We start from the raw sequence: 56,052 nt of genomic DNA, 5'->3' as shown, positions 1-56,052 counted from the left end.
GCCGCGTGGTCATCGCCCTGCGTCAGCGCGGCGGACGGACCCTCACTTTGGTAGGTCGGTCGGAAGCCGAGGGCGTGGAAATCGCCAAGCGCGTCGCCGATCCCAACTCAACCTTCTATGCCGATGAAGCCGCCCATTGGGACGCTCTGCACGGCACGTTCACCACGCATCGCATCAACCACAGCGAGGCCTATAGCGACCTCGCTGGCACCAACACCAATCAGGTTGAGAGCTTCTTTTCCCGCCTTCGCCGCATGGTGGCTGGGCAACACCACCACGTTTCTCCGCAGTATCTGCATCAGTATGCGGACCACGCGGCTTGGCTTGAGGATCATCGCCGGATGGACAACGGAACGCTCGCGCACCGCGTTGCGGGCCTTGCGATGGCGCATCCGGTCAGCCGGGTGTGGAAGGGGTATTGGCAGCGCTAGTTTCCAGCGCGTCGTTTAGCCCACGCACCAATGATAGAAATCGCGCACTAGAGGGATGAGGCCAACAAGACTTGCAATGGACCCCAAAAGAGCAATCCACGTTATCGTTCTGGCGTACTTTTTGATAAATTCAATGTTATCAAGCTTTAGCTTTTCGCACTCATTGATTCGCTTGTAAAGCTTTGCAATTTTCGGAATATATTCTTCTGCGAGTCGCTTGTATTCGGCGCTTCTGGTGGCGCGGTCTTCCCTGCTGCCTTTCACGATATCCTGAGCGGCCTCGATTTCTGGAAAAAGATCATCAAATTCAGGAACAAATTTTATGATCTTTTTCTTTCCATACCGCTGCAGGGTTTCATTTACCCTTGTGTGAACAACAAAAATAATAGCGTCTGTAATGTCGTGATCTGCGTTGACCAAGTAAACCTTGGCCGTCTTTAGCTGATCAACGCGATATTGTTCGATATCTTCTTCTAGCAAGTTTGGCGGCGGGCTAAGTGAGTCAACAATGCGACGGCCGGCGTAACGCATTTCGTTGATCGCAGCGACGATAGCCTCACCCCGGATCGCCTCGGCTTCCTTTGCCCTACCCTCAATCCTATTCCACTCCTTCGCGAGTTCCGCGAGGAGGTCAGACGCGCTGATGGTCATGAAGAATCGCTTGGCCGGATATAGTTCCGGCCAAGTTAGGTGCGAAATGAAATCTTCGCAACCTTCCGGCGTTCCGCCTCAAGGTCATCGGTAGTGACGAATGCGCCCATTTGAACGGCGACATTACCACGCGAGAGGCGTGAGGCCGCGCGCCGACCAGTGCAGCGATCAAAATCGTCCTTGGCTATGTCGGCCGCATAATCGCGACCGGCCAGTAGCCGGTATAAGTCGCGAGCGAACACGAACATCTTAGCCACCTTCCATCTGAACGTGCGCGGCGCTATATCCGAGCACGTAGCCTGTCAAGTCACAATTCCCTGAATGTGACCAATTCATTAAAGGCTTGACCTCTTATGCACTGCTATTTGCTAAGAAATCAACGCTACGGGCTAAAAAAAGTTTCGTTAAGAAAACCATTTAAAATCAGAATGTTGATCGAAAGCTGGCTTAAAAAGGCCCCCGAAAAATCGCCGGAGATATTGTGGATAACTAAAATGTCAAGCCCCCAAGGGTTGCGGCACGGTCCACAGCCTCACCCCGCAGCGTCTCCCGTCTCCGGAAATCCCGCCGCCACGCCTCTCTTGCAAGCGCAATGCCTGTACGATGCGAAGCGCGATCGTCTTTCGCAGTATGCGGTCGCTTTCGTCCATGCCCTTCGTACGGATGACCTCCAGCGCGAGTTCTCTCGTGTCTAATGGACCGCGCTGTCGCAGGGCTTGCCTGCATGTCTCTGTCATCTCGCCGCGCCGGAACAGCCGGTGAATTTCAGCGTACGGCGCGACTACGCCCGGCGTAGTCGGGTCGATCTCGTACAGCCGGATTGTCGCGTTGATTGCAGACAGGTCGCGTCTCGCGTCTGCTATCTGCCGTTCCATGGTGCCTATATAGGCCTCAATGGTGTCCCTCTTACGGCGGAGGGTGGTTAGGACTTGTGGGTCTGCGGCCATGTGGTGCACCCGGTTGCACGGAACCACAAAGCCTAGCGCATCCCATCCGATGCATACACCATCGTTTGTGGTGCGTTTGCTACCTAATGCCGGATAGTCGAGGCCGGAGAGCGAGGCCACCAGCCCCGGCACGCTGGCCGCCTCGCGATAGAGCGGCACGAGGATGGAATAGACCGGCAGGTCACGCTCGCGAAGGCTCGGGCGCTCGTCGTCCGGCGGCAGGAACAGGCTGCCGGCGATGCGCAGCGCGATCCAGGACAGGAACAGCAGGGACAGCAGCGCCTGCACCGCGAGCACGCCCGCATCCGGCGCCAGCGCGAGCAGACCGGCGAGCGGCAGGCCGGCGCAAAGTCCAATGGCGGCAAGGGTTCGCGCCGGGCGCAGGGTCGCCGCCGACTTCAGCGGATCGGCCGCGGCGAGGGCGGCGACCGCACGCTCGGCCAGAGCCTTGCCGGTGGTGGCGAGCACATGCCGGCGCAGGGCCGCCGGAGCGACGAGGCGCGCCCGCCGGGCCAGGCCCGCATCCGCCCGCAGGGCCCGGAACAGGCGCCGCACCTCGCGTCCGCGCGCCGCCATGGTGAAGGCCGGGCGTCCGCCGCCGCCGGCGGACTCCAGCAGCACGCCGGTGCGGATCACCGCCGCCGCCATGGCCGCGTCGGCCGGTGCGTCCTGCGGACCGAGCACCGCCACCGGGAGGCCGAGATGGGCGGCGAGGCGGCGGGTGGCGGCTTCCCCCTCGATGGCGCCCTGGGCGACGAGGACCTCGTCGGCGCCGACACCGATGCGACGCGCCCGTGTCGCCGCGGCGTCGAGCGCATGTCGTGTCAGGTGGCCGACGAAGGGTCTCAGCTCGGGGGGAAGGGGCCGGCCGCCGGCGGCCCGGGCGGATGCCGGGTGACCGGCGAGGGCGGCATCGTCCGCGCCGCCCGCCGGCTGCGGCCGGCCGGGCGCCGCATCGACGCCATGCATCTCACCGGCGCGCGGGCGCCCCTTGCCCACGGGCCGCGCGTCCCCCAACATGCGCCCGCCCCCATCCGTGCAAACCAAGGGTAGAATAGCCGCGATGGCTCGACCAGACCTTTTCGCACCGTCCCGCCTCCGGCGCGCCGGCCTCGCCATCGCCGCGCTGGCGGCGTGGGGAACCGCGCAGGCGGCGGCCCAGCCGGCCCGCGGCACGCCCGCGGGACCGCCACCGGTGTGGGGCGAGACGAAGGAGGCGCCGGCGAAGGCGGTGAAGGTGCCGAACTTCTGGAACATCGAGCGCCGCCTTGAGCGCCCCGACGCCGCGCGCCTGCCCAAAGAATTGCGCTTCGTCACCACGGACGATTATCCGCCCTTCAACTTCATCAATTCGGACGGGGTGCTCTCCGGCTTCAACGTGGATCTCGCGCGCGCTATCTGCGCCGAGCTGGCGGTGACCTGCGTGATCCAGACCGCGGTGTTCGACCAGATCACTGACGCCGTCGGCGAGAGCCGGGCCGATGCCGCGATCGCCGGCGTGGTGGCGACCCCGGCGGCGCGCGCGACCCTGGATTTCACCGAGCGCTATCTCGGCACCCCGGCACGCTTCGTGGGCAAGAGCCAGGACACCCTGGACGCGGCCACCCCGGAGACCATCGCCTCCAAGAAGGTGGCGGTGGTGAGCCGCACCGCCCACGAGGCCTATCTGCGCTCCTTCTTCAACGAGGCCGCCATCCGCCCCTATTCCGACCTCGCCGCGGCGCAGGAGGCGCTGAAGTCCGGGGCGGTGGACCTCCTGTTCGCCGACGGCATCACCCTGGCCCTGTGGCTCAACGGCGCCGACAGCGCCAATTGCTGCCGCTTCATCGGCGGGCCCTTCACCGAAAGCCGCTTCTTCGGCGACGGCTTCTCGGTGGCGGTGAAGGAGGGCAACGACACGCTGCGCCATGCCGTGGACTTCGCCCTCCAGCGCATCTGGGAGAAGGGCGTCTACACCGACCTCTATCTGCGCTGGTTCCCCATCGGCTTCTACTGAGCTTTGCCGGGGGGAGCGCCCGCGAGGGTACGGGCCATGGCCTCGATGCCGGGCGGATCGTCCGCGATCCTGTCGGTCAGGAGGCGCACCCAGTTGAAGCCGATATAGAGCTCCACGAGGGCGTCCACGGCGGCGGCATCGATATCGCCGCGGGCGGCGGCGCGCTCGAACATGAGGCGCAGGTCCTTCAGCCGCTCCGGCAGGAACTTGTCGCGCAGGGCCCGCAAGGCCGCCTCCCCCGCCTGGGCCTCGGCGATGAGCGCGCGGAAGGTGCGCCCCGAGGGGGTGCCGCGCCAGAATGCCCACAGCGCCCGCGTATAATCGAGGATGTCGCTCCACAGGGCGCCCGTCTCCGGCGCGGCGATGATGGCGGCCTTCTCGGCGGAATAGACGTCGATCAGCAGGTCGGCCTTGGTGGGCCACCAGCGGTAGATGGTGGGCTTGCCCGCCCCGGCGCGGCGCGCCACCTCGTCGATGGAGAAGCCGGCATAGCCGCGCTCGGCCAGAAGGTCCCGCGCGGCGGCGAGGATGGCGGCCTCGGCGGCGGGGTTGCGCCGCGCGCCGATGGAGGCGCGGCGGGCGCCGTCCTGTTGGGGTGTTTCCGGCATTTCCGCTCCCGTCACATGCCCCCTTGATTATCGAAACGGATCGTATATATCAACGTCCACATAGGAACGATCCGTTTCGTTCCATTATCGGACCTTCGCCATGACCCGCCTGCCTTTCCACCTTGCCCATCTGCCCGCGCATATGCCCGCGCATCTTCTGGCCCATCTGCCGAGCCTCCTGCCGTCCCGCACGCACCTGCGCTTTCTGGGAGTGATGATGGGCGGCGCCTATGGGCTCATCAATCTCATCCTCTGGACGCTGTCTCCCTTGACCGCGGGCTGGCCGGTGTGGGCGACCACGCTCGTCGCCGTGCCGCCCATGGTCGTGGGCATGGTGCACCTGGTCCTGCCCGTGGCCCGCGCCAGCTCCCGGCCCTGAGAACGCGCGCGGCCGCGTTGACGCCCCGTTCGGACGTTCCTAAGTTCGCGCTCCTTTTCCGGAGCCTGCCATGTCCTCGCCCGAAGCCTCGCCCGCCTTTGCCAACCCGGCCGATCTGGCCGGCGAGCTGAAGCGCGTCGCCGAGACCGCCACCGCCTGGCCGTTCGAGGAGGCGCGCAAGCTGGTGGAGCGGCTGAAGCGCAGCCCGAAGGCGCGCGGCTCGGAAGAGGTGCTGTTCGAGACCGGCTACGGCCCCTCGGGCCTGCCGCACATCGGCACCTTCGGCGAGGTGGCGCGCACCACCATGGTGCGCCACGCCTTCCGCATCCTCACCGAGGACAAGGTGAAGACCCGCCTCGTCGCCTTCTCCGACGACATGGACGGCCTGCGCAAGGTGCCGGACAACGTCCCCAACAAGGAGATGCTGCAGAAGGCGCTGGGCCTGCCTTTGACCAAGGTGCCGGACCCGTTCGGCACCCATGACAGCTTCGGCGAGCACAACAACGCGCGCCTGCGCTCCTTCCTCGATGCCTTCGGCTTCCAGTACGAGTTCATGTCGGCCACCGACTGCTATCTGTCCGGCCGGTTCGACGCGACCCTGCTCAAGGTGCTGCACCACTACGAGAAGGTGATGAACGTCATGCTCCCCTCCCTGCGCGAGGAGCGGGCGGCGTCCTATTCCCCCTTCCTGCCCATCTGCCCGCGCACCGGCCGGGTGCTCCAGGTGCCGATCCTCGAGCATCACGTGAAGCATGGCACCGTCACCTACGAGGACCCCGAAACCCGCGAGAAGGTCACGGTCCCGGTCACCGGCGGCGGCTGCAAGCTGCAGTGGAAGCCGGACTGGGCCATGCGCTGGGTGGCGCTGGGCGTCGATTACGAGATGGCCGGCAAGGATCTCATCGATTCGGTCAAGCTCTCCAGCCAGATCGCCAAGGCCCTCGGCGGCGAGCCGCCGGAGGGGTTCAACTACGAGCTGTTCCTCGACGAGAAGGGGCAGAAGATCTCCAAGTCCAAGGGCAACGGCCTCTCCATCGAGGACTGGCTGAGCTATGCCTCGCCGGAAAGCCTCGCGCTGTTCATGTTCCAGTCGCCCCGCTCCGGGAAGCGGCTCTATTTCGATGTCATCCCGCGCAACGTGGACGACTATTTTGGCTTCCTCGCCAAGTATCCGGCGCAGGACTGGAAGCTGCGCCTCGGCAACCCGGTGTGGCACATCCATGCCGGCGAGCCGCCGGTGGTGGACATGCCGGTGTCCTTCACCATGCTGCTCAACCTCGCCTCCGCCTCCAACACCGAGGACGAAAGCGTGCTGTGGGGCTTCCTGCGGCGCCACGTGCCGGGGGTGTCCGCCGAGACCCACCCCAAGCTCGCCGAGCTGGTGGGCTATGCGGTGAAGTATTTCCACGATTTCGTGAAGCCCAACAAGGTGTTCCGCAAGCCGGACGAGGTCGAGCGGCAGGCGCTGGAGACGCTGGATGCGGCGCTGGCCGACCTGCCCGCCGGCGCCGGCTCGGACGACATCCAGAACGCCCTCTACGACGTGGCCCGCCCCATCGCGCGCTACCAGGACATGAAGGCCAAGGGCGCCACCCCGAGCGGCCCGGCGTGTCCATCGAGTGGTTCAACACCCTCTACCAGGTGCTGCTCGGGCTGGAGCGCGGACCGCGCTTCGGCTCGTTCGTGGAGATCTACGGGGTGGCGGAAACGCGCGAATTGATCCGCAAGGCGCTGGCGGGCGAGCTGGCGGCGGCCTGAGGGGCCCTTGGCCACCCGTCATGCCCCGGCTCGCCCGGGGCATCCACCCTTGTCGCTCACGCGCCATGGCGGCACAAGGCACGTGAGCGACAAGGGTGGATCGCCCGGACAAGCCGGGCGATGACACCGCGAGGAGACCGAAAGGCAGGAGCGGCCGGGCGGATCCCGCTCTCGCCTCCAGAACGACCATGGCCAAGCTTTGGTGGGCCAAGCTTTCGTGTCCCAGCCGACTGGAACGCGGCGGAATGCGTCCGGGGCGCGGGGCTGCGATCAACCGGCGCCCGGCTCTACTCCGCCGCCGCGACCCGCGCCGGGTCGTAGTTGAGGATGGGCGCCAGCCAGCGCTCGGCTTCCTCCAGGGTCCAGCCCTTGCGTTGGGCATAGTCTTCCACCTGGTCGCGCTCGATGCGGCCGACGCCGAAATAGGCGCTTTCGGGGTGGGAGAAATACAGCCCCGAGACCGCCGCCCCCGGCCACATGGCGAAGCTCTCGGTGAGGTGGATGCCCACCTTCGCCGTGGCGTCGAGCAGGCGGAACATGGTTTCCTTCTCGGTGTGGTCGGGCTGGGCCGGATAGCCCGGCGCCGGGCGGATGCCGCGATAGCGTTCGGCGATGAAGTCCTCGTTGGACAGCGCCTCATCGGCCGCATAGCCCCACAGCCTAGTGCGCACCAGGTGGTGCATGCGCTCGGCGAAGGCCTCGGCGAGGCGGTCGCACAGGGCCTTGAGCAGGATGGCGGAATAATCGTCGTTGGCGGCCTTGAACACCGCCACCCGCTCCTCCTCGCCGATGCCGGTGGTGACGGCGAAGCCGCCCACGTAATCGGCGACCCCGCTCTCCAGCGGCGCGACGAAATCGGACAGCGCCAGATTGTGGCGTCCCTCCCGCCGCGCCAGCTGCTGGCGCAGGGTGTGCAGGGTGGCGAGCGGCGTCTTGCGGGTGTCGTCGCGGAACAAGAGGATGTCGTCGCCCACCGCATTGGCGGGCCAGAAGCCCACCACGGCGCGGGCCGACACCCACTTCTCCTCCACCATCTTCTTCAGCATCGCCTGCGCGTCCTCGAACAGGGCGCGGGCCGGCGCGCCCACCACCTTGTCCTCGAGGATGGCGGGATAGCGGCCGGTCAGCTCCCAGGACTGGAAGAACGGCGTCCAGTCGATATAGGGCACGAGGTCGGCGAGGTCGTGATCCTCGAACACCTCGGTGCCGAGGAAGGCCGGCTTGGGCGGCGCATAGGCGGAAAAATCCAGCCGCACCGCGTTCTCGCGGGCCTTGGCGATGGACAGCCGCTGCTTGTTGGCGTCCGCCCGCGCATGGGCCTCGGCGAGCTTGGCGTATTCGGCACGGATGTCGGCCACGTACGCGCCCCTGGTCTCGGCATTCAGCAGGTTCGAGACCACGCCCACCGCCCGGCTGGCGTCGGTGACGTACACCGCCTGCCCGCGATCGTAGCGCGGGGCGATCTTCACCGCCGTATGGACGCGCGAGGTGGTGGCACCGCCGATCAGCAGCGGCACGCAGAAGCCCTCGCGCTCCATCTCGGCAGCCACCGTCACCATCTCGTCGAGCGAGGGGGTGATGAGGCCGCTAAGGCCGATCACGTCCACGTTCTCCGCCTTCGCGGTGGCCAGGATCTTGGCCGTGGGCACCATGACGCCGAGGTCGATGACCTCGTAATTGTTGCACTGGAGCACCACGCCGACGATGTTCTTGCCGATGTCGTGCACGTCGCCCTTTACGGTGGCCATCAGGATCTTGCCCGCGGCCGAGGCGGAGGTGATACCCATCTCCTCCTTCTCCTTCTCCATGAAGGGCATGAGGTAGGCCACCGCCTGCTTCATCACGCGGGCGGACTTCACCACCTGCGGCAGGAACATCTTGCCGGCGCCGAACAGGTCGCCGACCACGTTCATGCCGGCCATCAGCGGGCCCTCGATGACGTGCAGCGGACGGGCGACCGACTGGCGCGCCTCCTCGGTGTCCGCTTCCACGAAATCGGTGATGCCGTTGACCAAAGCATGGGCGAGGCGCTTGTCCACCGGCCAGGAGCGCCAGGCGAGGTCCGCCTCCTTCTTCTCCTTGCCGGCGGCACCCTTGAAGCCTTCCGCGATCTCCAGGAGGCGCTCGGTGGCGTCGGCGCGGCGGTTCAGCACCACGTCCTCGCAGGCCTCGCGCAGGCCGGGCTCGATCTCGTCATAGACGGCGAGCTGGCCGGCATTGACGATGCCCATGTCCATGCCCGCCTGGATGGCGTGATAGAGGAACACCGCGTGCATGGCCTCGCGCACCGGCTCGTTGCCGCGGAACGAGAAGGACAGATTGGAGACGCCGCCGGAAATGTGGGCGTGGGGCAGGTTCGCGCGGATCCACCGCGTCGCCTCGATGAAGGCGACGCCATAGCCCGAATGCTCCTCGATGCCGGTGGCCACCGCGAACACGTTGGGATCGAAGATGATGTCTTCCGGCGGGAAGCCCAGCTCCTGCGTGAGGATGCGGTAGGCGCGGGCGCAGATCTGGGTCTTGCGCTCGAAGCTGTCGGCCTGGCCCTCCTCGTCGAACGCCATCACCACCACGGCGGCGCCGTAGCTGCGCACGAGGCGGGCCTTCTCGCGGAAGGCGTCCTCGCCCTCCTTCATGGAGATGGAGTTGACGATGCCCTTGCCCTGCAGGCGCTTCAGCCCCTCCTCGATGATCTCCCACTTGGAACTGTCCACCATCACCGGCACCTTGGCGATGTCCGGCTCGGAGGCGACGAGGTTGAGGAAGGTGATCATGGCCGCCTGACTGTCGAGCAGGCCTTCGTCCATGTTGATGTCGATGACCTGGGCACCGCTCTCCACCTGGTCGCGCGCCACCGCCAGCGCCGCGGGGAAATCGCCGTTGGTGACGAGCTTGCGGAAACGGGCCGAGCCGGTGACGTTGGTGCGCTCGCCCACGTTCACGAAGGGGATTTCCGGCGTCAGCTCGAACGGCTCCAGCCCCGACAGGCGCAGGCGCGGCGGGATCTCGGGGATGGCCCGCGGCGCCTTGCCCTTCACCGCCTGCGCGATGGCTCGGATGTGCGCCGGCGTGGTGCCGCAGCAGCCGCCGACGATGTTGACGAGGCCGGACGAGGCGAACTCGCCCACCAGTTCCGCCATGGCCTCGGGGCTCTCGTCATAAAGGCCGAACTCGTTGGGCAGGCCGGCATTGGGATAGGCGCAGACCAGGGTGTCCGCCACCCGGCCGATCTCCGCCACATGGGCCCGCATCTCCCTTGCCCCCAGCGCGCAGTTGAGGCCGATGGAGAAGGGCTTGGCGTGCTGCAGCGAGTACCAGAAGGCGGCGGGCGTCTGGCCGGAGAGGGTGCGGCCGGACAGATCGGTGATGGTGCCGGAGATCATCACCGGCAGGCGGATGCCGCGCTCGGCGAACAGCTTCTCGATGGCGAAGACGGCGGCCTTGGCGTTCAGCGTGTCGAAGATGGTCTCGACCAGCAGGATGTCGGCGCCCCCGTCCACGAGGCCCCGCGCCTGCTCGCCATAGGCGAGCGCGAGCTCGTCGAAGGTCACCGCCCGGAAGCCCGGGTCGTTCACGTCCGGCGAGATGGAGGCGGTGCGGTTGGTGGGGCCGAAGGCGCCGGCGACGAAGCGCGGTCGCCCGTCCTCGGCCTGCGCCATGTCGCCAGCCTCGCGGGCGAGGCGGGCGCTCTCGAAGTTGAGCTCGTAGACCAGTTCCTCCATGCCGTAGTCGGCCTGGGCGATGGAAGTGCCGGAGAAGGTGTTGGTCTCCACCATGTCCGCGCCGGCGCGGAAATATTCCAGGTGAATGGCCCGCACCGCGTCCGGCTGGGTGAGGCTCAACAGGTCGTTGTTGCCCTTCACGTCGCACGGCCAGTCGGCGAAGCGCGCGCCGCGATAGCCGGCCTCGTCGAGCTTGAGGCCCTGGATCATGGTACCCATGGCGCCGTCCAGCACGAGGATGCGCTCGGCGGCGGCCTGCTTCAGGGCGGAGGTGGTCTTTGTGGGGCTCATGGCTGGGTTTCTCGAAAGGCTGTGCGCCCTCGGCCGGAGGGGCGGGCCGGGCAGCCTGGCGCTGCCCGCGGCGATCGGTCAGGGATTGGGCTTGCGCGGCGGCGGCGGCTTCTTGCCGGCGCCTTTTTCCAGCGCCGCGAGGCGCTTTTCCATGGCATCGAAGCGTTCCTCGACTTCGGCCGCGGCGTAGCGACCGAGCACGCTCTCCCCGTTGATCGCCTGCCGGAGGCTGTCGCGCTTCTTGTCGACACCATCGAAGCGCGGGTCGTGACCCTCCAGCTTCGCCCGGATCTCCCGGAGCAGGCTCAGCACCTGGCTCTGCGGTTCCCCTGCCATCGTCGTCTCTCCTCAGACCGCGACCGCCTGCGGCACCCCGTCCGCCTGCGGGCGCAGGCCCAGGAGGTGGCAGATGGCATAAACGAGGTCGGCGCGGTTCAGGGTATAGAAATGGATATCCGTGACGCCGCGATCAACGAGGTCCGTCACCTGTTCGGCCGCCACCGCGGCGGCGATCAACTTGCGGGTCTCGGGATCGTCGTCCAGCCCCTCGAAGCGCCTGAGCAGCCAGGCCGGCACGCTGGCGCCGGTGCGGGTGGCGAAGTTGGAGGCCTGCTTGAAATTGGTCACTGGCAGGATCCCCGGCAGGATGGGGATGTCGATGCCGCGCGCCCGCACCTTGTCGAGGTAGCGGAAATAGACGTCGTTCTCGAAGAAGAACTGGGTGATCGCGCGGGTGGCGCCGGCATCCACCTTGGCCTTGAGCACGTCGATGTCGGCATCGAGGCTGGCGCTTTCGGGGTGCTTCTCCGGATAGGCGGAGACCGACACCTCGAAATCGCCGATGCGCTTGATGCCGGCCACCAGGTCGCTGGCGAAGGCGTAGCCGTCCGGATGCGGCTCGTAGCGGGTGCCGACGCCGGTGACCGGATCGCCCCGCAGGGCGACGATGTGGTTGATGCCGGCCGCCTTGTAGGCGCGCACCACCTCGTCCACCTCGTCCCGGGTCGCGGCGACGCAGGTCAGGTGCGCGGCGGGCGACAGGGCCGTCTCCCGGGCGAGGCGCTCGACGGTGGCGTGGGTGCGCTCGCGGGTCGAGCCGCCGGCGCCGTAGGTGACGGAGACGAAGGACGGCGACAGCGGCGCGAGCCGGCCGACCGACGCCCACAGCGTCTTCTCCATCTCCTCATTCTTCGGCGGGAAGAACTCGAAGGAGACCGACACCGGCGGACGACCCGTCTCCCGGCTGGCGCGCAGCGGGGTCGGCGAGGACGTGATCATCAGGCAATCTCCCTGTCGACAAGGTCGGCCCCGGCCATGAGGACACGCGGGTCCCGCGCCAGCCAGAGCGATACGGTGAGCCCTTCCCCGGGTCCGCCGGCGGGGGTGAGGGTGCGGAACGAGACGAGGTCGAGGCCGGCGTCGGCGAGCCAGCCCTCCACCGTCTCGCGCGGAAAGCCGAGGTGGCGGTGGGCGTGGGCCTCGCGCAGGAATTCGAGGGCATGGGGGGCGAAATCCACCACCAGCAGCCGCCCGCCGGGACGCAGCACCCGCGCCGCCTCCCGCAGGGCCCGGCCGCCGTCGTCCAGATAATGCAGCACCTGGTGGACGATCACCGCGTCGAACGCATCGCGGGGGGCAGGGACCGCGTAGATGTCGCTCTGCCGGAGCAGGCAGTTGCGCACGCCCGCCTGCTCCAGGTTGTTGCGGGCCACGCCCAGCATGTCCGGCGACAGGTCGATGCCCATGCCACGCTCGATGTCGCCGGCGAACAGCTCCAGCATCCGCCCCGTACCGGTGCCGAGATCGAGCAGGGAGCGGATGGGCGCGCCGCCGAGCGCCTGGCGCATGGCCGCCTCCACCGCCGCCTCGGGCACGTGCAGCCGGCGGATCTCGTCCCACTGCCGGGCATGGGCGGCGAAATAGGACTGCGCCGCGGCCGCCCGCGCCGCGCGGACCGCGTCGAGGCGCGCCCGGTCGCCGGCGAGCACCGGATCGTCGCGGTCGAGCAGGTCGAGCAGCTGCGTCACGATGCCCCCGCCCTCGCCCTCGGAGGCGCGGCGGTAGAACACCCAGCTCGCCTCGCGATGGCGCTCCACCAGCCCCGCCTCGGCGAGCAGCTTGAGGTGCCGGGAGATGCGCGGCTGCGACTGGCCGAGAATGTCGGTGAGGTCGGAGACCGTCAGCTCCGCCTCGGCGAGCACGGCGACGAGCCGCAGGCGCGTGTCCTCGCCCGCCGCCTTGAGGCCCTCAAGGACCGCGGAGAAGGAAAGAGGCTGACCGGCGCGGCGATTAGACATAAGGATATCTTTATATCTTTCTGGAACCCCCATCAAGCCTAAATTCCGGCGGGAGGCGCGGCGTGGCCGGCCGGGTCGATCACGAAGCGCGGCGCGCGGCGCAGTGCCATTGCACGCCGGTGCGCAGGGGAATACACGCTAGTCAGGGTCGCTTGGCGCGCGCCCTTGCAGCGCACGGTGAACCATACTGAAATACCGCTTCGGGGTGCGAAATATTCCGCACACCGTTTCCAATTTCGTCACGTTTCACGGTTAACACCTCAGACATGACCCTGCGCCACACACTTCTCCTCGCCGCCTTCGGGGCATCCGTTCTCACCGCGCCCGCCTTCGGCCAGGGCGCCTACGGCACGAATTACAGCCTGCCCGACAACGGGGCGGACGAGGAGGAGACCGGCACCCTTCCGCCCGGCTCCGTCGGCGGCTATGGCGAGCCGCCGCCCGGCTATTCCGATCCCTATTCCCGCCCGGCCCCGGTTCGTCGCGACCAGGTGGAGCGCACCGACCTCGCGCCGCCGAGCGGCCAGCCCCAGTCGACCTACCCCCAGGCGCCCGCCCCACAGGCCACCTATGGCGCACCGGCCCAGTCCGGCTATCCGCAGCCGGTGCAGCCCGGCTATGGGCGCAGCCCCCAGGCCGTCGCGCCGCAGCCGGGCAATCCGCCCGCGCCGGTGCAGCCCTACGGCAACCAGGCCTATGGAAATCAGGGCTACGGCCAGCCGCCGGCGCAGCCCGGCTATGGTCAGTCCGCGCAGCAGCAGCCGCCGGTCTACAGCCAGCCGCCGCAGCAGCCTGGCTATGGCCAGCCGCCCCAGGCGGCCTATGGCGACGCCCCCGCTTATGGCGCCCCGCCCCGCGCCGCGGTGGACCAGGACGCCATCTATGCCAGCATCAACGCCGGCCCGCCGCCGGCCGGCGTCTACGCGCCCAACACCGGCGTCGTGCCCGGCACCACCGAGGCGCCGTCCGGACCGCGCATCGAGAATATCGATCCCACCGAGCCGGTGCCGGAGCGCTTCCGCCGCCAGACCGTGGACTACGTGACCACGCAGCCGGCCGGCACCATCGTCATCGATACGCCCAACACCTACCTGTATTACGTGCTCGGCGGCGGCAAGGCCGTGCGCTACGGCATTGGCGTGGGCCGCGAGGGCTTCACCTGGGCCGGCACCGAGAAGGTCACGGCCAAGAAGGAATGGGCCGACTGGCGCCCGCCGTCGGAAATGATCCAGCGCCAGCCCTATCTGCCGCGCTTCATGGCGGGCGGCCCCGGCAATCCGCTCGGCGCGCGCACCATGTATCTCGGCGGCACGGTCTATCGCATCCACGGCACCAACGAGCCGCAGACCATCGGCAAGTTCGTCTCCTCCGGCTGCTTCCGCATGCTGAATGCGGACGTGGAAGACCTCTACGACCGCGTCAAGGTCGGCACCAAGGTGGTCATCATGCCGAAGGCCAGCAACAGCCCGCAGGCCAATGCGGCCGGCTCCGCGCCGGCGGTCTCCACCGCTTCCGCCGGGCGCTAGGCCGGAACCGACCGAATCAGGCCCGGCGGCGACCCGCCCGCCGGCCGCGAATCACACGAAGCGCCGCCCGCCGCTCCCGGCCGGGCGGCGTTTTCCGTTTGGCGCGGCGTTTCTCGTTTGGCGAGGACAAGCTCCACCCGTGCCGGAGCCAGCCCGCGCCGGGCCGCGCCGTGCATCCGCAATTCCCCGGAGACTGCGGCCCCTTACCGTGCCCCGCGTCTTCGATATGATGCGCGCCTCAGTCCTCATGTCGACTGGAGGGGCCCCATGTCCACGCCTGCCACCGCACCCACGTCCCCCGCATCCGCCGTCGCCGACCAGTTGCACGCCATCCGTGCCAACTGGGGCTGGTTCGTGGTGCTGGGCATCGCCTTTATCTTGCTCGGCTTCGTGGCTCTCGCCCACGTGCTCATCTTCAACATCGCCGCCGTCATCTATGTGGGCGCGTTCGTGCTCGTGGCCGGCGTGGTGCAGGTCATCCACGCCTTCCGCGTGCAGAGCTGGGGCCGCTTCTTCTACTGGCTCCTCGCCGGCCTGCTCTACATCGTGGCTGGCGGGCTCATCATGTACAACCCGCTGCTCGGCGCCGGCGTGCTCACGCTCATGATTGGCGTGGCCCTGGCGGTGGAAGGCATCTTCCGCATCTTCGCCGGCCTCGGCTCGCGCCCCGGCAAGGGCTGGGGATGGATCGTGGTGTCGGGCATCGTGACGCTGCTGCTCGGCCTCATCATCATCGCCCGCTGGCCGGTGAACTCGGTCTACATCCTCGGCCTGTTCCTCGGCGTGGACCTGGTCGTCAACGGCGTCGGCACGCTGCTCTTCGGCCTCACCCTGCGCGACAAGCAGGGCTGAGGTTCCAAAGCCCCGCCGGCAGGCCGGCGGGGCGAAGGGTCCGCGCGAAAAGTGCCCTCCCGCCCGGCCGCGGCCGGGGGCGTGGCCAGGGACGGGCGGAAGGGCCGCCCCGGGGGGCGCCGGGGCATCGGGGGGCGTCGCGACGCGACGCGTTATTCCGCCGGCTGCGCCGCGCCGGCCGGCAAGTCGTGGTCCTGCGTCACCTTCACGCGGAACCAGGTGGCATAGAGCGCCGGCACCACCAGCAGCGTGAGCACGGTGGCCACCAGCAGGCCGCCCATGATGGTCACGGCCATGGGGCCCCAGAAGGTGCTCTCCGCCAGCGGGATCATGCCCAGCACCGCCGCCAGCGCGGTGAGCACCACCGGCCGCGCCCGGCGCAGGGTGGCGTCCACGATGGCCCGGTGCGGGGTGTGCCCGTCACGGATGTCGTGGTCGATCTGGTCCACGAGAATCACCGTGTTGCGCATGATCATGCCGGCCAGCGCGATGAGCCCCAGCAGCGCCACGAAGCCGAACGGCTTTGCGGCGATGAGCAGCGCCGCCGCCGCCCCGATCAGCCCCAGAGGCGCCGTGGCGAGCACCAGCGCGAGCCGCGAGAAGCTCTGCAGCTGGATCATCAGCAACGTGAGCATGACGATGATCATCACCGGGAACACCGCCGCCAGCGAGGCATTGGCCTTGGCGCTCTCCTCGATGGAGCCGCCGGTCTCGATGCGATAGCCCGGCGGCAGCTCGGCCTTGAGGGCGTCGAGCTTCGGCAGCAGGCGGGTGGTGACGTCCGGCGGCTGGATGCCGTCCTTCACGTCCGCCCGCACGGTGAGCACCAGGTCCCGGTCGCGCCGCCACAGGATGGGCTCCTCATGGGCGTAGGCGATGCGCGCCACCTGCCCCAGCGGCACCGCCGCCCCGTTGCGGGTGGTGACGGTGAGCGCCGCCAGGTGCTCCAGGTCCACCCGCTCCTCGGGCACGGCGCGGGCCACCACGTCGATGAGAAGGTTGCCCTCGCGGTGCTGCGTCACCGTATAGCCGGAGAGCAGGGTCTGCAGGGTTTCGGCGAGGTCGCGGGGCGTGGTGCCGATGGCCCGCGCCCGGTCCTGGTCCACCGCCAGCGTGATGGACTTCACCTGCTCGCCCCAGTTCAGGTGCGGATCGATGGTGTCCTTGTCGGCGGCCATCACCACGCGCACCTTCTCGGCGATGTCGCGCACCATCAGGGGATCGGCCCCCACCACGCGGAACTGCACCGGGAAGCCCACCGGCGGGCCGAAGACGAAGCGGTCCACGCGCACCCGCGCCTCGGACAAAACACCCTGCGCCACCGCGGCGTCGAGGCGCGCCTTGAGCCGCTCGCGGCCCTCGATGTCCTTCGCCACGATCACGATCTGCGCGAAATTGGGGTTGGGCAGCACCGGATTGAGGCCGAGCCAGAAGCGCGGCGCGCCGCGGCCCACATAGGTGGTCGCCGTCGCCACGTCGGCATCGTCGCCGATGAGCGCCTCCGCCTTCTTCGCCGTGGCCTCGGTGACGGTGATGGACGTGCCCTCGGGCAGGCGCATTTCCAGGAACAGCTCGGGCCGGGTGGAGGTGGGAAAGAACTGCTGCTGCACGAAGCCGAAGGCGACCACAGCGCCGGCGAACAAGGCCAGCGTCGCCCCGATCACCATGAAGCGGTGGCGCAGGCACGCCTCCAGCACCCGGCGCAGGATGCGATAGAGCCGGCCGTCGTGCATCTCGTGGTGCCCGGCCTTCTTCATGTCGGGCAGCAGCACCGTGCCGAGATAGGGCGTGAAGATCACCGCCACGAACCACGATGCGATCAGGGCGATGCCCACCACCCAGAAAATGCCGCCGGCATATTCGCCGGACGACGACTTGGCGAAGCCCACCGGCAGGAAGCCGGCCGCCGTCACCAGGGTGCCGGTGAGCATGGGGAAGGCGGTGGAGGTCCAGGCGAAGGTGGCCGCGCGCATGCGGTCCCAGCCCTCCTCCATCTTCACCACCATCATCTCGATGGCGATGATGGCGTCGTCCACCAGCAGGCCGAGGGCGATGATGAGCGCGCCGAGGGTGATGCGGTGGAGGTCCATGCCGGACGCGAACATCACCACGAAGACGATGGCGAGCACCAGCGGCACGGAGAGCGCCACCACGATGCCGGTGCGGAACCCCAGCGACAGGAAGCTCACCACCAGCACGATGACGAGGGCCTCGGCGAAGGTCTTGAGGAACTCGCCCACCGATTCGCCGACGATGTGGGGCTGGTCGGCCACCTGCGCCACGTCGATGCCCATCGGCAGCTCGCCGACGGCCTCGCCCATGGCCGCCTTCAGGTCCTTGCCGAGGGTGAGGATGTTGGCGCCCTGGGCCATGGCGACGCCGATGCCGAGGGCGGGATGGCCGTGCTGGCGCACCAGGAAGGCGGGCGGGTCCTCGTAGCCCCGCTTCACCGTGGCGATGTCGCCGAGCCGGACCAGGGAGCCGCCGACCGCCACCGGCACCTCGGCGATGGCCTCGGCGCCGGTGAAGGCGCCGGTGAGGCGCAGGTTGATGCGGTCCGCCCGCGTATCCACCGCGCCGCCGGCCACCACCGCATTCTGCCGGGCGACGCTGTCGAAGATCTGCGCCGGGGTGATGCCGAGGGTGGCGAGCCGCGCGTGGGAGAACTCGATATAGATGCGCTCGGGCCGCTCGCCGATGAGGTCCACCTTCTCCACGTTCGGCACGCGCAGGAGGCGCTGGCGGATGATCTCCGCCTGCCGCTTCAGCTCGGCCGGGGAGGCCCCCTCCCCGCTCAGCATGTAGAGGGCGGAATAGACGTCGCCATATTCGTCGTCGAAGCCGGGCCCGACGACCCCCGCCGGCAGGTCGCCGCGCATGTCGGAGACCTTCTTGCGCACCTGGTACCAGAGGTCCTTCACCTCGCGGGCGGGGGTGGAATCGGCGAGGATCACCTGCACGAAGGACACGCCGGGGCGCGAGTAGCTCTCGATCCGGTCGAGATGCGGCATCGACTGGAGCTTCTTCTCGATGGGATCGGCCACCTGCTCCTGCATCTGCGAGGCGGTGGCGCCCGGCCAGGCCGCCTGCACCACCATCACCTTGATGGTGAAGGAGGGGTCTTCCTGCCGGCCGAGATTGACATAGGCGAAGACGCCCGCCGCCGCGAGCAGGAGGATGGCGAACAGGGTGAGGGTGCGGTGGGTGATGGCCCAGCGCGAGAGGTTGAAGCCCGTGGCCGGAGCCTCGGCCTCGGGAGTGGCGCCGCCGGGGGAGTCCTGCGCGCTCATGGCTGCGTCCCCTTCCGGCCGGACTCGGCGCCGCGCAGGGTCAGCTCGGTGGCGGCGGAGACCTGCGCCGTGCGCACCTTCTGGCCGGGCAGCAGGGTCTGCACCCCCAGGGTCACCACGCTCTCCCCCGGAGCGAGGCCGGCGCTGACCAGCACCGAATCCTCGGTATAGGCGGCGATCTCGACCGGCCGGGCGGCGAGGGTGCGGTCCGGCGCCTCCACCACGAACACCTGCGGGCCGTGGCCGCGGTCGATCACCGCCGACAAAGGCAGGCGGGCCACGTCCCCCGCCGATTTGGGATGCAGGGTCACCGTCGCGGTCATGCCGAGGGCGACGGTCTCGTCGGCGCCCTCCAGGGTGAAGCGGGCGGGATAGGTGCGCGAGGTCGGGTCGGCCTGGGGCGACAGCTCGCGCAGGGTGGCCTTGATGCGCCGGCCGGGCTCCGCCCAGAGGGTGACGAAGGCGTCGGCGGCGCGGGCGTCGGCTAGCGCCGTCTCCGGCAGGGCGACCACCGCCTCCTTCTCGTCGAGGCGGGCGACCCGCACGATGGTCTGGCCGGCCGAGACCACCTGCCCCGGCTCGGTGGAGGTGGCGACCACCACGCCGGCGGCGTCGGAGACGAGGTCGGCATAGGAGAGCCGGTTCTCGGCCAGCTCCAGCGACCTCTTCGCCCGTTCGAGACGGCCCACCGCCTCCTCCCGCGCGAGGGACTTGCGGTCGAGGTCGGCGGTGGATGCGACGCCCTTGGCGGACAGGGAGCGATAGCGCCCGTCCTCCGCCGTGGTCTGGGCGAGGTTGGCGGTGGCAGCGGCGAACTCGGCCCGGGCGCTCTCCAGCTCCAGCCGCAAATCCTCGGCATCGATGCGGGCGACCACGTCGCCGGGAGCCACGCGATCCCCCACCTCGACCTTGCGCTGCACCACCTTGCCGCCGACGCGGAAGGCGAGATCGATCTCCCGCCGCGCCCGTACCACGCCGACGAAGGTCTTCTGCGTGTCGCGCGGGCGGAGGGCGACCGTCGTCACCTGCACCGGCCGCGCCACCACGGCGGGCGCATCCTGCGGCACCTTCGCCGCGGTTTCCTCGCCGCAGGCGCTCAGCAGGGGCGCGAGCATCGCGAGCGAGGCGGCGATCCATCCCGCGCGCAGGCGGCGCGGCGGCTGGGACGGCAGACAGGGAGCGACGGGGGGCATGGCAGGGTCCTGTCAATTGAGACGTTATGATTCAACGCTGATGAAAATCAATGATCATCATTTTACCGGCGCACGAAGGCGATCGGATCACTCCGCCGTCAGGCGAAGGGGGTCCGCTCCACCTCGATGCTGCGCAGGATGAACGTCAGGCTGGCTTCGAGGCCGGCCTCCAGATCCTCGTCGATATTCTGGGCCACCATCACCGGATGGCAGAACCGCACACAGGCGCCGAGGATGATCTGGCTGGCCGCCCTCGGGTCATGGGGCACGAAAACGCCGGCTTCGATGCCCTCGGCCAGCACCGTCGCGATCATGGCGCCGATGCGCGCCTTGTGCGCCTCGATGGCGGCCCAATTGTTCTCGATGGCCACCAGCACCATGTCGTGCACGCGCCGCTCCGCGAGGAAGTTTTCCTTGTGGTAGCGCAGGATGGCGAGATAGGCGGCCATGATGCGCTGCTGCGGCGTGCCGTCGGCGGCGATGACCTTGGCGACCACCGCCTCGCTCTCCAGCAGGCAGCGCGTGCAGATGTTGTCGACGATGGCCGTCTTGGACGGGAAGAAGCGGTAGACGTTGGCGGGCGACATGCCGAGCTCGGCGGCGATGTCGGCCACCGCGGTTTTGGCGAAGCCCATGCGGCGGAACAGCTCTTCCGCTGTCCGCGCGATGCGCTCGCGGGTTTCGTCCGCCGTCTCCTTCACCCTGATGTTCACGGGCACTCTCCTTAGAACTGACGAATATCATAAATCGTCAGCCATCTCCTTGAAAGCCTCCGGGCGAAAATATTTTCCCCTGTCGGAACGCCGCCCGGTGGCGCGTCCTTGACGCGGGGACCCGTACAGCCAGGGAGCCGAAGAATGGCGCAGAAAGTGCTCGTACTGCTCGGAACCAAGAAGGGTGCGTTCATCCTGGAGAGCGACGCCGGCCGCCGGACCTGGGCGCTGCGCGGCCCCTATTGCGAGACATGGCCCATGAACCATGTGGTCGGCGACGCCACCACCGGCCGCATCTATGCCGGCGGCGGCAATGAATGGTTCGGGCCGGCCGTCTGGCAGTCGGACGATCTCGGCGCCACCTGGACCCATTCGAGCCGCGGCCTCGCCTATGCCGAGGGCGAAACCCCCATCAAGGCGGTCTGGAGCCTTGCCGCGGGCGCCGGCGGAACGGTCCTCGCGGGGGTGGAGCCGGCGGGCCTGTTCCGCTCCGACGACGGCGGCGCGAGCTTCACCCACCTGGACGGGCTGCAGAAGCACCCCTCCCGGCCGGAGTGGAATCCCGGCGGCGCCGGGCTGATCCTCCACTCGCTGGTGCTCGATCCCGAGGATCCCGATGCGGTCTGGGTCGGCATCTCCGCCGCCGGCGTCTTCCACAGCGCCGACGGCGGCCGCACCTGGAGCGCGCGCAACTCCGGTACCCGCGCCGACTACATGCCCGAAGGCCAGAACTATCCCGAGCACGGCCAGTGCGTGCATTGCGTGGTGAAGGCGCCGGGCCTGCGCCATCGCCTGTACCAGCAGAACCATTGCGGCATGTACCGCTCCGACGACGGCGGCCAGACCTGGGCCAGCATCGAGCAGGGCCTGCCCTCGAGCTTCGGCTTTCCCGCCGCCGCCCATCCGCGCGACCCCGAGACGCTCTACCTCGTGCCGCTGAACGGCGACACCGCCGGCCGCTACATGCCGGAGGCGAAGGCGGCGGTCTGGCGCACCCGCGACGGCGGGGCGAGCTGGACCGCCCTGCGCCGCGGGCTGCCGCAGCACAATGCCTACTTCAACGTGCTGCGGCAGGCCATGGCCACCGATCCCATGGAGCCCACCGGGGTGTATTTCGGCACCGGCTCCGGCGAGCTCTATGCCAGCGCCGACGAGGGCGAGAGCTGGACCCGCGTCGCCGAGCACCTGCCCACCATTTCCTCGGTGGAGACCCTCGTGCTGGAGGCGTGAGGCGTGGCTCCCGCACTGCCTTCCCCGCCCCCGGCTCCCGCGCGGGTCCGCCTGCCGGCCCACCTCGCGCGGCTGTTTCCGGACGGCGCGACCTATGTGGAGATCGTCGCGGCGGACGTGGCCGCGCTGATGGACGCGCTCGAGGCCCGCTGGCCTGGCATGCGCGACCGGCTGTGCGACACGACCCCGGCCGTCCGCCGCCACATCAACGTGTTCGTGGCCGGCCGGCGGGCGCGGCTCGACACGCCGCTGGCGCCGGGGGCCGACGTGTTCATCCTCACCGCCATCAGCGGCGGATGAGCATCAGGGCGCGGTGACGAGGCAGCCGGGCGGCAGGGGCAGGCCGTCGAGCCCGGCCACCACGCAGCGGGCGGAGATGAGGTTGCCGCGGGCCAGGCCCTCGGCGCTGGAGCCGGCGGCGTGGGCCGTGGCCACCACGTCCGCCCGCGCCGCCAGCGCCGCCGCCACCGGCAGCAGCGCCGGATCGACCTCGGCCTCGAACACGTCGAGCCCGGCCCCGCCGATCCGCCCCGCATCCAGCGCCGCGAGCAGCGCCTTGTCGTCGATGAGCCCGCCCCGCGAAGTGTTCACCACGATCGCCCCCCGCTTCATGGCCGCGAGGGCCGCCGCGTCGATGATGTGGCGGGTCTCCGGCGCGAGCGGCGCATGCAGGCTCACCACCTCGCTCTCGGCGATGAGCTCCGGCAGCGGCACGTAGCTGACGAAGGGGAAGTCGGGGTCCGGGGTGCGGGTGGCCACCAGCACCTTCACCTCGAAGCCGTGCAGGCGGTGCGCCACCGCCCGGCCGATGCGCCCGAGGCCGACGAGGCCCACGGTCTTGCCGGTGAGGTCGAAGCCGCTCACCGCCCGCCAGTCCCCGGCGGCGATGGCGGCGCCGCTTTCCTTCAAGCGGCGCAGCACCGCGAGGATCAGGGCGAGGGTGTGATCGGCCACGGCGGCGTCGTTGGCCCCCGCCGCGATGGTGACCATGCGCCCGAGGTCCCGCGCCGCCGCCACGTCCACCCGGTCATGGCCGACGCCGCGCCGCGCGATCACCTTCAACTGCGGGTGCGCCGCAAGGATGTCCCGCGTCACCGCCCGCTGACCGACGATCCAGCCCTCGGCGCCCGCCAGCAGGCTGTTGAGATCGGCGTCGGGAATGTGCGTGTCCAGGGCGTCCGGCGGGAGGCCGGACGGCACGGCCACGCACCCGTGCTCCGCCAGATAGCGGGCGGCGGCGGCGTCGAAAAGGCGGGTGGTGATGAGAACCTTGCGGGGAGACGGGGCCAAGGCGGAAACCTTCCTGCGGCGTGCGGGGGGCGGCAGGCCTGCGGGATGCCGCACCGCCTGCGCAAGGCCCCCTCCTCCCGCGCCTTCCGCCGAAGATCAAGCCCCCGGCATGCAGACGGCGGCACCCTTGGGCGCCGCCGGTGGAGGGGCGGAGGATGCTCCGCCCGCCCGATCGCCGGAGCGATCGTCAGATCACCGTCACTCGGGCGATCCTCGGATCGCCGTCATGGGGAGGCGCCATGCGGGACGCCTCAGGCCGGGACGCCTCAGGCCGCTTTGGCCGCCTCGGCGGGCCCCTCGATGGTCTTCGGGGCCTCTCCGGCGGACGTGGTGGCGATCTTGATCGCGCGCGGCTTCTTGGTCTCGGGAATGTTGCGCACGAGATCCACGTGCAGCAGCCCGTTCTCAAGAACCGCGCCCTTCACCTCCACATGGTCGGCGAGCTGGAAGCGTCGCTCGAAGGCGCGCGCCGCGATGCCACGATAGAGCATCTGCCCGGCCTCGGAGGCCTCGGCCGTCTTCTTCTCGCCCTTGAGGGTGAGGGTGTTTTCCTTCACCTCGATGCTGAGCTCGGCATCGGTGAAGCCCGCCACGGCAACGGTGATGCGGTAGGCGTTCTCGCCGGTCCGCTCGATGTTGTAGGGCGGGTAGGTGGGAGCCGCATCGACTCCACCCACGGAATCGAGCAGCGAAAACAGCCGGTCGAAGCCAACGGTGTTGCGATACAGCGGAGCAAGGTCAAACGTACGCATGGCATATCCTCCTTTGAAGCGACATGCAGAACCCGCCTGAAGCCGGGTCCGGATCTGGCGCCGCCACGAGTGCCCGGCGCCACCTTCGATGTGGGAAGGTCCCTTCGGGGCGTCAAGGGCGGCGCCCGCCGCTTTCCTGAACACGGGATGAACGCTGGTGTCGGGCTGTGTTCAAGCGCGGCTCCTACACTTTGCCGAACCAAGCACGCTCCATCCGCCGATGTGGCGGGGAGGGAGGGAGCCAGGCGATGCGGGTCGCTGCGGCAGCCGTTTCGGTGATCGTCGGGATGACGCTGCTCGGGCCGTCGCCGTTCGGCACCGGGTCGTTCACGCCGGGGAGCGGCGGGCGCCCCTTCGCCGCCGCCGAGATGAGCCCGGGCCGCATCCGCGTCGCCGACGACACCGGCCCGACCCCGCCCCCCTCCGCCCTCACCCTGAGCCGGCCCGACCCCTACAAGCCCTACCAGAGCCAGCCGCCGGCCCGCGCGCCCCTTGGCCCGGCCGAGGTGGAAGCGACCCTGAAGGCCCGCGGCTTCGTCGACGTGAGCGACGTGCGCCAGCGCGGGCGCACCTTCCTCGCCGAGGCCACCGGCCCGCGCGGCGAGCGGGTCCGCCTCGTGGTGGATGCGGCGAGCGGGGAGATCAGCGGCATGCAGGTGATCGGCTTCGGCCGGCGGCGCTGAGCGCGAACGGCCCGGCAACACGGAGCGCCCCGCTCACCCCGCGATTGTGGAGGGTGCGGCGAGCGTGTAACCCTCCCGACCTCCCGCCCTGTCCGCCGCACGAGCCGTCATGACCCTGTTCGCCCTTCCAAGCCATCCGGTGCCCGACGGCTGCGTCGCCGGCGAGGTCGTCGCCGCCGACGGGGTGCGGCTGCGATTCGCCCGGTGGACGCCGGACGGCGCGGCGAAGGGCACGGTCGCCCTCTTCGGCGGCCGCGCCGAGTTCATCGAGAAGTATTTCGAGGTGGTGCGCGAGCTGCGCTCGCGGGGCTTCGCCGTGGCCATGCTGGACTGGCGCGGCCAGGGCGGCTCCCAGCGCCTCCTGCGCAACCGTCTGAAGGGGCACGTGGCCCGCTTCTCGGACTACCAGCTGGACCTTGAGGCCTTCGCCCGCGAGGTGCTGCTGCCCGATTGCCCGCCGCCGCATTTCGCGCTCGCCCATTCCATGGGGGGCACCATTCTGTTGCAATCGGTGCTGGAGGGCCAGCGCTGGTTCGATCGCATGGTGCTGAGCGCGCCCATGCTCGATCTCGCGGTGGTGCCGCTGCAGGCCATCGTGCAGCCGGCAGCGACCCTGCTGGCGCATGTGGGCTTCGCCCGCGCCTATGTGCCGGGCGGGCGCGGCCGGCCGCTCTCGCGCCTGCGCTTCGAGGGCAATCCGTGCACCTCGGACCGGCGGCGGTTCGAGCGGACGCAGGAGCTGGTGCGCGCCAATCCCGCCCTCGACCTCGGCGCCCCCACCATCGGCTGGCTCTCGGCCGCCTATGCGGCCATGGCCGAGCTGACGCATCCGGACACCATCAGCCGCATCCGCCAGCCCTTGCTCATCATCGCCGCGGGGGGCGACCGGCTGGTGTCCAACAGCGCCATCGAGCATTTCTCGGCCCGGCTCATCGCCGGCGCCCACGTGGTGGTGTCGGCGAGCCGCCACGAGCTGATGATGGAGAAGGACATCTTCCGCGCCCAGTTCTGGGCCGCGTTCGACGCCTTCGTTCCGGGAACGCCGATCCTCTAGGAGCCTCTTCGAGCGAAGGAGAGACCGGCTTCCGCGCAGAAAACGCGTCTACGCGATCACTTGGATCATTTCCCCGCTTCCGTGAAACGGGGAAATGATCCAGGCCCCGCCGTTCACGCGGTGAGCTGGCGCAGCGCCGCCTCGTGCACCTTGCGGCTGCCGGCCGCCGCCACGCGCCCGCCGGCCACCGGCGAGCCGCCTTCCCAGTTGGTGACCACGCCGCCCGCTCCCTCGATGATGGGCACGAGGGCGATCACGTCGTGGTCCTGCAACTCGGTCTCGATCACCAGGTCCACCAGGCCCGCCGCCACCATGCAGTAGGCATAACAGTCACCGCCATAGCGCGAGAGCTTCGCCCGCTCCTCCACCAGGCTGAAGGCGGCACGGTCCTCGGCATTCATCAGGCGCGGGCTGGTGGTGAAGAGGATGGCGTCCTCGATGCGCCCGCAGTCGCGCGCCTTCAGCAGCCGCTCCCCGGCCGGCCCGAGATAGCGCGACACGCCGCCGTCGCCGAAGAAGCGCTCGCCGATGAAGGGCTGATGCATCATGCCGTAGACCGGGTCCCCCTCCTTCAGCAGGCCGATCAGCGTGCCCCATGCAGGCAGGCCGGCGATGAAGGATTTGGTCCCGTCGATGGGGTCGAGCGCCCACACATAGGGCGCCTCGGTGGCCACGTTGTCGAATTCCTCGCCGATGATACCGTGGGCGGGAAAGGTCTCGCGGATGAGCCGCCGCATGGCCTGCTCGCCGGCGCGATCCGCCTCGGTCACCGGATCAAAGGCGCGGCCCCGGCTCTTGTCGTCCACCCCGAGCGCGGTGCGGAAAAACGGCAGGATGGCTTCGCCGGAGACGGTCGCGAGGTTATGGACGAAGGCGTCGAAATCGACGGCGGTCATGGCAGCTCCGCAGGATGAAGCGGGCGCCGGCCGCTGGTCGCTCGACCGCGCCGCGCCCCCTCGGGATCGGGCCGGCAGGAAAGCGCGCAGGCCGCCGGCTGCCAAGGGAAAAGATGAGAAATCCGAGGTGCGCGCCGGCGCGCACGGCCAGGACGCGGGGCGTCGGCTGCGCTGGCGTCCTGTGGTGCAGCGGCGCGGGAAGATCGCGCAACGAATAAGCAGGCCGACCGGAAGCGCTTGCGTGCAAAAGGTTTTAAATCCGCCTCGCTGCCCAAACTATCGGCCGGGGCGGATCTTGAAGCCGACCATGGATCCGCGCATATTGATGCAGCGCGGCAGTGCTTGTTGCAGTGCCGCTGCCCTCCTTGGGCGTTTCCTCCCTAGACTTGGGCCGCTCCACCTACGCGAGCGGCCCCTTTCTTTTTGGGCTGCCCCGCTCCGGCCTGATCCCGGCGCGCACGCCTTCGGCCCTGCACGCCCCCCCGCACTGCACACGCGCCACCTCGCCAAGGTCACACCCGGCCGAGATCGCGTCTGGTCCAGATCACAACCGCGCCTGTTCGCCGTTGCACGCAAAGGCGCGCGGCGGTTCTGCGAGGGCATGAAGCTGCAAGGGCCGTGAAGCTAGCGCCATGCCGGGCCGATCCCCGCGCGGCGGCAGGCCACCGCGCAACCGCTGGAGCGCCCGCGTGGGCCACGCAGATTCCGCCCGACCGAAGCCGAGTCGCAGGACGATGATGAAACAGACGGGGTCGGCTCAAGCCGGACCAGCGCGCGGCGCATCCCACGGCGGCGAGAAAAGTCATTTAAAATCAATGGGACGCCCTGGTATACCAGACTGCGACAAACCGGCACTTGATTTCTGGCAGCGCACTAGGCTATTTGTGCATTGCGACATGGCGATTGGCGTCGCTGTGTCGCTGCCCTCCTTGGGCGTTTCCTCCCTAGACTTGGGCCGTTCGCTAACGCGGACGGCCCCTTTCTTTTTGGGCCCGGCTCACTGCGGAGCCTTACACGCTGAAGCCATATGCCGGACGGGTTTTCCGCGTTCGCCATTGCCTTTCCGCTGCCCTGGCCGGCGCAGACGGACCAATCCCCACCATTGACACCACCCCCACCGCCTTCCTTGCCAGGGGCCAGGCAGGCGGTGCGGAAGCGTGTGTTACAGGCGCGTCATGGAAGCGCGGAACGACTCCTAATCCTGCCATTCGAAAAACGCAAGGCACCACCCGGATTTTTGCAGGGCTCCGTCATTCAGCTGCCGCACGCGGCGGCGCGATGCCCTCGGCGACGGCCGAGAACAGGGCCGGCATGAGGCCGGCGAGGTCCGCCTTTACCTGCGAGAAACCCGCATTCCGCTCATAGGCCGCCTCGTCCATGTAGAGGCTGCGGTTCAGCTCGATCTGCACCGCATGCAGGCCGGCGGAGGGGTTGCCGTAATGCTCGGTGATATAGCCGCCGGCATAGGGCTTGTTGCGCACCACCCGGTAGCCGCGGGCGATGAGCGCCGTCTCGATGGCCTCGGTCACCACCTCGCTGCAGCTCGTGCCGTAGCGGTCGCCGATGACGAAGTCGGCGCGGGCCATGTCGTCGCGGGTGGACGTGGACGGCATGGAATGGCAGTCCACCAGCACCGCCAGCCCCCATTGGCGCTGGGCGCGGGCGATGAGGCGGCGCAGCGCCTGATGGTAGGGCTTGTAATAGGTCTCGATGCGCTCCAGCGCCTCGCTCACCGCCAGACGGCGCGGATAGATCTCCTGGGCATCGCCCACCACGCGGGCGATGGTGCCGAGGCCGCCGGACACGCGGATCGACCGGGTATTGGCGAACGGCGGCAGCCGCCCCTCGAACATGCGCGGGTCGAGCTCATAGGGCTCGCGGTTGAGGTCGAGGAAAGAGCGCGGGAACAGCGCCCGCATCAGCGGTGCCCCGACCGCCACCGCGTCGGCGAACAGCTCGTCCACGAAGGTGTCTTCGGAGCGCCGCAGGGTGGGAAAGTCGAGCCGCGTCTGCGCCACGAAGCTGCGGGGATAGATGCGCCCGGAGTGCGGCGAGTTGAACACGAAGGGCGCCGTGCACTGGGCAGGGGCGATCACCTCGAAGGCGGGTTCTATGGCATCTGCGAGGCAAGCGGTCATCTAGAACCCAATACCTTGGCGTCATTCCAGAAATCAAATCGGCCCCGCCCATCATGGTCGGCGGGGCGCATCCTTGTGAAGCCTTGGCGCGGCCTTCACTTCGAATTTACCCGATTGGGTCAGACAAGTCATATCACCCTCGGCCCCGACCCGGGACCGGCCTGGGACCGACCGCACACGACATCAGGGGAAGAGGCGTGCCCAAGATTCTGCTCGCCGAAGACGACAACGACATGCGCCGCTTTCTCGTCAAGGCGCTGCAGAACGCAGGCTATGCGGTGGCCTCCTGCGACAACGGCCGCTCCGCCTACGAGCGCATGCGCGAGGAACCGTTCGAGCTGCTGCTCACCGACATCGTGATGCCGGAGATGGACGGCATCGAGCTGGCGCGCCGCGCCACCGAGCTCGATCCGGACCTGAAGGTGATGTTCATCACCGGCTTCGCCGCGGTCGCGCTCAATTCCGACGGCGAGGCGCCGAGCGAGGCGAAGGTGCTCTCCAAGCCCTTCCACCTGCGCGACCTCGTGGCCGAAGTCGGAAAGATGTTGGCGGCCGCATGATCGACGGGAAAGACCGTCTCGACCGACTGACCTTCCCTACTTTTTGCCTTTGGGAGCGGGGGTTTATTAGGCTTGCCGTCGCCGTGTGCAAGAACAGCACCGGCCAGCCGCTTGGCATCCTTGCCAGCGTTGGGATTTTGCAGCGTCTTCGCAGCCAACGTTTCGATCGCCGGAGAGTGATCTTTAGGACCCTTCACATTTGCCATGGCTTTTTCCCTCCCGGGATAAACGACTCACGCGATGCAATTATAAGGGGTATCGGAGCAATCTGCAGCATCTGTGGATTCAAAGGGATTTCCTAATCCGGTCGTCTTGCCTCCGGCGATTCGAGCCGATATAGAGGCGCTTCCTGCGAGGGGGCGCGTAGCTCAGCGGGAGAGCACTACGTTGACATCGTAGGGGTCACAGGTTCGATCCCTGTCGCGCCCACCATCCCTCACCCATCACGGTATTCCGACGGCGTTCACGGCGCCGCCGCCAGCCGGCGGCAGTTCCGGCCCGGCAGCCATCCGGCGGACCCACGCAGCCGTAGGAGTCGCGCCGGCATCGGCCCCGCCGCATTGACGCGGACGCGGGCAGAGGCCATCTCGCCGGCAACCAGGTGAGGCGCCGATGAGCGATCAGGTCCCCGCGTTTTCCCCCGATGCCACCCACCTGCCGCCGGACCATCCGAAGGTGGCGTTCGGGCGCATCGGGGTGCTCATCGTCAATCTCGGCACGCCGGAGGGCACGGACTACTGGTCCATGCGCGCCTACCTCAAGGAATTCCTCTCCGACCGGCGGGTGATCGAGGTGAACCGGGTGCTGTGGTGGTTCATCCTCAACGCCATCATTCTCACCAGGCGCCCCGGCCCCAAGGGCCGCGACTATGCCAGCATCTGGAACACGCAGCGCGACGAGGGGCCGCTCAAGACCATCACCCGCGACCAGGCATCGAGGCTCGCGGCGCATTTCACCGGTGCCGACGGGCGCATCGTGGTGGATTTCGCCATGCGCTACGGCAAGCCGCCCATCGCCGAAAAGCTCGCCGCCCTCCAGGCGCAGGGGTGCGAGCGCATCCTCCTGGTGCCGCTCTATCCGCAATATTCCGCCGCCACCTCGGCCACCGTGTGCGACAAGGCGTTCGATGCGTTGAAAGCCATGCGCTGGCAGCCGACCCTGCGCGTCGCCCCGCCCTGGCACGACGATCCGGTCTATATCGATGCGCTCGCCGCGAGCCTTCAGCGCCACCTCGCCGGCCTCGACTTCGAGCCGGAGGTGATTCTCGCCTCCTTCCACGGCGTGCCGAAATCCTATCTGCTGAAGGGCGATCCCTATCATTGCCAGTGCGTGAAGACCGCCCGCCTGCTGCGCGCGCGCCTGGGCCTGGACGAGACCCGCCTCAAGCTCACCTTCCAGTCGCGCTTCGGCCGCGAGGAATGGCTCCAGCCTTATACGGACATGACGGTGAAGGCGCTCGCCGAGAGCGGGGTGAAGCGGCTCGCGGTGTTCAACCCCGGCTTCGTCGCCGACTGCCTGGAGACGCTGGAGGAGATCGGCGTGGAGAACCGCGAGATCTTCCTGCACCATGGCGGCACCCATTTCGCCGCCATCCCCTGCCTCAACGCGGACGATGACGGCATGCGGGTACTGGCCAACGTGGTGGAGCGGGAGCTGAAGGGGTGGGTGGGGTAAGACGGAGAGCAGCCCCCTTTCGCCCGATCTCCCGCCTGCGATAGGGAACCCAGAGCGCTCGGCCACCCGCCAACCTCAAGTCCCGCCGCCCGACGGACATCGAAACGCTTGAATGGTGTACACTTTATTTGTACACTCCACCCATTGCCCGGTAATGGGGGCGCGATCCCGTGATCGAGTTCAGGAGACGCGATGGAGATGCACTCAGTCAATAATGGGACTTCAAAACCATGGACTTCGAGTGGGATGAAACCAAGCGCCGGGCGGTCATCCAGAAACACGCGGTCGATTTCGTATACGCTGCGCTGATTTTCGATGGATATACACTAACGTGGATAGATGACCGCAAAGATTACGGTGAAGAGCGAAAAATCTCCATCGGCTTGATTGATGAAGAGTGTTTCGTCGTTGTGTAGACAGAGCGAGAGGGCCAAATCCGCCTCATCTCCGCCTGGAAGGGAGGTCGCAATGAGCGATCCGCATATCAAGCGAGCCTCGCTCGCCGAAATCCGGAAAATGAAGGAGAAGGTTGAGCTCTTCCACGACCCGAACGCCCCCGAGGGTGAAAGCCTCGGCCCCGATTTCTGGGCCGGCGCCACGCTCGAAGCGCCGAAGAAGCCGCGTTCCGTCCATCTGAAGCTCGATCCGGACGTGTTCGACTTCTTCTTTGAGGAAGCCAAGGGCAAGGGCCACCTCACCCGGATGCAGAACGTGCTCAAGGCCTATGTGAACGCCAAAACGGCCAAGCGGCGGGCCTGAAGCCTCACTCCCCCGCCGGCTCCACCTTGCCGGCTTCCCAGCCGAGGATGGCGCGCTTGCGGGTGAGGCCCCAGTGGTAGCCGGTGAGGTCGCCGCTCTTGCCGAGCACGCGGTGGCACGGCACCACGAAGGAGATGGGGTTCTTGCCCACCGCCGCCCCCACCGCCCGCGCCGCCTTCGGCCGCCCCACATGCTCGGCGATGGTGGAATAGGTGGTGGCCCGGCCCATGGGAATGCGCATCAGCGTCTCCCAGACCCGAATCTCGAAATCGGTGCCGATGAAGACGATGCGCAGCGGCTGGTCGTCGCGCCAGGAGGCGGGATCGAAGATCCGCGCCACCAGCGGCGCCGTCGCCGAGGGGTCTTCCACATAGGTGGCGTTCGGCCAGCGGCGGCGCATGTCGTCGAGGGCCGCCGACTCCTCGCCGCGATCAGCGAAGGCGAGGCCGCACAGGCCGCGCGGCGTCGACATGGCCAGCGCCAGCCCGAAGGGCGAAGGGTGGAAGCCGAAGCGGATCACCAGCCCCGCCCCGCCGGTCTTCCACTCGCCCGGCGACATGGCCTCGTGCACCACGAACAGGTCGTGCAGCCGTCCCGGCCCCGAAAGCCCCAGCTCCAGCGCGGCGTCCAGCACGTTGGGGCATTCGGCGACGATGCGCCGGGCGCGGTCCAGCGTCACCGCCTGGAGAAAGGCCTTGGGGGTGAGCCCGCACCAGCGGCGGAAGAGATCGGTGAGGGCACGCGCGGAGACGCCGGCGGCGCCGGCGATCGCCTCCACCTCCGGCTGCTGCCGCACATGCAGGGAGATGTACTCCACCGCGCGGCGCACCACCTCGTAGTCGCAGGCGGCGATGGCGAGGGGGGTCGCCGGGGTCGCCGTCACGAGGCGGCCCGGCGAGGGCAGGACGAGGTCGGGGGCATCGAGCGCCAGCACGGGGCATCTCCTGGGAAAAGCGAGCGTGGCCCATCAGACCAGAGCCGGCAAGGCCGGCCCACCCGATTTCGCCGCCCCGCAGCGCCCACCCCGCTCACGCCGGGTTGCGCTTCACCGTCAGCGCCGCGAAGCCCTGCTGCGCGGCCATGGACTGGATGCGGTTGATGTTCACGTGTCGGGGCTGGGTGCAGGCGAAGAAGACCTGCTCCGCGATGTCCTCCCCGGTCATGGCGTCGACGCCGGTGTAGATCTTCTCCGCCCTCGACTGGTCGCCGGCGAAGCGCACCACGGAGAACTCCGTCTCGGTGAGGCCCGGCTCGATGTTGGTGACGCGCACGCCGCTACCGGACAGATCCGCCCAGACGTTGAGCGAGAACTGCTTCACGAATGCCTTGGTGGCGCCGTAGACGTTGGCGCCGGGATAGGCAAAGTCGCCCGCCACCGACCCGGTGAAAACCAGGTGTCCCTGCTTGCGCGCCACCATGGCGGGCAGGGTCGCCCGCACCGTGTAGAGCATGCCGGTGATGTTGGTCTCCACCATGGTCCTCCAGTCATCGAGGTCGGCCTCGTGGGTCGGCTCCAGGCCAAGGGCGAGGCCGGCATTGGCGAACACCACATTGTACGCATCGAAAGGCGCCGGCAGGCTCGCGATGGCGGCGAAGGTCGCGGCCTCGTCGCGCACGTCGAACTCCAGCGGCAGGATGAGATCGCCGAACTCCGCCGTCAGCGCCGCCAGCCGCTCCGCCCGGCGGCCCACCGCCACCACGCGCGCGCCGGCCGAGGCGAACCGGCGCGCCGTCGCGGCGCCGATGCCGGAGGTCGCGCCGGTGATGAGGACGGTCAGCGTGCGGGGGTCGAGCATGCTCATGGGCGTAACTCCGGCAATGGGGCCCGGCGGGGATTGGGGAGAGGGTCGGAAATACCGCACGTGCTGATAAACCGCCTTAACCATCGCGTCCATCCGCCACCCTGATGCGGTAATTTAGTAAGGTCGCGGCCTTGGTCCTGCCATGTTCTGCCGAAAGGGTGCGGTTTCGCGCAGCCGGCAACGGAGTCCACCTTCGGTGCCGCCTTGCGTTCCGAACGTTGATGGCGCGCTCCTTCGACCGCCCGGTGGCGGTCGTCGAGGAGAGGCGCTAGGGTTTGCGGGCACGTCCGGAGAGCGTTGGATGAAGGTGGTTCTGGTTTCGGCGGGGCTGGCGCTCGCCCTTTGCGGCTGCAGCACCGAGCTCGACGGTTTCGGGGCGAAACCGTCCGCCGTCGCGGGCAACCGCGTGCTCGCCGCGCCCACCGGCGCGGTCGAGAGCGCGCCTGCGCCCGAAAACGTGTCCACCGCGACCGCCGAGACCGCCACCGGCGCCATCACCCCCCGCACCGCCGCCAACAACGTTCCGCTCACGCCGCCGACCGCCAATCCCGGCGGCAATGCCTATGCCCCGAGCGCGGCGCAGGGCCAGTTGTCCGGCGCCTGGAGCTTCTCCTGGGACAGCGGGCGCAACGTCTGCCCGGTGCGCCTCGGCACCGACCGCGGCCTCAGCGGCCTCTCCGCCCAGGCGGACGTTTCCTGCCCCAGCGAGATCTTCATGACCAAGGGCTGGGACATGATGGGCTCCGACATCGTGCTGCAGAACCATCAGGGCAAGGTCACGGCGCGCCTTCAGCCCTCCGGGCCGAACCGTTATGTGGGCGTGATCGCCGACACCGGCCAGCAGGTCGCCCTCAGCCGCTGACGCCCGGCCTCTCCCGCCCCCTCCCCCTTCAGCCGTCCACGAGGGCGCCGCCGGTCGCGCCGAACCGCTCCTCGAACACGAGGTCGGCGAGCGCCAGCCGCTGGCGCCAGCCGGCCCGCTCGAGGTCCGGCGTCGCCTCGAAATGATCGATGTAGCCGATGCACAGCAGCGCCACCGGCACGATGTGGGCAGGAATGCCGAGAATGGCATGCAGGTCGGCGAGGGAGAGGATGGACACCCACCCCACCCCCAGATTCTCCGCCCGCGCGGCCAGCCAGATGTTCTGCACGGCGCAGACGGTGGAATAGATGTCCATCTCCTGCTGGTGCGTGCGCCCGAGCACCACCGGCCCGGCGCGGTCGCGCTCGCAGGTCACGCACAGGAGGATCGGCGCCTCGCGAATGCCCTCGAGCTTGAGCGACCGGTAGAGCGTCGCCCGCTCCGCCTCGAACATGGCCGCCGCCTCCGCATTGGCGCGGGTGAAGGCGGCGTGAAGCGCTTCCTTGGTCGCCGCGCTGTGGATGACGATGAAGTTCCACGGCTGCAGGAAGCCCACGGACGGCGCGGCATGGCCGGCGCCGAGCACGCGGGCGAGCACATCGTCAGGCACGGGATCGGGCCGGAAATTGCGGCGCACGTCGCGCCGCTCGGCGATGCAGCGGTAGACGGCGGCGCGCTCGTCCGGGGAGAAACCGTCGTCCCGCGTCATGTGAGCGCCCTCCCGGCTGTTTCGCGCATTCGGCGGCAAGGACGCAGGCAGGTCAAGGGCGGAACGGGGGAAGACGCAGCGCAAGGGTAAAGGCAAAGGCAAAGGCAAGGCCGATATCCGGGCCATGGCTCCTCGGCGCCGTCGGGGGCGCGCAGGTTCTCAAAAGCCACGCGGAGCGCCAGAGCCGGACCCGCTCACATCGAAACGCGCGGGGCGATTCTATGTGAGCGGTAACCTTGCTTCTTTTCAAGAGCTTGAATGGCGCATCCCCGATCGGATGGAACAGTTTCTGGTTCCCTCCGATCGGATCGCGCTCTAGAATGCGCGCGTCGCGCCCGCCGGCCCCGGCGCGGTCGCTCCCCACCTCAGAGCCACCCACCTCAGAGCCACCCACCTGAGAGCCACCCACCGCAGAGCCACGGACGGATTTTACCCGCTTCAGCCCCACCCCTCCCGCCACGGCGAGGGGCCCCTGACGCAAGGCCGCTGCGTCCCCCGCGGCGACATCCGCGCCGGCCGGCTTTGCCATCGTTGCCCTGCCAGCCCTGCCCAAGGAGACATCATGTATCCCAACGTCCAGCTTCACATCGACGGCGTCTGGCGCGACGCCGAGGGCGGGCGCCGCATTCCGGTCCTCAACCCGGCCACCGAGGAGGAGATCGGCTCCGTCGCCCATGCCTGCGTCGCTGACCTGGACGAAGCGCTCGCCGCCTCCCAGCGCGGCTTCGAGGTGTGGCGCAAGGTCTCCGCCTTCGACCGCTCCAAGCTCATGCGCAAGGCCGCCGACCTCCTGCGCGAACGCGCCGATTCCATCGCCCGCCTGATGACGCTGGAGCAGGGCAAGCCGCTCGCCGAGGCGCGCATGGAGACGCTGGCGGCGGCCGACGTCATCGACTGGTTCGCCGAGGAAGCGCGCCGCGCCTATGGCCGGGTAATCCCCGCCCGCGCGCAGGGCGTGTACCAGCTGGTGGTGCAGGAGCCGGTGGGACCGGTGGCGGCGTTCACCCCCTGGAACTTCCCCATCAACCAGGTGGTGCGCAAGCTCTCCGCCGCGCTGGCGGCGGGCTGCTCCATCATCGTCAAGGCGCCGGAGGAAACCCCCGCCTCCCCGGCCGAGCTGATCCGCGCCTTCGTGGATGCCGGCGTGCCCAAGGGCGTCATCGCCCTCGTCTACGGCGTTCCGGCGGAGATCAGCGCATATCTCATCGCCCACCCGGTCATCCGCAAGATCACCTTCACCGGCTCCACCCCGGTGGGCAAGCAGCTGGCGGCGCTGGCCGGCGCGCACATGAAGCGCGTCACCATGGAGCTCGGCGGCCACTCGCCGGTGATCGTCTTCGACGATGCCGACGTGACGGCGGCGGCCCGGCAGATCGCGACCGCCAAGTTCCGCAACGCCGGCCAGGTGTGCGTCTCGCCCACGCGCTATCTGGTGCAGGAGAAGGTGTATGAGGAGTTCGTCGACGCCTTCGTCACCGTCGCCAAGGCGGTGAAGGTGGGCAACGGCCTCGACCAGGGCACCACCATGGGCCCGCTCGCCAACGAGCGCCGCATCCCGGCCATGGAGGCGCTCATCGCCGACGCCCGGCAGAAAGGAGCGGACGTGGCGACCGGCGGCGCCCGCATCGGTAACAAGGGCTATTTCTTCGAGCCCACCGTGGTCACCGGCGTCACCCGCGAGATGCGGATGATGAACGAGGAGCCGTTCGGCCCGCTGGCCATGATGCTGCCCTTCTCCGACTTCGACGAGGCCATCACCGAAGCGAACCGCCTGCCCTACGGCCTCGCCTCCTACGCCTATACGCGCTCGGCCAAGACGGCGAACGCGGTGGCGTCGGAAATCCAGGCGGGCATGATGACCATCAACCACCTGGGCCTGGCCCTGCCGGAGGTTCCGTTCGGCGGCGTGAGGGATTCGGGCTACGGCTCCGAGGGCGGATCCGAGGCGATCCAGGCCTATCTCAACCCGAAGTTCGTGTCCCAGGCCGGCGTCTGACGCACGCGAAAGCGATCCGCCCGGGGATCAGCCCCGGGCGGGCGCCCCAGGGCGGATCGACATTCAGATCGACCGGCGCCCTCCCCTCACCACCGTCATGGCCGGGCTTGCCCCGGCCATGACGGTGGCCGAAGAAATACGCCGCAACTGAATGTCGATCGCTCCTAATGGCCGAGTACGCGCAGCTGCTGCAGGATGTCCTCGGTGCGGCGCGGCATCTGGAATCCGGATGCCGGCTTGGCCTGCCATGGCCGGTCGGCGCAGGGGCTGGCATCGTTCAGCCGCTCCGCCTCCGCCCGCGCCACCGCCTCGCTGGCGAAGCGCCGCGCCTCGTGGGGAAAGAACGCCCCTCCCGGCAGGATGAGCGCGACGCCGTCCTCGGTCTCCATGGTCGTCTCACCGCCATCGAAGAACAGCCAGCCACACGGCGCCGCCGGCACCACGCGCGCCACCACATGGGCCGTGGCCGGGGAGATACGCTGCTGACTGGCCTTCTGGCCGTGGAAATCGAAACCGAACATCACCTGACAACCCTTGCTCGCACGCGCCGGAAGCTCTCAAGGGGAGAATGCCGCCGGAGGCCGAGCGTTCCCGCGTCCGATTTCATATGTGATTACAATTCATTGATTCCGCGCGTCCGGCGCGGTCGGCGTGTTCCCGGCCGGACCTGGACGATCTTTCGAAACGGCGCCCGGATGCCGCGCCTCGGTCAGTAGCTGACGGCGGCAAGGTACAGCCCCGCGGCCGGCGCCATGGGACCGCAGCGGGAACGGTCGGCGGCCTTCAGCGCCGCCTCCAGGTCGTCGGCGCTCCAGCGCCCCTCCCCCACCCGCATCAGCGAGCCCACCATGGAACGCACCTGATGGTGCAGGAACGAGCGGGCGGAGGTGACGATGCGGATCTGATCGCCGTCGCGGGAGACGTCGAGCTGGTCCAGGGTCTTCACCGGCGATGCCGCCTGGCATTCCGCCGCCCGGAAGGTGGAGAAATCGTGCCGCCCCAGCAGGCGCTGGGCCGCGACATGCATGGCCTGCGCATCAAGCGCCTGCGGGATGCGCCAGGCCCGGTCGCGGTCGAGAGCGAGGTCCGGCCGGCGATTGACGATGCGATAGAGATAGTGCCGCCGGGTAGCGGAGAAGCGGGCGTCGAAGCTGGCTGGCACCTCCTCCGCCGCCAGCACGGCGACCGGATGGGGGCGCAGCTGGGCGGTCATGGCGTCGCGCACGGTGTCGGAGCGCCAGGACCGGGAGAGATCCACATGGGCCACCTGCCCGGTGGCATGTACCCCCGCATCCGTGCGCCCAGCGCCGGCGACGTGCACGTCCTCGCCGCAGAAGCGGCGGAATGCCGCGGCCAGCACGCCCTGCACGGTGTCCTGGTCGGCCTGCGTCTGCCACCCGGCGAAGGGCGTGCCGTCATATTCGATGGTGAGCTTGTAGCGAGGCATGGGAGGCAACAGGGCGCGCGACGCGCCTCCCGTCAAGGAAGCCGCGTGCCGGACGGCACGCTGTTGCCCCGGAGGAAGGCATCCGCCCCCATGGGCTGCTTGCCGGCCTTCTGCAATTCCAGAAGCCGGACGGCGCCGCTGCCGCAGGCGATGGTGAGGCGGTCGTCCAGCGCCTCGCCCGGCGCCCCGGTGCCCTCGGCGCGGGTGGAGCGCAGCACCTTGACCCGCGCCTCGTCCGGCCCCAGCGGGAACCATGCCCCGGGGAAGGGCGACAGGCCGCGGATGCGGTCGTGCACCGCCGAGGCGGGCTGCGACCAGTCGATGCGGGTCTCGCCCTTCTCGATCTTGGCCGCGTAGACGACCCCCTCCTCCGGCTGCGGCGTGAAGCCGAGGCCGCCGCGCTCCAGCGCCGCCAGCGCCCGCGCCATGAGGTCGGCGCCGAGCACCATCATGCGGTCGTGCAGGTCGCCCGCCGTCATGTCCGGCCCGATGGGGATGCGCTCCACCAGGCCCACCGGGCCCGTGTCGAGGCCGGCCTCCATCTGCATCACCGCGACACCCGTCTCGCGGTCGCCGGCCATGATGGCGCGCTGGATGGGCGCGGCGCCGCGCCAGCGCGGCAGCAGCGAGCCGTGCAGGTTGAGGCAGCCGAGGGCCGGGACCTGAAGGATCGCCGGCGGCAGGATGAGGCCGTAGGCCACCACCACCGCCACGTCGGCGCCGTGGCCGCGAAACTCCGCCGCCGCCTCCTCGCCGCGCAGGCTCCTGGGGGTCAGAACCTTGAGGCCGAAGCGCTCGGCCACCTGGTGGACGGGCGAGGGGGTGAGGTCGAGCCCGCGCCGACCGGCCGGCGCCGGGGCGCGCGTATAGACCGCCGCCACGTCATGCCCGCGCCCGACGATCTCGGACAGGGTCGGAACGGCGAAGTCCGGCGTCCCCATGAAGACGATGCGCATTCGGATATCCGGTTGAAGGAGCCGGTTTCGGCCCTCAGGCCTCGGCCTTGTGCTTCGCCTGCTTGGTGAACTTCTTGATCACCCGGTCCCGCTTCAGCTTGGAGATGTGGTCGATGAAGAGGACACCGTTCAGGTGGTCGATCTCATGCTGGACGCAGGTGGCGAAGAGCCCGTCCGCCTCCACCTCCCGCACCTTGCCCTCCAGGTCCAGGAACCGCACCGCAACGCGCGCCGGGCGCTCCACCTCCTCGTAATATTCGGGGATGGAGAGGCAGCCCTCGCTGTAGATGGAGGTCTCCTCGGACGCGGCGATGATCTCGGGATTGATCAGCGCCACCGGCTTCTTGTCCGCGCCGTCGCGCGCCACGTCGATGGTGACCACCCGCTTGTCGACGCCCACCTGGATCGCCGCCAGCCCGATGCCGGGCGCGTCGTACATGGTGTCGAACATGTCCGCCACCAGCTTGCGGATCTCTCCGTCGATGGTCTCGACCGGCGCGGAATGCGCCCGCAGCTTGGGTTCGGGGAGGATGAGGATGGGTCGCGTCGCCATTTCTGCGAGATAAGCGAAGCTGAGCGTCCGGTCAACATGTTCGCTGTTTGTTCAAGCCAAGAATCACGATAGAAGAAGCCATGCCGGTGGTGCTCTTCAGCCTGGCGGGTCACGCCGTCACCTTGGCCGAAGCGGCAGCCGTCGCGGCGGGGGGACTGGCCTTTTGCCTCTTCCTCGGCCTCGCTGCGGTTCTGCGCCGGTCCCGGGCGCGCAGCGAAACGGCAGCGGCCGAAGCCCTCAGGGCCGAGGAGCTCGACCGGCGCCTGCGGGAGCTGGTGCGCGCCCAGTCGGAGATGTCCGGGCGGGTGCAGGGCATGACCGAGCTCCTGGCCCAGCGCCAGAGCGAGCTCGCCCGCGCGGTGTCCGAGCGCCTCGACGCCACCTCCCACCGGCTCGGCGAGACCCTGACCACCGCCGCCCGCGCCACCCACGAAAGCCTCACCCGCCTCGCCGAGCGCCTGGTGGTGATGGAGGCGGCGGAAAAGAGCCTCGGCGACCTGTCTTCGCAGGTGATCGCGCTGCGCGAGACCCTGGCCAACAAGCAGGCCCGCGGCGCCTTCGGCCAGGCCCGCATGGAGGCCATCGTGGCGGACGGCCTGCCGCGCGGCAGCTTCGCCTTCCAGCACACCCTCTCCAACGGGCGACGGCCGGACTGCGCCATCTTCCTGCCCGGCGACCCGCGCCCGCTGCTCATCGATTCCAAGTTTCCGCTGGAGGCCGTCACCGCCTTCCGCGAGGCGCCCACCGCCGAGGCTCGCAAGGCCGCGGGCCAGAGGATGCGGACCGACCTGCTGAAGCACGTCTACGACGTGGCCGAGCGCTACCTGCTGCCGGGGGAGACCCAGGACGTGGCGCTCATCTTCGTGCCCTCCGAATCCGTCTATGCCGAGATCGCCGAGCGGTTCGACGCGGTGGTGCAGGAGGCCTACCGGCTGCGGGTGGTGCTGGTATCCCCGGCCCTGCTCATGCTGGCGGTGCAGGTGGTGCAGGCCATCGCCAAGGATGCCCGCATGCGCGAGCAGGCCGACCGGGTGCGCGCCGAGGTGGCCGCCCTGGTGGACGACGTCACCCGCCTGCGCGAGCGCGTCGGCGACCTGTCCAAGCATTTTTCCCAGGTGAGCGACGACGTGGGCCGGGTGCTCATCTCGTCGGACAAGATCGCCCGGCGCGGCCTGCGGCTGGAGGCGCTGGACTTCGACACCCCGCCGGACCGGCCCGGCTCCGAGCCGCGCCCCGCCGATTGAGGGGACAAATGCGCCTTTCGTCTTGCATGCGCGCCGCGCCGGCCCGATCCTACAAGGCTGAGACGACTCGCGCGCCGGTTGCGGCCCGCCCACCCGTGTTAAGGAAGAAATGCCCGAATTGCCCGAGGTGGAGACCGTCCGCCGCGGTCTCCTGCCCGTCCTGCAAGGCGCCGTGATCGAGAGCGCCGAGGCCCGCCGGCCGGACCTGCGCTGGCCCCTGCCGGAAAACTTCTCGGAGCGGCTCGCCGGTCGCCGCATCGAGGCGGTGGGCCGGCGCGCCAAGTATCTGCTCGCCGACCTGAGCGGCGGCGAGGTGATGATCCTGCACCTCGGCATGTCCGGCTCCATCCGCGTCGAAGGCGCCAGGGTGAAGGGCCGGCCGGGCCTGTTCCACCATCCGCGCGGGCAAAGCGGGCCGCACGACCACGTGGTGCTGCACCTCGCCGGCGGTGCCACCGTGACCTTCAACGATCCGCGCCGCTTCGGCGCCATCCTCATCGTGCCCTACGACCGGCTCGATTCGCATCCGCTCCTGGCCAGCCTCGGGCCGGAGCCGCTCGGCAACGGATTCAACGCCGAATATCTGGCCCGCGCCTGCGCCCGCCGCCACACACCCCTCAAGTCCGCGCTCCTCGACCAGAAGCTCGTGGCCGGGCTGGGCAACATCTATGTGTGCGAGGCGCTCTACCGCGCCCGCCTCTCGCCCCGCCGCCTCGCCAACACCATCGCCACGCACGAGGGCCTGCCGACCCAGCGGGCGGAGCGGCTGGTGGTGGCCATCCGCGACGTGCTGCGCGAGGCGATCCAGGCCGGTGGCTCCTCCCTGCGCGACCACCGGCAGGTGAACGGCGAGCTCGGCTACTTCCAGCACACCTTCCGCGTCTACGGCCGCGAGGGCCAGCCCTGCCAGACCCTGCGCTGCAAGGGCGTGGTCCAGCGCATCACGCAGAGCGGACGCTCCACCTTCTTCTGTCCCGTCTGCCAGAGGTAGGGCACGGCCGCACGCCGGCTGTGCGGCCTTCCCTCTTCGCTTCCGGCCCTGAAACGCGCTAGAGCACCGGCGGAAATATCCCCGGTGTCACGCCGGGCAAAGAGGAGGATTGGGATGGCATACGAAACGATCCTGGTGGAGCGGCTCGAGCGCGTGGGCCTCATTCGGCTGAACCGCCCCCAGGCGCTCAACGCCCTGAACCGGCAGCTCATCGCTGACCTCGGCGCCGCCCTCGACGAGCTCGAGCAGGACCGCTCCATCGGCTGCCTGGTGCTGACCGGATCCGAGAAGGCGTTCGCCGCCGGCGCCGACATCAAGGAGATGCAGAACTTCACCTATCCGCAAACCTATCTCGACGATTTCATCACCTCCTGGGAGCGCCTGTCGCGCACGCGCAAGCCGGTGATCGCGGCGGTCGCGGGCTTTGCGCTGGGCGGCGGCTGCGAGCTCGCCATGATGTGCGACTTCATCCTCGCCGCCGACACGGCGAAGTTCGGCCAGCCGGAGATCAAGCTCGGCGTCATGCCCGGCTCCGGCGGCACCCAGCGCCTCACGCGCTTCGTCGGCAAGTCCAAGGCCATGGAGATGTGCCTCACCGGGCGCCTGATGGATGCGGTGGAAGCCGAGCGTTCGGGCCTCGTCTCCCGCATCGTGCCCGCCGCCGATTTGCTGGATGAGGCGCTGAAGGTGGCCAAGGGCATCGCCGGCATGTCCCTGCCGGTGGCCATGCAGACCAAGGAAAGCGTGAACCGCGCCTACGAGACGACGCTGGCGGAAGGCATCCGCTTCGAGCGGCGGGTATTCCAGTCGCAGTTCGGGACCGCCGACCAGAAGGAAGGCATGGCCGCCTTCATCGAGAAGCGGCCGGCGAAGTTCCAGCACTGAGGCGCGGCCGGTCGACCGGCGCGGGCCGCCCTGCGCGCCTTCGCCGGCTCGATGGCGGTCCGTCCACGCCGGCAAGCGGATGGACCGCCCTCACCGCCGCTCCGCAGCGGGACGACGAAAACTTTCCGTGGGCGGACGGCAGGCATTGTTGACAAGCCCCATGCCGCCCCCTTATGTCTCGCGCTCCTGACGGCCCAGTGCCGGTGGGGGCCCAGGTGGCGGAATTGGTAGACGCGCTGGTTTCAGGTACCAGTGGTGAAAGCCGTGGAGGTTCGAGTCCTCTCCTGGGCACCATTTTACCATCCAGAGACGTCTTTTAACGTCCAATTGCGATGGTAAATCAAGTGGTTAGCCCCCTTTGATGGTCTGCCAGGGTCCACAGTGGTCCGGTTGAATCTCGCGCACGCGTAGGCATGCTTGTAGGCATCGATTTCATGCCTACAGCGAGATGCCTACATATGCCTCTCACGGATCTGGCGTTGCGCAACGCCAAGCCAAAAGACAAGCCGTACAAGCTATTTGACGGCGGTGGCCTGCACCTTCTTGTTAACCCGAACGGCAGTCGGATCTGGCGCCTCGCCTATCGATTCGCGGGCAAGCCGAAGCAGCTCTCGTTTGGACCGTATCCCACCGTGTCGCTGGCCGAGGCGCGCCAGAAGCGGGAGGAAGCGAAGAAGCAGCTCCTGGGTGGCGAGGATCCTTCTGCGGTCCGGAAGCTCGAAAAAGTCGCTGCCAGCGTTTCATCAGCCAACACGTTCGCAGCTGTCGCGGAAGAGTTCATTGAGCGCCTTAGAGGCCGAGGGATCGCCGAGATCACGCTGGCCAAAAAGCGATGGCTGCTTGCCGATTTGGCGGGTCCGAGCCTTGGCCACCGGCCCATCAGTGAAATTTCAGCATTCGAAGTTCTGTCCGTCCTCCAGCAGATCGAGCGAAGCGGTCGCCGGGAAACCGCTCGTCGGCTGAGATCCTCCATCGGGGCGGTGTTCCGATTCGCTATCGCGACCTTGAGGGCCGAAAATGATCCAACCTTCGCTCTGAGAGACGCGTTGGAGCGTCCGCAGGTCCGTCATATATCGGCACTCACCGATCCCAAGGCGCTCGGCGGGCTGCTACGCGCTGTCGACGAATATACTGGCTGGCCTACCGTCCGATCCGCGCTTCTTTTCACGGCGCTCACCTTCGCCCGTCCCGGGGAGGTGCGTGGCGCGCGGTGGAGCGAGATCGATTTTGAGAAGGCGGTGTGGAGCATCCCCGCCGAGCGCATGAAGATGCGCCGCGCCCACATGGTGCCGCTGTCCCGGCAGGCTGTTGCGGTGCTGAATGAGATCCGGCCTCTGACCGGCAGCAGCGAGTTGGTGTTCCCCTCCATCCGCTCGAACAAAAAGCTCCTCAGCGAGAACGCCATGAACTCGGCGCTGCGGCGCATGGGGTTCACCCAGGACGAGATGACCTCCCACGGGTTCCGGGCGGCGGCCAGTTCGATCCTCAACGAGAAGGGGCACTCCCCCGACGTGATCGAGGCGGCGCTGGGCCATCTGGATAGCAATGAAGTGCGCCGAGCCTACAACCGGGCGACCTATTGGCCAGAAAGGGTGGTGCTCCTGCAGGTGTGGGCGGACCTGCTGGACGAATTCCGAGCGATGAAGGGTCAGAGGGCTTAGATTGGCAACTTCAAGGGCCTATTACGTAAGCAATTGATTTATATATAGAAAATGATATTGGACGGATGCAGGTCCCATAGTTTGCCCATTTTTATAAACTTTTAGCGCCTTTAAAGTGATGTAAGAGTTGATAAGATGCCCCAAACGCGATATGTAAGAGCGCATAGACGGCGGGCGTCGCCGTGTGGGGGATCAGATGGCGGGTCATAAGGACGTCTTGAAGGCCGTTCGTCAGCTTTACAGCCAAAATGAATGGGCTCGGGCCATCTTCGATCGGCTGGCGGACCTTAAGAGGAGCCCGCTAGAGACCCCGATCGAGCGCTGGGTCAATTTGCTGGGCGAGACGACCACCGTCGCGATCGATTGCGCCCGGCAGATGCAGGATGCGGGCTGCGGCACATTTGTGGTCGGGCGCCGCGGTAGCAAGAGCCGGTTCAGGTGGCATTACAACGCCATCAGCCTCGGGCGAGCGGCCAGTGGCGCGACTGATGAGCTTATCGATGTGGATGAGACGGCTGAGAGTGAGGCCGACGACGAAGCTCCCACGCCTGCGTCCGTTGCCGAGTCCCCGCTCACCCTGACCATACCTCAGGCCAAGGAAGCCCTTGCTCGCACACTCGGCGTGAAGCCGGAGCAGATCGAGATCATCGTCAAGGCCTAATGCGGAGCTGATCTACGGGGAATCCGCAAGACAGCTTCTCCCAGCAGTTCGTCATCTGCAACGTTTCGGATGGTTCCGGAACGAAGGCTAGCGTCCGCCCTGCAGATGGTCGGCCGGACCTGCGCCCGGAAAGTCGCAGAACACCTTAAGCATGGAGTATGTCATGACTGTTGATGGAGCGGTTAGCGAAGACGCGCCGGATTGGGGGTATTGGGGTAAGGCTGAGTTTCTGACTTACTGGCAGGCCGCAGCGTTAGTCGTGGGCTGTGACCCGAGGGCGAAGAGGTTTGCAAGCGTAAAGCAAAGCACTGAGTACAAAGATCTCAGGCGGCTGTTTTTTCAGTACGACCACACGGACACTTTCATAAGCCAAGACGCGATATTCAAGTACTGCGATGCATGCAAAATCCCAGTTCCGGAAGCGATGAGACAGAGCTATCTGGCCTACCGCCCGAATCCCCCAGAATCGCCCAAGATACTCCGGCGGAAAGTCAGGGCGTTGGAAAGCGAGGTCAGGAAACTCAAGGGTCAAGTGGAAACTCGGAACATCGGAAAACTGCTCATCATGTTCTACGCAATGTGCCGAGACGCAACATATGGATATGATCCGACATCCAGAAAGAACGAGACAACTAAAAAGATCATGGCCGCTACATCCGCCCTCGCTGCCGATGCCCGTCTAGAGGTGGCGGATAATACCGTCAGGAGCTGGATCGAGAAGGCACGAGAGCGCGTCGAGGAAGAGCTCAAGCGCATCAAAAGGAAGGAGCAGAGACTGGGTCGGCGGCATACCGCAACTTCAAAGGGGCTTGAGCTTTGACGGTCCAAGTTGCGTCTCAGCCCCGCTGAGTTGGTCTAAGTGGGTGCCCTTCCCAAAGGAGGGCACCCATGAGTTCGGACAGTTTGGACCCCATCGGCCACTTACTTACGGCGAAGCAGGTGGTGAAGATTCTCGGGATTTCTCGCGCCACGCTCTACGCGGGGCGGGGACAACGATATCCCGCGCCGGTCAAGATCGGACCACGCCTGACGCGGTGGCGCGCGTCTGACATCGCCGCTCTCGTTGAGAAGGGCGTGCACGATGACCGCTAAGCGCTCGCATTTCTATGCCCCCCGCCTTGTTGCCGTTGAGGCGGAGCTTCGGAAGCGCCTCAAACCGTGCCGCCTCGATGGCTTCGAAACCCTCGACAACATCCGCGATCGCAACATCGCCATGGGCGATCGCTTTGAACGTCGCGGGATCGAGGGCAAGCACAGCCAGGACTTCTGGCTCTGCGGGCCGGGCTGGGCCTGCGACGACCCTCGGACGTGCTGCGCGGCGTGCCATTACGCGTCGCGGATCGAGCGTGCCCGTCTGACGGTCCGGCTTCACCCGCGCCTGAAGGCCTCAACGAGCCCGATCTACCTCGTGTCGGTCGTGCGGAAGAAATGGCGTCTCCCGCCAGGAGAACTTCATTCGTGCGATGTCGCTGGCGGCTTGGCGTGGTTCCTCAAGCGATTGAAGAGTCTCCCTAAGGGCTCGGTCAAGGGCGTCATCGGAGTGGATGCGTCGCTGCACGACCAAGGCGGTCACCGCTGGTGGCAGCCCCGCCTTCAGGCGGTCATTACCGGCCCCGACAAGGTCGCACTCCAGGCGGCACTGACTCCGAAAGCGGGGATGACGCCCGGCTGGCTGGTCAAGATCGTCGAGGTGGAGCGCAGCCACCTGGGGAACGCGATCAGCCAAGTCCTGGCGCGGACGTCGAGGATGCATGTCTCGGACGCCGGTGACGATGAGCGAGCCGGCCAGCGCACCGTGCCGTTGCCCAGTCGGCATCTGGCCGAGCACGACGCATGGCTCCTCGACCAGGCGGTCACCGAGCGATTCCGGGTCGTCGGGTTTCGACCGGGGCCCGCCCCTCTCTTCGACGAGAAGTCCATTCGGGCGCCGCGCATTCGCCTCTCCGAACGTCTCCGTGGATGCGGCAGGCCCCGGAAGTAGTCGCGACAACCTCAACCTATCGCCAACTCCCTGCACGCGCGCTCCGGCGCGCGCGCAGGCCCTTGTCTGCTGCCATGTGAGCCATTGGTGGCTCCATCAACTCAGGATTCCAACATGACGCGCGCGTACAAGATGCAATGGGTCCAGCCTATCGAGATCCATCACAACATCGACGACAATTTCTACTCGGTGAAGGTCGACTTCGACACCGTTAGTGGTGGCCGTTCGACCGCGATTATTCCTCGATCCCAGATCGATGACCCCCGCGGAGCTAAGCGAACCCTCGCAGCGCAGGGCGCCCGCATGCCGGAGGATTGGCTCGGGGATCTGCGGCTGGCGCTGATCGCGGAGGGCTGCGACATCGTTCATTCGACAAGCATCCTTGGATGGCACGGCCGCGCCTACCTGTTCCCAGATGGCGCTGTCGGCCATGGCCCCCGGTTGGTCCCCACTCACCCCGTTCCAGCTCGGCAATGCGCGAAGGGCAGGACCAAGGCATGGCGCGAAGGGCTGGCTGAGGCGTGTGCGAGTTCCAGCTATCTCACCTTCGCGGTGAGTGTCGCATTCGCCGGGTGCCTGCTGCGACCGGTCGGCCAGGACGAGGGGGCAGTGTTCCACTTCATCGGCGAGTCCTCGACCGGCAAGAGCCTGGCCTCGACTGCGGCGCAGTCCGTCATCGAGAAGGCAGGACGGGAGTGCCTTCGCACTCATGACCTGACCGACCGTGCCCTCGAAGAGCAGGCTGCCCGCAGTAACGACTCGCTCCTCGTCCTCGACGAACTGGGTCGGATTGAGGGAACGCCCGCCAAGCGCCTCCAGCACGCTCAGAACCTTGCCTACAAGATGACCGGCGGGCAAGGACGCCAAAGATCCAACCGGGCGGTCTCCGACTTCGAGTTGCGCAACATCCAGTACCTGCTTTTCGGGCTGTCATCCGGAGAGGAGCCCCTCGACGGCACCGGGATCCGACGGCGCAACGACGGCGAGCAGGTCCGCCTGATCGGCATTCCCGTGCCGGCTCGGGATGAGGGTGGAATCTTCGACCGGGAGCCGTCCGGAGAGCGCCGGGCAGAACTGGCCCGCCGTGCGGAGCTGGCGATCTGCGAGAATTATGGCCGCCCCATCCGGCGCTTCATGAAGAGGTTCCTTGCCGATCCAGAGGCCGAGCAGAGTGCCCGGGAGTATGTGGAGCGGTTCATGGCCAAGGCCGTTACGGCTCCCTCGCCTTTCGCCGAACGTTTCGCCCGCAAGTTCGCGGCGGTGTACGCGGCCGCGATGCTCGCCGCGCACTACAAGGTCGCGCCGTGGACGAAGAAAGCGGCCGCAGCCGCAATCCGCAAGGTGCATCGGCAGGCCTGGGAGATTGTGCGACCTGCCGGCTCCGCCGCCGACGATATGCTGGCCTGGCTGCGCGCCCACGCCGGCGACCCCAAGCTGTTCCCCAAGGTGGCCGAAGGGATGAAGGTGCGCCCGGCCACCGGGAAGACAATGTTCGGCATACGTCGCGATATCTCGGGTGTGTCGGGACTGGCACTCCTGCGTGACCGCCTGCCGGACATCGTGCCTGCGTGGCAGGCGGATGGTGTGTTGGCTTCCCTGAAGGCGCGCGGGTATCTCCTGCCCGGCAAGGAGGCGGGCCGCTATGTGCGCCAGATCCGCGTGAAAGGCCTGCATCCACCCCGGCGCCATTATGTGGTGTTCGATATCGCGCGAATTGCGGGACCTGCCAGGAATACGCCGAAGAAGGAACCGGATGCCGCCTGAGGCGGTGGCTCACATGTGCCTCACATTTTGGCCTCGCGCGCGCAGCGCGGGGCCTTTTTCGTTTGTAAACGCGATCGTGGTGCGGCGGGCCGCGCTTTAATTTTCAGAGAGCACGCCATGAGGGTGCAAATCGCAATTCTGTAAATCATCAGAACATCAGCGCATATCGATCGACGATTGGGTTTTCGACGTGGATCGGATCGCCTTCGACAGCTTCCATGTGGGCCGTATCACGCTCCGCATATGGCAAGTCATGTCTGAATGCGAGATGGATGATTCAGATCTGCATCACAGGGCTTGAATGAGTGAACCCTGAATCAGAAAATAGAACTGAGACACGATCAAAAATGATTCTGATTAAGGCTTTCAGTTGTATTTTCAATGATGTTGCATGTCTCGATATAACTATCAATCATGCGTAGAATAAACGATAATTTGATCAATTATGCATATGTATTTATACAGATACTATTCCTGATAATATTTCATGATTGTTGTTTAATTAATCTGACTATGCAGTTGCATTGGCAGATTCTGTAAACATGTATCATCGTCATATTTCTGGTGTGTTCGATGAAGAAAACGTTCTCTGGTCCCTCACGCTCGCGATGGGGTCGCGTCAACAACCTCGTCAGCAGCTACGGCCAATGGGTCGAAGACCATATCGCCGACGGCTGCACCGGCTACCTGTTCACTTTCATGTTCAAGAGCCTCTCAGCCACGACCCAGGCGGGCAAGATCGATCTCATGCATGGGGATATCGAGAAGGTCTATTGGCGGTTGGCTCACCGCTTTGCGCATCATCCCGACAAGCCCTCCCAGCGCCGGTACCTGCCCTTGATGCTCGCCGCGCCCGATCTGCCGGTGTTCAAGACAGACAAGGTGTCTTTGGCCGATGCCTCTCTCAACGATGGCCTGCATGAACATGCGATCGTGCTCGCGCCCATGGAGTCCCGGTTCAGGTACGAACTGGCCACGTGGGTGAAAGACAATGCCTTTCGTCTCGTGCCTGATACCCGCCTTCAACGCATTCACTGCGTCAGGCTCGATACGACCCCCGGCAAGGCCACGGAGTACGCCCTGAAGGCCCAAGGGCGGCGCTTGCCCGAAGACAGCTTGCTCATCCTCCCCAAGGCGCTCAGCGAGCGCGGCAAGGCCACGGATCGCGGCTACGATGAAGCTGTGAAGTCCGCCCAGGGGTGCTCGCTGATGCGGACGTGGCGCAAGCCATTCTGACAGGCATTTGAGCCAGCTGACGTGAGCCGGGCAGACAAAAAGAATGGGGCAGCCGGAGCTGCCCCATTCTTCGTACTCACCGTGTATCGGCCTTCAGACTGCCACCTTGCACTCCGGGTGGATGGGCGCGACCTGCGTGATCGGCCGGGTGAAGGTGGGCATGTCCTTGTAGTCGCGCCATTCGAGGGTGACGTGGCTGTCGCTGCGGGCCTTCACCACCGCCTCCCACCAGCCATTGTACTCGCCGTCGCTGAAGTCGGTGGCCAGCACGATGTCGCCCTTCTTGAGGCCGGGCCAATGCTTGGCGCCTTCCTTGACGACGACGCTGATCAGCGTTTCGCCGGTTGCCTTGTCCGTCACTGTAGCGAGCATGGCAGCGGCCTTCTTGCGCGTAGGCGCCGTAGGCTCATTTTTCTCGGCATCGGCCTCAGCGGCCTTCTCCTGCGACTGGGCAGGCGTCGTCGCCTTGCCCTGTGTTTCGGTGATGGTGACCAGGCGCTTGAAGATGTCCTGGCGGACGCTGGTGAGCAGCGGGCGATCGTTCTCGCCGAACCGCCCGGCGGGGATGGCGGCGATGAGATCAGCGTCGTCGCATTCCGTGAAGGTCACGACGGAGGCGCCGTTCTTGAAAGCGGCGGCCGTGGCGCGTTCGGCATCCGCTGAAGAGAAGCGACCGGCCTGAGCCTTGCCAGCCCAGTTCTTGGAGAAGAGAATGAGTGTAGTGGGAATAGAATTGCTTGGCATTTGGTGATCTCCGAATTCAGTGCCACGCGCTTGCGGCAGTTTAATTATATCATATATTTTATGAAAAGTCAATATGTACACGATAATGGTGTATTTCTTCGAATATTTTCCATTCTCTCGTGTCGAATGGTCGAAAAATCATCGCACGTCGCCTCGAGCGATGAAGATGACATCACTTGAGAGCCGCAATCATTCCTGGTTCAAAGATGAGTAAGGGGCATCCGCCAGCGTGCAGACAGTTGTCCATCTCATGCTGCGATGCGCTTGCATGGAGCCCTGCCGCGATATGACAAATTGACGATTGACTTTACGTCAATTGATCCTCTCGACATTTCGGCCACACATGACGCTAGGGAACAAAGCTCGGCGAAAAATTTAACTTGCGCGGGGCCATCGCCCTGCTACCTCTGATGGTAATTGCGTCAGGGCAATCATACATGCTGGGTGGCTCGGAAACGGGCGGACGACCGGATTCCGGCTTGTCCGCGCTGGTACTGATGTTGCGCTTTCACGGGGTCGCCGTGGAAGTCGGGCAGCTGAGGCACCAATTGAGCGTCGCCAGCGTCGGCCCGGTCGAGATGCTTCGGGCGGCCCGCGCGTTCGGATTGAAGTCCCGCATCGTTGCCTCCTCCTGGCCGAAGCTCGCAAAAGCTCCTCTTCCCGCCATCGCCGAGCAGGCCGACGGCACCTTCGTGGTGATCGGCAAGATCATCGCGGACAAGGCGCTCATCCAGGATCCGGTGTCGGGTCGGCCGGCGCAGGTGGACCGGGCGGCGTTCGAGAAGGAGTGGACCGGCCGCCTGCTGCTGATGGCGCGGCGGGCGCGGTTCGCGGACCTCTCGCGCACCTTCGACATCGCCTGGTTCGTGCGCGCCATGCACAAGTATCGCAGCCTGCTCGGCGAGGTGCTGGCGGCCTCCTTGTTCCTGCAGGTGCTGGCGCTCATCACGCCGTTGTTCTTCCAGGTGATCATCGACAAGGTGCTGGTCCATCGCGGGCTCACCACCCTCGACGTGCTGGTGCTCGGCCTGGTCACGGTGTCGGTGTTCGAGTCTCTCCTCGGCGCGCTGCGCACCCATGTGTTCGCGCACACCACCAACCGCATCGACGTGGAGCTGGGCGCGCGGCTCTACAAGCACCTGCTCGGGCTGCCCATCGCCTATTTCGAGGCGCGCCGGGCGGGGGATTCCGTCGCCCGGGTGCGGGAGCTGGAAAACATCCGCAGCTTTCTCACCGGATCGGCGCTGACCCTCGTGGTCGACCTCGTCTTCGCCCTCGTCTTCATCGCCGTCATGTTCATGTATTCACCCCTGCTGACATGGGTGGTGCTCGCCTCCTTCCCCTTCTACATCGCCATCTCGGCCGGGGTGACGCCGCTGTTTCGGCGCAAGCTCGAGGACAAGTTCAACAAGGGGGCGGAGAACCAGGCCTTCCTGGTGGAGAGCGTCACCGGCGTTGAGACGCTGAAGGCCATGGCGGTGGAGCCGCAGATGCAACGGCGCTGGGAAGAGCAGCTCGCGGCCTATGTCGCCTCCAGCTTCGAGGTGCTCAGCCTCGGCAACTGGGCAAGCCAGGGGGTCCAGCTGGTCAGCAAGGTAGTGACGGCGGCGACCCTCTATCTCGGTGCGCGCCTCGTCATCGACGGGACGCTCACGGTGGGCGAGCTGGTGGCCTTCAACATGCTGGCCTCGCGAGTGTCGCAACCGGTGCTGCGGCTGGCCCAGGTGTGGCAGGATTTTCATCAGGCTCGCATCTCCATCGACCGCCTCGGCGACATCCTCAACACCACGCCCGAGCCCGCCTATACGCCAGGCCGGGCCTCGCTTCCGATGCTGCGCGGCGCCATCCGCTTCGACCACGTGGTGTTCCGCTATCGCGTGGGCGGCCCCGTGGTCCTGCATGACCTGAGCTTCGACCTTCCGGCCGGGCAGGTGGTGGGCATCGTCGGCCCCTCCGGCTCGGGGAAGTCGACTGTGACCAAGCTGGTCCAGCGTCTCTACGTCCCGGAGGCCGGACGGGTGCTGATCGACGGCGTCGACCTCGCCATGGTGGATGTGGCCTGGCTCCGGCGGCAGATCGGCGTGGTCCTGCAGGAGAACGTGCTGTTCAATCGCTCGGTGCGGGAGAACATCGCGCTGACCGATCCGGCCATGTCCATGGAACGGGTGGTCGCCGCGGCGCAACTGGCTGGGGCACACGACTTCATCCTGGAGCTGCCCCAGGGCTACGACACGGTGGTGGGCGAACGGGGCAACGGCCTGTCCGGCGGACAGCGCCAGCGCATCGCCATTGCCCGAGCCTTGGTGACCAATCCGCGCATCCTCATCTTCGACGAAGCCACCAGCGCCCTCGACTATGAGAGCGAGCGGGCGGTGCAGCAGAACATGGAGCGCATCGCCAAGGGGCGCACCGTCATCATCATCGCCCATCGCCTGTCCACCGTGCGCCGGGCCGACCGCATCCTGACGCTGGAGCGCGGGCGGCTGGTGGAGGACGGCAGCCATGACCAGCTGATCTCATCCGGCGGGCGCTATGCCAGCCTCCACCAGCTGCAGGCGGGGGTGCTCGATGTCGGCTGACGCGCGCATCATCCCGCTGCACATTGCCGGCTCGAAGCGCCGGCGGGCCGAGCTGGAGTTCCTGCCGGCGGCGCTGGAGATCGTGGAGACGCCGCCGTCCCCGGTAGGCCGGGCGATCGCCGGGAGCATCATCGCCTTCTTCCTCCTGGCCTTGGCCTGGAGCTGGTTCGGCACCATCGACATCATCGCCACGGCCTCGGGCCGCTTCGTGCCCACGGGCCGCACCAAGGTGATCCAGCCGTTCGAGACCGGCGTCGTTCGCGCAATCCATGTGAAGGACGGCATGGCGGTGAAGGCCGGCGACGTGCTCATCGAGATCGACCCCACGGCCAGCGAGGCGGACGAAAAGCGGCTGCTGCGCACGCTGGCGCAGGACCGGCTCGACATGGCGCGCATCACCGCTCTGCTGCTGGACGACACCTCCACCTTCCTCGCCCCGACCGGGGTGGATGCGGGCCTTGTCGCCACCGAGCGGCGGCAGATGGAGGAGCAGCGGGCGGAGCACGTGGCCAAGCTTGCCGCCATCGAGGGCCAGATCGCCCAGAAGCAGGCAGAGCGCCGCTCGGTGCAGGCCACTCTCGCCAAGGGCGAGGCGACGCTGCCCATGCTGCGCGGCCAGTTCGAGATCCGCGAAAGCTTGATGAAGAAGGGCTTCGGCACCAAGGTCCTCTATCTCCAGGCGCAGCAGCTTCTGGTGGAGCAGGAGCAGCAGTTGATCGTCGACGGGCACAAGGAGGAAGAGGTGACGGCGGCTCTGGGCGCCCTGGACCGCCAGAAGGCGGAGGTGGAGTCCGAGTATCGCAAGTCCCTGTTCGCCGAGCTGGCCAAGGTGCAGGTCGCGGCCTCCGAGCACGAGCAGGAAGCGGTGAAGGCGACGCAGCGGCGCGCCTGGCAGACGCTGACCGCTCCGGTGGACGGCACCGTGCAGCAGCTTTCCATCCACACCATCGGCGGGGTGGTGACACCGGCGCAGCAAGTGCTGATGATCGTACCGAAGGACAGCCGGCTTGAGATCGAGGCGAACCTCGCCAACCGGGACGTGGGCTTCGTGCAGCCGGGCCAGGCGGCGGAGGTGAAGGTGGAGGCCTTCACCTTCACCCGCTACGGGCTTCTGCACGGGACGGTGGACAGCGTGAGCCGGGATGCGGTGATGTCGGACACAAAGCTCGACCGGGCCAAGGAGGCGGACGCGCCGGCGGACGAGGCCGAGCGCCAGGCCCGCCAGCCGGCCTATGTGGCGCGCATATCGGTGCGCGAGGGCGGGATGGATACCGAGCAAGGCTTCAAGGCGATCGAGCCGGGGATGGCGGTGACGGCGGAGATCCGGACCGGGCAAAGGCGGATCATCGAGTATCTGCTGTCGCCGCTGCTCCGATACAGGCATGATGCGGGGAGGGAGAGGTGAGGCGCACCGCTGCCACGTGTCCCTCATGTTTAGCTGGAAAGGATGGGAAAATGGAATCAGCGTACCTCGTCCAGCTTCCTTTCAACGAGGAGCAATATATTGCCCCGAATTTTAGCGGTGGTGGTGAGCAGATTAAACGCGATTTGGAAGTCAATGGCCGGCTCTGGCGTGGAATGACGTTAGACGGATGCCTCCAGTTTCGCATCTGGGCTCCTGACGAACTGGCAGCGTCAGCGCCCTCGACAATCACGACAAAACGCGCGGCGCGACCGCTTCCCGATTTTGGGATTGGCCCGTGGGGTGGATTTAAGCTAGTTTCCGGTGATTTTGTAGAAATTGTTAATTCTCTTGATCCAGATAAACATCAGTTTATTAGGATTAAAAATGTAATTGATCAAAATGGAAAATCTATTAACAAATCATATTACATTATGAATATCGTGATAACCGCAAGGGCGTTGTTTTTTGATAGATCAAATATAACAATCAGAGATACTAAATTAGATAACACTATAGATGGATCGACATCAATTCTTCGAACAGTTAAAATAGGAAATCCATTCAAACTTACATTCCATAAAAATATGATCCCTCAATCAAATATTTGGCATGGGACAATCGATGACGTAAACGAGCTGTTTTTCTCGGAAGCCCTAATCGCGCGCGTGAGGCAGGCAGGACTTAGCCCTCTGAACATTCGTAGCGTAAAAATCCTCTGACCTGAGCCGACCATCTAAATATAGGGGTGCATCATGGGCAACCTTGACTTCAGCAATCGCCCCCGCGATCCGTTCGGGATTATGCAGGCCCACCATATAATTATGAAAAGCACGATTCAGAAAGTCGAAGTTCTATCATTTCTATTTGAAAACAATATTCTCAACAC

At 67.1% G+C, this 56,052-nt stretch carries 52 protein-coding genes, 2 tRNA genes and 1 pseudogene (2 of these 55 only partly in view); 32 read left to right on the top strand and 23 right to left on the bottom strand.

Annotated elements, in window-relative coordinates; all coding sequences use genetic code 11:
* Positions 1-431: the 3' end of an IS1595 family transposase gene (locus EZH22_RS11055; RefSeq protein WP_203195673.1), read on the top strand. 526 nt of this gene lie to the left of the window's left edge; 431 of the gene's 957 nt are visible here — the last part of the coding sequence; the start codon falls outside the window, past its left edge; it ends in the stop codon at positions 429-431.
* A 15-nt stretch (positions 432-446) separates the two neighbouring features.
* Here the strand turns inward: EZH22_RS11055 and EZH22_RS11050 are convergent, their stop codons facing one another.
* From EZH22_RS11050 to EZH22_RS11040, 3 genes are all read right to left on the bottom strand, one after another.
* The gene (locus EZH22_RS11050) at positions 447-1,082 is read right to left on the bottom strand and encodes a hypothetical protein (protein WP_203195672.1); all 636 of its coding nucleotides are present in this window, start codon (positions 1,080-1,082) and stop codon (positions 447-449) included.
* 35 nt (positions 1,083-1,117) lie between these two features.
* Positions 1,118-1,330: a hypothetical protein gene (locus tag EZH22_RS11045; protein ID WP_203195671.1), complete on the bottom strand. Its 213-nt coding sequence runs from the start codon at positions 1,328-1,330 to the stop codon at positions 1,118-1,120.
* Positions 1,331-1,579: 249 nt separating this feature from the next.
* On the bottom strand, positions 1,580-3,049 hold the full coding sequence (locus EZH22_RS11040; RefSeq protein ID WP_203195670.1) for a hypothetical protein: 1,470 nt from the start codon (positions 3,047-3,049) through the stop codon (positions 1,580-1,582).
* Positions 3,050-3,092: 43 nt separating this feature from the next.
* On the opposite strand from EZH22_RS11040, the gene EZH22_RS11035 reads away from it, so the two are divergent.
* A complete protein-coding gene (locus EZH22_RS11035; RefSeq protein WP_203195669.1) occupies positions 3,093-4,025 on the top strand; it encodes a transporter substrate-binding domain-containing protein in 933 nt (310 codons plus the stop codon).
* Here EZH22_RS11035 and EZH22_RS11030 read toward each other — a convergent pair.
* Positions 4,019-4,633, bottom strand: a complete 615-nt coding sequence (locus tag EZH22_RS11030; protein ID WP_203195668.1) for a TetR/AcrR family transcriptional regulator — start codon at positions 4,631-4,633, stop codon at positions 4,019-4,021. The genes EZH22_RS11035 and EZH22_RS11030 overlap by 7 nt on opposite strands.
* A 100-nt stretch (positions 4,634-4,733) precedes the next feature.
* Here EZH22_RS11030 and EZH22_RS11025 point away from each other — a divergent pair, with 100 nt between their 5' ends.
* A complete protein-coding gene (locus EZH22_RS11025) occupies positions 4,734-5,012 on the top strand; it encodes a hypothetical protein (protein ID WP_231711422.1) in 279 nt (92 codons plus the stop codon).
* 70 nt (positions 5,013-5,082) lie between these two features.
* Positions 5,083-6,770: pseudogene (locus EZH22_RS11020) on the top strand (lysine--tRNA ligase).
* 287 nt (positions 6,771-7,057) lie between these two features.
* On the opposite strand, the gene metH reads toward EZH22_RS11020, so the two are convergent.
* The 4 genes from metH to EZH22_RS11000 all read right to left on the bottom strand — a co-directional run bounded on the left by metH (position 7,058) and on the right by EZH22_RS11000 (position 13,080).
* Positions 7,058-10,783 carry a methionine synthase gene (metH, locus tag EZH22_RS11015; protein WP_203195667.1) on the bottom strand — a complete coding sequence of 1,242 codons (3,726 nt, stop codon included), beginning with the start codon at positions 10,781-10,783 and terminating at the stop codon, positions 7,058-7,060.
* A 78-nt stretch (positions 10,784-10,861) separates the two neighbouring features.
* Positions 10,862-11,119, bottom strand: a complete 258-nt coding sequence (locus EZH22_RS11010; protein WP_203195666.1) for a hypothetical protein — start codon at positions 11,117-11,119, stop codon at positions 10,862-10,864.
* A gap of 12 nt (positions 11,120-11,131) precedes the next feature.
* The gene (gene metF / locus EZH22_RS11005; protein WP_203195665.1) at positions 11,132-12,061 is read right to left on the bottom strand and encodes a methylenetetrahydrofolate reductase [NAD(P)H]; all 930 of its coding nucleotides are present in this window, start codon (positions 12,059-12,061) and stop codon (positions 11,132-11,134) included.
* Entirely contained in the window at positions 12,061-13,080 is a 1,020-nt protein-coding gene (locus EZH22_RS11000; protein ID WP_203195664.1) for an ArsR/SmtB family transcription factor, read from the bottom strand. The genes metF and EZH22_RS11000 overlap by 1 nt, the downstream gene beginning before the upstream one ends.
* 266 nt (positions 13,081-13,346) lie before the next feature.
* Between EZH22_RS11000 and EZH22_RS10995 the strand changes: the two genes are divergently transcribed.
* Positions 13,347-14,606 carry a L,D-transpeptidase family protein gene (locus EZH22_RS10995; protein WP_203195663.1) on the top strand — a complete coding sequence of 420 codons (1,260 nt, stop codon included), beginning with the start codon at positions 13,347-13,349 and terminating at the stop codon, positions 14,604-14,606.
* 267 nt (positions 14,607-14,873) lie between these two features.
* The gene (locus EZH22_RS10990) at positions 14,874-15,458 is read left to right on the top strand and encodes an HdeD family acid-resistance protein (protein ID WP_203195662.1); all 585 of its coding nucleotides are present in this window, start codon (positions 14,874-14,876) and stop codon (positions 15,456-15,458) included.
* 152 nt (positions 15,459-15,610) lie between these two features.
* Here EZH22_RS10990 and EZH22_RS10985 read toward each other — a convergent pair whose 3' ends face one another.
* The 3 genes from EZH22_RS10985 to EZH22_RS10975 all read right to left on the bottom strand — a co-directional run bounded on the left by EZH22_RS10985 (position 15,611) and on the right by EZH22_RS10975 (position 20,654).
* Complete coding sequence (locus EZH22_RS10985; RefSeq protein ID WP_203195661.1) at positions 15,611-18,748, bottom strand: efflux RND transporter permease subunit; 3,138 nt, start codon at positions 18,746-18,748, stop codon at positions 15,611-15,613.
* Positions 18,745-19,941 (bottom strand): efflux RND transporter periplasmic adaptor subunit, encoded by a 1,197-nt coding sequence (locus tag EZH22_RS10980; protein ID WP_231711421.1) that lies wholly within the window; start codon positions 19,939-19,941, stop codon positions 18,745-18,747. Before EZH22_RS10980 ends, EZH22_RS10985 begins: the two co-directional genes overlap by 4 nt.
* 98 nt (positions 19,942-20,039) lie before the next feature.
* A complete protein-coding gene (locus EZH22_RS10975) occupies positions 20,040-20,654 on the bottom strand; it encodes a TetR/AcrR family transcriptional regulator (protein WP_203195660.1) in 615 nt (204 codons plus the stop codon).
* 144 nt (positions 20,655-20,798) lie between these two features.
* Here EZH22_RS10975 and EZH22_RS10970 point away from each other — a divergent pair, with 144 nt between their 5' ends.
* A complete protein-coding gene (locus tag EZH22_RS10970) occupies positions 20,799-21,884 on the top strand; it encodes a WD40/YVTN/BNR-like repeat-containing protein (protein WP_203195659.1) in 1,086 nt (361 codons plus the stop codon).
* Between the two features lie 3 nt (positions 21,885-21,887).
* A complete protein-coding gene (locus tag EZH22_RS10965; protein WP_203195658.1) occupies positions 21,888-22,184 on the top strand; it encodes a MoaD/ThiS family protein in 297 nt (98 codons plus the stop codon).
* A gap of 3 nt (positions 22,185-22,187) precedes the next feature.
* Here the strand turns inward: EZH22_RS10965 and EZH22_RS10960 are convergent, their stop codons facing one another.
* A complete protein-coding gene (locus tag EZH22_RS10960) occupies positions 22,188-23,174 on the bottom strand; it encodes an NAD(P)-dependent oxidoreductase (protein WP_203195657.1) in 987 nt (328 codons plus the stop codon).
* Positions 23,175-23,440: 266 nt separating this feature from the next.
* Complete coding sequence (locus EZH22_RS10955; RefSeq protein ID WP_203195656.1) at positions 23,441-23,926, bottom strand: Hsp20 family protein; 486 nt, start codon at positions 23,924-23,926, stop codon at positions 23,441-23,443.
* Positions 23,927-24,174: 248 nt separating this feature from the next.
* On the opposite strand from EZH22_RS10955, the gene EZH22_RS10950 reads away from it, so the two are divergent.
* Both EZH22_RS10950 and EZH22_RS10945 read left to right on the top strand, forming a co-directional pair.
* Positions 24,175-24,609 carry a hypothetical protein gene (locus EZH22_RS10950; RefSeq protein ID WP_203195655.1) on the top strand — a complete coding sequence of 145 codons (435 nt, stop codon included), beginning with the start codon at positions 24,175-24,177 and terminating at the stop codon, positions 24,607-24,609.
* Between the two features lie 109 nt (positions 24,610-24,718).
* Positions 24,719-25,663, top strand: coding sequence for an alpha/beta fold hydrolase (locus tag EZH22_RS10945; protein ID WP_203195654.1), 945 nt, complete (start codon positions 24,719-24,721; stop codon positions 25,661-25,663).
* 113 nt (positions 25,664-25,776) lie between these two features.
* Here the strand turns inward: EZH22_RS10945 and hisN are convergent, their stop codons facing one another.
* Positions 25,777-26,559, bottom strand: coding sequence for a histidinol-phosphatase (gene hisN, locus EZH22_RS10940; RefSeq protein ID WP_203195653.1), 783 nt, complete (start codon positions 26,557-26,559; stop codon positions 25,777-25,779).
* A 1,250-nt stretch (positions 26,560-27,809) separates the two neighbouring features.
* Entirely contained in the window at positions 27,810-28,697 is an 888-nt protein-coding gene (locus EZH22_RS10935; protein WP_203195652.1) for an N-formylglutamate amidohydrolase, read from the bottom strand.
* Positions 28,698-28,930: 233 nt separating this feature from the next.
* Between EZH22_RS10935 and EZH22_RS10930 the strand changes: the two genes are divergently transcribed.
* From EZH22_RS10930 to EZH22_RS10910, 5 genes are all read left to right on the top strand, one after another.
* Positions 28,931-29,257: a response regulator gene (locus tag EZH22_RS10930; protein WP_231711519.1), complete on the top strand. Its 327-nt coding sequence runs from the start codon at positions 28,931-28,933 to the stop codon at positions 29,255-29,257.
* Positions 29,258-29,614: 357 nt separating this feature from the next.
* Positions 29,615-29,689 (top strand) — tRNA-Val (locus EZH22_RS10925).
* Between the two features lie 180 nt (positions 29,690-29,869).
* Positions 29,870-30,931, top strand: a complete 1,062-nt coding sequence (gene hemH / locus EZH22_RS10920; protein ID WP_203195650.1) for a ferrochelatase — start codon at positions 29,870-29,872, stop codon at positions 30,929-30,931.
* Positions 30,932-31,161: 230 nt separating this feature from the next.
* A complete protein-coding gene (locus EZH22_RS10915; protein WP_203195649.1) occupies positions 31,162-31,347 on the top strand; it encodes a BrnT family toxin in 186 nt (61 codons plus the stop codon).
* 52 nt (positions 31,348-31,399) lie between these two features.
* Positions 31,400-31,690 (top strand): BrnA antitoxin family protein, encoded by a 291-nt coding sequence (locus EZH22_RS10910; RefSeq protein WP_203195648.1) that lies wholly within the window; start codon positions 31,400-31,402, stop codon positions 31,688-31,690.
* A gap of 4 nt (positions 31,691-31,694) precedes the next feature.
* Here EZH22_RS10910 and EZH22_RS10905 read toward each other — a convergent pair whose 3' ends face one another.
* Together EZH22_RS10905 and EZH22_RS10900 are read right to left on the bottom strand one after the other, a co-directional pair.
* The gene (locus tag EZH22_RS10905) at positions 31,695-32,573 is read right to left on the bottom strand and encodes a methylated-DNA--[protein]-cysteine S-methyltransferase (protein WP_203196496.1); all 879 of its coding nucleotides are present in this window, start codon (positions 32,571-32,573) and stop codon (positions 31,695-31,697) included.
* A 145-nt stretch (positions 32,574-32,718) separates the two neighbouring features.
* Positions 32,719-33,492 carry an SDR family NAD(P)-dependent oxidoreductase gene (locus tag EZH22_RS10900; protein ID WP_203195647.1) on the bottom strand — a complete coding sequence of 258 codons (774 nt, stop codon included), beginning with the start codon at positions 33,490-33,492 and terminating at the stop codon, positions 32,719-32,721.
* 301 nt (positions 33,493-33,793) lie between these two features.
* On the opposite strand from EZH22_RS10900, the gene EZH22_RS10895 reads away from it, so the two are divergent.
* Complete coding sequence (locus EZH22_RS10895) at positions 33,794-34,354, top strand: protease inhibitor Inh/omp19 family protein (protein WP_203195646.1); 561 nt, start codon at positions 33,794-33,796, stop codon at positions 34,352-34,354.
* A gap of 28 nt (positions 34,355-34,382) precedes the next feature.
* On the opposite strand, the gene bluB is transcribed toward EZH22_RS10895, so the two are convergent.
* Positions 34,383-35,063: a 5,6-dimethylbenzimidazole synthase gene (bluB, locus tag EZH22_RS10890; RefSeq protein ID WP_203195645.1), complete on the bottom strand. Its 681-nt coding sequence runs from the start codon at positions 35,061-35,063 to the stop codon at positions 34,383-34,385.
* A gap of 562 nt (positions 35,064-35,625) precedes the next feature.
* Between bluB and EZH22_RS10885 the strand changes: the two genes are divergently transcribed.
* Positions 35,626-37,059, top strand: a complete 1,434-nt coding sequence (locus EZH22_RS10885) for an NAD-dependent succinate-semialdehyde dehydrogenase (protein ID WP_203195644.1) — start codon at positions 35,626-35,628, stop codon at positions 37,057-37,059.
* Positions 37,060-37,223: 164 nt separating this feature from the next.
* Here EZH22_RS10885 and EZH22_RS10880 read toward each other — a convergent pair whose 3' ends face one another.
* From EZH22_RS10880 to def, 4 genes are all read right to left on the bottom strand, one after another.
* A complete protein-coding gene (locus EZH22_RS10880; protein WP_203195643.1) occupies positions 37,224-37,580 on the bottom strand; it encodes a hypothetical protein in 357 nt (118 codons plus the stop codon).
* A gap of 188 nt (positions 37,581-37,768) precedes the next feature.
* The gene (truA, locus tag EZH22_RS10875) at positions 37,769-38,506 is read right to left on the bottom strand and encodes a tRNA pseudouridine(38-40) synthase TruA (protein WP_203195642.1); all 738 of its coding nucleotides are present in this window, start codon (positions 38,504-38,506) and stop codon (positions 37,769-37,771) included.
* Positions 38,507-38,538: 32 nt separating this feature from the next.
* On the bottom strand, positions 38,539-39,468 hold the full coding sequence (gene fmt / locus EZH22_RS10870; RefSeq protein ID WP_203196495.1) for a methionyl-tRNA formyltransferase: 930 nt from the start codon (positions 39,466-39,468) through the stop codon (positions 38,539-38,541).
* A gap of 28 nt (positions 39,469-39,496) precedes the next feature.
* On the bottom strand, positions 39,497-40,015 hold the full coding sequence (gene def / locus EZH22_RS10865) for a peptide deformylase (RefSeq protein WP_203195641.1): 519 nt from the start codon (positions 40,013-40,015) through the stop codon (positions 39,497-39,499).
* An 80-nt stretch (positions 40,016-40,095) separates the two neighbouring features.
* On the opposite strand from def, the gene EZH22_RS10860 reads away from it, so the two are divergent.
* The 11 genes from EZH22_RS10860 (at position 40,096) to EZH22_RS10810 (ending at position 50,438) form a co-directional block, all read left to right on the top strand.
* The gene (locus tag EZH22_RS10860) at positions 40,096-41,259 is read left to right on the top strand and encodes a DNA recombination protein RmuC (RefSeq protein WP_203195640.1); all 1,164 of its coding nucleotides are present in this window, start codon (positions 40,096-40,098) and stop codon (positions 41,257-41,259) included.
* Between the two features lie 109 nt (positions 41,260-41,368).
* On the top strand, positions 41,369-42,250 hold the full coding sequence (mutM, locus tag EZH22_RS10855; protein WP_203195639.1) for a bifunctional DNA-formamidopyrimidine glycosylase/DNA-(apurinic or apyrimidinic site) lyase: 882 nt from the start codon (positions 41,369-41,371) through the stop codon (positions 42,248-42,250).
* A 114-nt stretch (positions 42,251-42,364) separates the two neighbouring features.
* Positions 42,365-43,135, top strand: coding sequence for an enoyl-CoA hydratase (locus EZH22_RS10850; protein ID WP_203195638.1), 771 nt, complete (start codon positions 42,365-42,367; stop codon positions 43,133-43,135).
* Between the two features lie 209 nt (positions 43,136-43,344).
* Positions 43,345-43,429: transfer RNA gene (locus EZH22_RS10845), tRNA-Leu, on the top strand.
* A 164-nt stretch (positions 43,430-43,593) separates the two neighbouring features.
* Positions 43,594-44,796: a tyrosine-type recombinase/integrase gene (locus tag EZH22_RS10840; RefSeq protein WP_203195637.1), complete on the top strand. Its 1,203-nt coding sequence runs from the start codon at positions 43,594-43,596 to the stop codon at positions 44,794-44,796.
* A gap of 196 nt (positions 44,797-44,992) precedes the next feature.
* The gene (locus EZH22_RS10835; protein ID WP_203195636.1) at positions 44,993-45,457 is read left to right on the top strand and encodes a ubiquitin family protein; all 465 of its coding nucleotides are present in this window, start codon (positions 44,993-44,995) and stop codon (positions 45,455-45,457) included.
* A gap of 151 nt (positions 45,458-45,608) precedes the next feature.
* The gene (locus EZH22_RS10830) at positions 45,609-46,277 is read left to right on the top strand and encodes a hypothetical protein (RefSeq protein ID WP_203195635.1); all 669 of its coding nucleotides are present in this window, start codon (positions 45,609-45,611) and stop codon (positions 46,275-46,277) included.
* A gap of 68 nt (positions 46,278-46,345) precedes the next feature.
* The gene (locus EZH22_RS10825; protein ID WP_203195634.1) at positions 46,346-46,549 is read left to right on the top strand and encodes a helix-turn-helix transcriptional regulator; all 204 of its coding nucleotides are present in this window, start codon (positions 46,346-46,348) and stop codon (positions 46,547-46,549) included.
* Positions 46,539-47,438: a hypothetical protein gene (locus tag EZH22_RS10820; protein ID WP_203195633.1), complete on the top strand. Its 900-nt coding sequence runs from the start codon at positions 46,539-46,541 to the stop codon at positions 47,436-47,438. Before EZH22_RS10825 ends, EZH22_RS10820 begins: the two co-directional genes overlap by 11 nt.
* A 114-nt stretch (positions 47,439-47,552) precedes the next feature.
* Positions 47,553-49,202 carry a DUF927 domain-containing protein gene (locus EZH22_RS10815; protein ID WP_203195632.1) on the top strand — a complete coding sequence of 550 codons (1,650 nt, stop codon included), beginning with the start codon at positions 47,553-47,555 and terminating at the stop codon, positions 49,200-49,202.
* A 573-nt stretch (positions 49,203-49,775) separates the two neighbouring features.
* The gene (locus tag EZH22_RS10810) at positions 49,776-50,438 is read left to right on the top strand and encodes a hypothetical protein (protein WP_203195631.1); all 663 of its coding nucleotides are present in this window, start codon (positions 49,776-49,778) and stop codon (positions 50,436-50,438) included.
* A gap of 93 nt (positions 50,439-50,531) precedes the next feature.
* On the opposite strand, the gene EZH22_RS10805 is transcribed toward EZH22_RS10810, so the two are convergent.
* Positions 50,532-51,182, bottom strand: coding sequence for a hypothetical protein (locus EZH22_RS10805; RefSeq protein ID WP_203195630.1), 651 nt, complete (start codon positions 51,180-51,182; stop codon positions 50,532-50,534).
* Between the two features lie 437 nt (positions 51,183-51,619).
* Here EZH22_RS10805 and EZH22_RS10800 point away from each other — a divergent pair, with 437 nt between their 5' ends.
* The 4 genes in view from EZH22_RS10800 to EZH22_RS10785 are tightly spaced (at most 50 nt apart) and all read left to right on the top strand, a layout consistent with a single transcriptional unit that may run on beyond the window.
* A complete protein-coding gene (locus EZH22_RS10800) occupies positions 51,620-53,761 on the top strand; it encodes a type I secretion system permease/ATPase (RefSeq protein WP_203195629.1) in 2,142 nt (713 codons plus the stop codon).
* Complete coding sequence (locus tag EZH22_RS10795) at positions 53,751-55,166, top strand: HlyD family type I secretion periplasmic adaptor subunit (RefSeq protein ID WP_203195628.1); 1,416 nt, start codon at positions 53,751-53,753, stop codon at positions 55,164-55,166. Before EZH22_RS10800 ends, EZH22_RS10795 begins: the two co-directional genes overlap by 11 nt.
* A gap of 50 nt (positions 55,167-55,216) precedes the next feature.
* Positions 55,217-55,885 carry an imm11 family protein gene (locus tag EZH22_RS10790; RefSeq protein WP_203195627.1) on the top strand — a complete coding sequence of 223 codons (669 nt, stop codon included), beginning with the start codon at positions 55,217-55,219 and terminating at the stop codon, positions 55,883-55,885.
* A 33-nt stretch (positions 55,886-55,918) separates the two neighbouring features.
* Positions 55,919-56,052: the beginning of a hypothetical protein gene (locus EZH22_RS10785; RefSeq protein ID WP_203195626.1), read on the top strand. 6,988 nt of this gene lie beyond the right edge of the window; only the first 134 of its 7,122 coding nucleotides appear in the window; the start codon lies at positions 55,919-55,921; its stop codon lies beyond the right edge, outside the window.

This window comes from Xanthobacter dioxanivorans, assembly GCF_016807805.1.
Classification (GTDB): Bacteria; Pseudomonadota; Alphaproteobacteria; order Rhizobiales; family Xanthobacteraceae; genus Xanthobacter; species Xanthobacter dioxanivorans.
This window is presented reverse-complemented; position numbering and strand designations above follow the sequence as displayed.

Coding starts and splice junctions, on each gene's coding strand:
- EZH22_RS11050 (WP_203195672.1), bottom strand. CDS start 1,082: ATGACCATCAGCGCGTCTGACCTCCTCGCGGAACTCGCGAAGGAGTGG.
- EZH22_RS11045 (WP_203195671.1), bottom strand. CDS start 1,330: ATGTTCGTGTTCGCTCGCGACTTATACCGGCTACTGGCCGGTCGCGAT.
- EZH22_RS11040 (WP_203195670.1), bottom strand. CDS start 3,049: ATGTTGGGGGACGCGCGGCCCGTGGGCAAGGGGCGCCCGCGCGCCGGT.
- EZH22_RS11035 (WP_203195669.1), top strand. CDS start 3,093: ATGGCTCGACCAGACCTTTTCGCACCGTCCCGCCTCCGGCGCGCCGGC.
- EZH22_RS11030 (WP_203195668.1), bottom strand. CDS start 4,633: ATGCCGGAAACACCCCAACAGGACGGCGCCCGCCGCGCCTCCATCGGC.
- EZH22_RS11025 (WP_231711422.1), top strand. CDS start 4,734: ATGACCCGCCTGCCTTTCCACCTTGCCCATCTGCCCGCGCATATGCCC.
- metH (WP_203195667.1), bottom strand. CDS start 10,783: ATGAGCCCCACAAAGACCACCTCCGCCCTGAAGCAGGCCGCCGCCGAG.
- EZH22_RS11010 (WP_203195666.1), bottom strand. CDS start 11,119: ATGGCAGGGGAACCGCAGAGCCAGGTGCTGAGCCTGCTCCGGGAGATC.
- metF (WP_203195665.1), bottom strand. CDS start 12,061: ATGATCACGTCCTCGCCGACCCCGCTGCGCGCCAGCCGGGAGACGGGT.
- EZH22_RS11000 (WP_203195664.1), bottom strand. CDS start 13,080: ATGTCTAATCGCCGCGCCGGTCAGCCTCTTTCCTTCTCCGCGGTCCTT.
- EZH22_RS10995 (WP_203195663.1), top strand. CDS start 13,347: ATGACCCTGCGCCACACACTTCTCCTCGCCGCCTTCGGGGCATCCGTT.
- EZH22_RS10990 (WP_203195662.1), top strand. CDS start 14,874: ATGTCCACGCCTGCCACCGCACCCACGTCCCCCGCATCCGCCGTCGCC.
- EZH22_RS10985 (WP_203195661.1), bottom strand. CDS start 18,748: ATGAGCGCGCAGGACTCCCCCGGCGGCGCCACTCCCGAGGCCGAGGCT.
- EZH22_RS10980 (WP_231711421.1), bottom strand. CDS start 19,941: ATGCCCCCCGTCGCTCCCTGTCTGCCGTCCCAGCCGCCGCGCCGCCTG.
- EZH22_RS10970 (WP_203195659.1), top strand. CDS start 20,799: ATGGCGCAGAAAGTGCTCGTACTGCTCGGAACCAAGAAGGGTGCGTTC.
- EZH22_RS10955 (WP_203195656.1), bottom strand. CDS start 23,926: ATGCGTACGTTTGACCTTGCTCCGCTGTATCGCAACACCGTTGGCTTC.
- EZH22_RS10950 (WP_203195655.1), top strand. CDS start 24,175: ATGCGGGTCGCTGCGGCAGCCGTTTCGGTGATCGTCGGGATGACGCTG.
- EZH22_RS10945 (WP_203195654.1), top strand. CDS start 24,719: ATGACCCTGTTCGCCCTTCCAAGCCATCCGGTGCCCGACGGCTGCGTC.
- hisN (WP_203195653.1), bottom strand. CDS start 26,559: ATGACCGCCGTCGATTTCGACGCCTTCGTCCATAACCTCGCGACCGTC.
- EZH22_RS10935 (WP_203195652.1), bottom strand. CDS start 28,697: ATGACCGCTTGCCTCGCAGATGCCATAGAACCCGCCTTCGAGGTGATC.
- EZH22_RS10930 (WP_231711519.1), top strand. CDS start 28,931: ATGCGCCGCTTTCTCGTCAAGGCGCTGCAGAACGCAGGCTATGCGGTG.
- hemH (WP_203195650.1), top strand. CDS start 29,870: ATGAGCGATCAGGTCCCCGCGTTTTCCCCCGATGCCACCCACCTGCCG.
- EZH22_RS10915 (WP_203195649.1), top strand. CDS start 31,162: ATGGACTTCGAGTGGGATGAAACCAAGCGCCGGGCGGTCATCCAGAAA.
- EZH22_RS10910 (WP_203195648.1), top strand. CDS start 31,400: ATGAGCGATCCGCATATCAAGCGAGCCTCGCTCGCCGAAATCCGGAAA.
- EZH22_RS10900 (WP_203195647.1), bottom strand. CDS start 33,492: ATGAGCATGCTCGACCCCCGCACGCTGACCGTCCTCATCACCGGCGCG.
- EZH22_RS10895 (WP_203195646.1), top strand. CDS start 33,794: ATGAAGGTGGTTCTGGTTTCGGCGGGGCTGGCGCTCGCCCTTTGCGGC.
- bluB (WP_203195645.1), bottom strand. CDS start 35,063: ATGACGCGGGACGACGGTTTCTCCCCGGACGAGCGCGCCGCCGTCTAC.
- EZH22_RS10885 (WP_203195644.1), top strand. CDS start 35,626: ATGTATCCCAACGTCCAGCTTCACATCGACGGCGTCTGGCGCGACGCC.
- EZH22_RS10880 (WP_203195643.1), bottom strand. CDS start 37,580: ATGTTCGGTTTCGATTTCCACGGCCAGAAGGCCAGTCAGCAGCGTATC.
- truA (WP_203195642.1), bottom strand. CDS start 38,506: ATGCCTCGCTACAAGCTCACCATCGAATATGACGGCACGCCCTTCGCC.
- def (WP_203195641.1), bottom strand. CDS start 40,015: ATGGCGACGCGACCCATCCTCATCCTCCCCGAACCCAAGCTGCGGGCG.
- EZH22_RS10860 (WP_203195640.1), top strand. CDS start 40,096: ATGCCGGTGGTGCTCTTCAGCCTGGCGGGTCACGCCGTCACCTTGGCC.
- mutM (WP_203195639.1), top strand. CDS start 41,369: ATGCCCGAATTGCCCGAGGTGGAGACCGTCCGCCGCGGTCTCCTGCCC.
- EZH22_RS10850 (WP_203195638.1), top strand. CDS start 42,365: ATGGCATACGAAACGATCCTGGTGGAGCGGCTCGAGCGCGTGGGCCTC.
- EZH22_RS10840 (WP_203195637.1), top strand. CDS start 43,594: ATGCCTCTCACGGATCTGGCGTTGCGCAACGCCAAGCCAAAAGACAAG.
- EZH22_RS10835 (WP_203195636.1), top strand. CDS start 44,993: ATGGCGGGTCATAAGGACGTCTTGAAGGCCGTTCGTCAGCTTTACAGC.
- EZH22_RS10830 (WP_203195635.1), top strand. CDS start 45,609: ATGGAGTATGTCATGACTGTTGATGGAGCGGTTAGCGAAGACGCGCCG.
- EZH22_RS10825 (WP_203195634.1), top strand. CDS start 46,346: ATGAGTTCGGACAGTTTGGACCCCATCGGCCACTTACTTACGGCGAAG.
- EZH22_RS10820 (WP_203195633.1), top strand. CDS start 46,539: ATGACCGCTAAGCGCTCGCATTTCTATGCCCCCCGCCTTGTTGCCGTT.
- EZH22_RS10815 (WP_203195632.1), top strand. CDS start 47,553: ATGACGCGCGCGTACAAGATGCAATGGGTCCAGCCTATCGAGATCCAT.
- EZH22_RS10810 (WP_203195631.1), top strand. CDS start 49,776: ATGAAGAAAACGTTCTCTGGTCCCTCACGCTCGCGATGGGGTCGCGTC.
- EZH22_RS10805 (WP_203195630.1), bottom strand. CDS start 51,182: ATGCCAAGCAATTCTATTCCCACTACACTCATTCTCTTCTCCAAGAAC.
- EZH22_RS10800 (WP_203195629.1), top strand. CDS start 51,620: ATGCTGGGTGGCTCGGAAACGGGCGGACGACCGGATTCCGGCTTGTCC.
- EZH22_RS10795 (WP_203195628.1), top strand. CDS start 53,751: ATGTCGGCTGACGCGCGCATCATCCCGCTGCACATTGCCGGCTCGAAG.
- EZH22_RS10790 (WP_203195627.1), top strand. CDS start 55,217: ATGGAATCAGCGTACCTCGTCCAGCTTCCTTTCAACGAGGAGCAATAT.